The 57,641-nt window shown below is 45.6% G+C and carries 28 protein-coding genes and 2 pseudogenes; 21 read left to right on the forward strand and 9 right to left on the reverse strand.

Translation table 11 applies throughout. The annotated features are described in order from the left end of the window. From AACT52_RS31315 to AACT52_RS31340, 6 genes and pseudogenes are all read left to right on the forward strand, one after another. Positions 1-193, forward strand: a pseudogene (locus AACT52_RS31315) (3-deoxy-7-phosphoheptulonate synthase); the annotation flags it as partial. 758 nt (positions 194-951) lie between these two features. Beyond that, complete coding sequence (locus AACT52_RS31320) at positions 952-3,147, forward strand: anthranilate synthase (RefSeq protein ID WP_073634547.1); 2,196 nt, start codon at positions 952-954, stop codon at positions 3,145-3,147. Between the two features lie 290 nt (positions 3,148-3,437). Further along, on the forward strand, positions 3,438-4,289 hold the full coding sequence (trpC, locus tag AACT52_RS31325; RefSeq protein ID WP_073634548.1) for an indole-3-glycerol phosphate synthase TrpC: 852 nt from the start codon (positions 3,438-3,440) through the stop codon (positions 4,287-4,289). A gap of 71 nt (positions 4,290-4,360) precedes the next feature. Then, on the forward strand, positions 4,361-5,176 hold the full coding sequence (gene trpA, locus AACT52_RS31330) for a tryptophan synthase subunit alpha (protein WP_073634549.1): 816 nt from the start codon (positions 4,361-4,363) through the stop codon (positions 5,174-5,176). 315 nt (positions 5,177-5,491) lie between these two features. After that, a complete protein-coding gene (gene trpB, locus AACT52_RS31335) occupies positions 5,492-6,739 on the forward strand; it encodes a tryptophan synthase subunit beta (protein ID WP_073634550.1) in 1,248 nt (415 codons plus the stop codon). 268 nt (positions 6,740-7,007) lie between these two features. Next, positions 7,008-8,906: an iron uptake porin gene (locus AACT52_RS31340; protein ID WP_083630636.1), complete on the forward strand. Its 1,899-nt coding sequence runs from the start codon at positions 7,008-7,010 to the stop codon at positions 8,904-8,906. 458 nt (positions 8,907-9,364) lie between these two features. On the opposite strand, the gene AACT52_RS31345 is transcribed toward AACT52_RS31340, so the two are convergent. Both AACT52_RS31345 and AACT52_RS31350 read right to left on the reverse strand, forming a co-directional pair. Next, positions 9,365-10,531, reverse strand: coding sequence for an MFS transporter (locus AACT52_RS31345; RefSeq protein ID WP_073634551.1), 1,167 nt, complete (start codon positions 10,529-10,531; stop codon positions 9,365-9,367). Between the two features lie 20 nt (positions 10,532-10,551). After that, on the reverse strand, positions 10,552-11,499 hold the full coding sequence (locus AACT52_RS31350) for a tetratricopeptide repeat protein (protein WP_073634552.1): 948 nt from the start codon (positions 11,497-11,499) through the stop codon (positions 10,552-10,554). A gap of 326 nt (positions 11,500-11,825) precedes the next feature. On the opposite strand from AACT52_RS31350, the gene AACT52_RS31355 reads away from it, so the two are divergent. Beyond that, positions 11,826-12,362, forward strand: coding sequence for an HlyD family secretion protein (locus AACT52_RS31355; protein WP_083630640.1), 537 nt, complete (start codon positions 11,826-11,828; stop codon positions 12,360-12,362). Between the two features lie 14 nt (positions 12,363-12,376). On the opposite strand, the gene AACT52_RS31360 is transcribed toward AACT52_RS31355, so the two are convergent. The 3 genes from AACT52_RS31360 to AACT52_RS31370 form a co-directional block, all read right to left on the reverse strand. Continuing rightward, positions 12,377-12,577: a hypothetical protein gene (locus tag AACT52_RS31360; RefSeq protein WP_073634553.1), complete on the reverse strand. Its 201-nt coding sequence runs from the start codon at positions 12,575-12,577 to the stop codon at positions 12,377-12,379. 49 nt (positions 12,578-12,626) lie between these two features. Next, positions 12,627-13,577, reverse strand: coding sequence for a c-type heme family protein (locus AACT52_RS31365; protein WP_073634554.1), 951 nt, complete (start codon positions 13,575-13,577; stop codon positions 12,627-12,629). A gap of 462 nt (positions 13,578-14,039) precedes the next feature. Next, entirely contained in the window at positions 14,040-15,275 is a 1,236-nt protein-coding gene (locus AACT52_RS31370) for an MFS transporter (protein WP_073634555.1), read from the reverse strand. Positions 15,276-16,082: 807 nt separating this feature from the next. Between AACT52_RS31370 and AACT52_RS31375 the strand changes: the two genes are divergently transcribed. From AACT52_RS31375 to AACT52_RS31410, 8 genes are all read left to right on the forward strand, one after another. Continuing rightward, positions 16,083-17,690 (forward strand): FAD-dependent oxidoreductase, encoded by a 1,608-nt coding sequence (locus AACT52_RS31375; protein ID WP_073634556.1) that lies wholly within the window; start codon positions 16,083-16,085, stop codon positions 17,688-17,690. Then, positions 17,687-18,016, forward strand: a complete 330-nt coding sequence (locus AACT52_RS31380) for a 4Fe-4S dicluster domain-containing protein (protein WP_073634557.1) — start codon at positions 17,687-17,689, stop codon at positions 18,014-18,016. The genes AACT52_RS31375 and AACT52_RS31380 overlap by 4 nt, the downstream gene beginning before the upstream one ends. A gap of 64 nt (positions 18,017-18,080) precedes the next feature. After that, positions 18,081-19,298: a glutathione S-transferase family protein gene (locus AACT52_RS31385; RefSeq protein ID WP_073634558.1), complete on the forward strand. Its 1,218-nt coding sequence runs from the start codon at positions 18,081-18,083 to the stop codon at positions 19,296-19,298. Positions 19,299-19,569: 271 nt separating this feature from the next. Continuing rightward, positions 19,570-20,946 carry an LLM class flavin-dependent oxidoreductase gene (locus tag AACT52_RS31390; protein ID WP_073634559.1) on the forward strand — a complete coding sequence of 459 codons (1,377 nt, stop codon included), beginning with the start codon at positions 19,570-19,572 and terminating at the stop codon, positions 20,944-20,946. Positions 20,947-21,028: 82 nt separating this feature from the next. Beyond that, on the forward strand, positions 21,029-21,943 hold the full coding sequence (locus AACT52_RS31395) for a TauD/TfdA dioxygenase family protein (RefSeq protein WP_073634560.1): 915 nt from the start codon (positions 21,029-21,031) through the stop codon (positions 21,941-21,943). A gap of 27 nt (positions 21,944-21,970) precedes the next feature. Further along, positions 21,971-22,657 carry an adenylyl-sulfate kinase gene (locus AACT52_RS31400; RefSeq protein WP_073634561.1) on the forward strand — a complete coding sequence of 229 codons (687 nt, stop codon included), beginning with the start codon at positions 21,971-21,973 and terminating at the stop codon, positions 22,655-22,657. 333 nt (positions 22,658-22,990) lie between these two features. Continuing rightward, positions 22,991-23,650: an HAD family hydrolase gene (locus AACT52_RS31405; RefSeq protein WP_073634562.1), complete on the forward strand. Its 660-nt coding sequence runs from the start codon at positions 22,991-22,993 to the stop codon at positions 23,648-23,650. A gap of 103 nt (positions 23,651-23,753) precedes the next feature. Continuing rightward, entirely contained in the window at positions 23,754-24,110 is a 357-nt protein-coding gene (locus AACT52_RS31410; protein ID WP_073634563.1) for a DOPA 4,5-dioxygenase family protein, read from the forward strand. 15 nt (positions 24,111-24,125) lie between these two features. Here the strand turns inward: AACT52_RS31410 and AACT52_RS31415 are convergent. From AACT52_RS31415 to AACT52_RS31430, 4 genes and pseudogenes are all read right to left on the reverse strand, one after another. Further along, positions 24,126-24,482: pseudogene (locus AACT52_RS31415) on the reverse strand (zinc ribbon domain-containing protein); the annotation flags it as partial. Positions 24,483-24,738: 256 nt separating this feature from the next. Beyond that, positions 24,739-26,052 (reverse strand): MFS transporter, encoded by a 1,314-nt coding sequence (locus tag AACT52_RS31420; RefSeq protein WP_073634565.1) that lies wholly within the window; start codon positions 26,050-26,052, stop codon positions 24,739-24,741. Positions 26,053-26,067: 15 nt separating this feature from the next. Further along, complete coding sequence (locus AACT52_RS31425; RefSeq protein WP_073634566.1) at positions 26,068-27,210, reverse strand: PepSY-associated TM helix domain-containing protein; 1,143 nt, start codon at positions 27,208-27,210, stop codon at positions 26,068-26,070. 30 nt (positions 27,211-27,240) lie between these two features. Continuing rightward, positions 27,241-29,955 carry a TonB-dependent siderophore receptor gene (locus tag AACT52_RS31430; RefSeq protein ID WP_073634567.1) on the reverse strand — a complete coding sequence of 905 codons (2,715 nt, stop codon included), beginning with the start codon at positions 29,953-29,955 and terminating at the stop codon, positions 27,241-27,243. Positions 29,956-30,585: 630 nt separating this feature from the next. On the opposite strand from AACT52_RS31430, the gene AACT52_RS31435 reads away from it, so the two are divergent. The 6 genes from AACT52_RS31435 to AACT52_RS31460 all read left to right on the forward strand — a co-directional run bounded on the left by AACT52_RS31435 (position 30,586) and on the right by AACT52_RS31460 (position 57,538). Next, complete coding sequence (locus tag AACT52_RS31435; protein WP_073634568.1) at positions 30,586-34,110, forward strand: condensation domain-containing protein; 3,525 nt, start codon at positions 30,586-30,588, stop codon at positions 34,108-34,110. A 116-nt stretch (positions 34,111-34,226) separates the two neighbouring features. After that, a complete protein-coding gene (locus AACT52_RS31440) occupies positions 34,227-35,132 on the forward strand; it encodes a hypothetical protein (protein WP_073634569.1) in 906 nt (301 codons plus the stop codon). Between the two features lie 72 nt (positions 35,133-35,204). After that, positions 35,205-36,254 (forward strand): TauD/TfdA family dioxygenase, encoded by a 1,050-nt coding sequence (locus AACT52_RS31445; RefSeq protein ID WP_073634570.1) that lies wholly within the window; start codon positions 35,205-35,207, stop codon positions 36,252-36,254. 21 nt (positions 36,255-36,275) lie between these two features. Beyond that, the gene (locus AACT52_RS31450) at positions 36,276-45,092 is read left to right on the forward strand and encodes a non-ribosomal peptide synthetase (RefSeq protein ID WP_073634571.1); all 8,817 of its coding nucleotides are present in this window, start codon (positions 36,276-36,278) and stop codon (positions 45,090-45,092) included. A 15-nt stretch (positions 45,093-45,107) separates the two neighbouring features. Further along, entirely contained in the window at positions 45,108-52,907 is a 7,800-nt protein-coding gene (locus AACT52_RS31455; RefSeq protein ID WP_073634572.1) for a non-ribosomal peptide synthetase, read from the forward strand. A 14-nt stretch (positions 52,908-52,921) separates the two neighbouring features. Continuing rightward, positions 52,922-57,538, forward strand: a complete 4,617-nt coding sequence (locus AACT52_RS31460) for a non-ribosomal peptide synthetase (RefSeq protein WP_073634573.1) — start codon at positions 52,922-52,924, stop codon at positions 57,536-57,538. The last annotated feature ends 103 nt before the right edge of the window (positions 57,539-57,641 follow it).

The following is a 57,641-nucleotide window of genomic DNA, read 5'->3' on the forward strand; positions in this document are numbered from 1 at the left end:
GATGATTGAGGTTCACCCCAACCCCGCCAAAGCACTTTCAGATGGTCCTCAGTCTCTGACACCTGGCGATTTTGTGGAACTGATGCAAGAAATTGCTCCCCTTGCCCAATTCTTCGGGCGTGGAACCAAATCAGCTTTCACAAATGCCACTCCAAACTTGGCTGCCAAAATCTCCTCAACTGTGGGTGTTTAAATTGCTACTTCAGGCGTCGTTTCTTGAAGGTAGGTGATATCAGCTTGACATGCATTTGCTCATGGATTTGCCTACCCAAGATTCTTTAATCATCCTGAAATTATTTCGTCAAAGCAATTATGTGTGCGTATTATTTTTGCAGTTTGACAATAAATCAATCAACACAGACGGTCTATTCGCTGGGATTTTCCTATCCCAAATCCAAATTTGACACTGCTGTTACATTCTCATAAACCTTTGTACAAACTACTTGACAAGATTGCCGAAAGTCTAGCTTTTTTTTTGGAGATACCGGGAATGAAAATAGGCGCAATACATAATCTGATCCTAAATGCTCCAAAATCATTTATTTCTTATCACTGCATAAGTCGAATTTAATCGCATTTATTTAAAAACTGGTAGTTGTTGTCGCAGTCACTTACAAAAAAATGATGGTCAACGTCAGATTTTAACCCGTGTCCTGCAGGCAATGCCAGCAAGTAGCCAACCTATCCTGGTAATGATTTTATGACTTACGCATTGACGGAAGAGACACGATGTGAATAGCATCGAAACGGCTGAATCAGATTTTAAGTTACTGCTAAAAAGGACGATCTTGTCTAGGTCAAAGCTGAGAGCTGGATGGAAGCTAAACAAGGAAAGCTTTCACTCGCTTAACTGGTCTTCAGCAAATAAGGTAGGGCTAAACTCACATGCAGCAAACTTCTGTCAATGCGTAAGTTCTAGATTTTTTAAATTAGCTTTCAGAGGTAATACCGATGCAATTTGATACTCAATCTTACACAACTCAAGGTGGAATCTTTGTATCACGTTCTGTAACTAAGACTTCCATAGATTCAGCCATTGAGGAGGTTTTGGTACGTCTTGATTCCCAACGCGGCGGCTTACTGGCAAGTAGCTATGAATACCCAGGACGGTATAAAAGATGGGCGATCGGTTTTGTCAATCCACCTTTAGAACTTGTTACCCGCGATAACACTTTTACCATTACGGCGCATAACGAGCGAGGCAAGATACTGCTAGATTATCTGGCAGAGTGTTTGTTGGACCAACCATACCTTCAAGCCGTAAATAAAGAGAACAACCAAATCATCGGTTCCGTCAAACCAACAGAACGTTTATTTTCAGAAGAAGAACGCAGCAGACAACCATCTGTTTTCAGTGTGGTTCGCGAGATATTATCTGTCTTCTACAGTCCGGAAGACGAAAATCTGGGACTTTATGGCGCATTTGGCTATGACTTGGTTTTCCAGTTTGAGCAAATGCCAAAGCATCTGGAACGTGCAGCAGACCAAAGGGATTTGGTACTATATCTGCCTGATGAATTGTTAGTTGTTGACTACCACTTACAACAGGCATTTCGTTTGCAGTATGATTTCGTGACCAAGGTTGGTAGCACTAGAGATTTACCTCGCACAGGTGAAGTTATCGATTACCGAGGTCAGCGCCTCAGTGTCACTCAAGCCTCTGACCATGAAAGCGGTGAATATGAGGGACAAGTTACCAAAGCCCTCGATTACTTCCGTCGCGGCGATTTATTTGAAGTTGTTCCTAGTCAAAGCTTCTTTCAAGCCTGCGAAAAACCCCCAACTGAACTTTTCCGAATTCTCAAGGAGATAAATCCCAGTCCCTATGGATTTATCTTTAATTTAGGTGGAGAATATTTGATTGGTGCATCTCCAGAAATGTTTGTGCGTGTTGACGGTAGACGTGTTGAAACTTGCCCAATCAGTGGTACGATTCGCCGGGGACAAGATGCAATTACTGATGCGGCGCAAATTCAGAAGCTGCTGAACTCGCGCAAAGATGAATCTGAACTCACCATGTGTACCGACGTAGACCGCAACGATAAGTCGCGAATTTGTGAGCCAGGGTCTGTGCGAGTGATTGGTCGTCGCCAAATTGAAATGTACAGCCATCTTATCCATACAGTAGACCATGTGGAAGGTATACTGAAACCGGAAGCTGATGCTTTGGATGCATTCCTCACCCATCTGTGGGCAGTCACAGTCACAGGCGCACCAAAACGTTCTGCCATGCAGTTTCTCGAACAAAATGAGCGCAGCCCCAGACGTTGGTATGGTGGAGCTGTTGGAGGCTTAAGTTTTAAAGGCAACTTGAATACTGGTTTGATTTTACGAACTATCCGACTCAAGGACTCAGTTGCACAGGTGCGAGTCGGTGCAACGGTTCTTTATGACTCAGAACCAGAAGCCGAGGCACAAGAAACTCTTACTAAAGCTGGTGCCTTATTCCAAACACTTCGTACAGTAATTCATAAGAGTGCAGATTTGCCAATATTGTCAAACCTTGAGATTCAAGAAGCGAATCCAGGGGCGCTCAAGCGTGTCTTGCTCATTGACTATGAAGACTCATTTGTTCACACCTTAGCTAATTACATCCGTCAAACCGGTGCTACAGTGACAACACTACGGCATGGTTTTGCAGAATCAGTTTTTGATACAGAAAAACCCGACTTGGTTGTTTTGTCTCCCGGTCCTGGAAAACCAAGTGACTTTCGTGTAGCCGATACAATTGCAGCTTGCAAAAAACGGGAAATTCCTATATTTGGCGTGTGCTTGGGATTACAGTCAATAGTCGAGGCACACGGTGGAAAACTGGGAGTTCTGGATTATCCCCAGCATGGCAAGGTATCTCAGGTATCTGTTGTTGATCCAGATTCTGTTGTCTTTAAAGGCTTACCACAATCTTTTGAAGTTGGTAGATACCACTCGTTGTATGCGCTACCAGAAAGCCTACCTGCAGAACTCAAAGTGACAGCCATATCTGCGGATGGTGTGATTATGGGGATCGAGCATCAAACACTACCAATTGCTGGTGTTCAGTTCCATCCAGAATCTATCATGACTTTGGCAGATGGAGTCGGATTAATAATTGTGACAAACGTAGTACGTGCATTCACTACTAAACTTCCCTCTTCACTCGTTGCATAAGATCCCCCCCTGCCCCCCTTTGTAAGGGGGAGACCTAGCCATTGGTGTCAACTTAACCCAAAACCCTTCTAAAATCTCGTTTCCAGGTTCCACCTGGAAATGCCCTTGAAGCGGCTCTGCCGCTCATAAGGCAGGCAGAGCCTCCTAATAGGCATTCCCAGCCTCAGGCTGGGAACGAGGCAAGGCTGGGAACGAGCCAAAAGCGGACAGGCTGTCTAGTCCATGCCACAAAAAATGCTTGTTCATCCCGTAAATATGCAACGCCCAACTCATAACCGCTATAAAAAAATATGCTGAATTATCAATCTCAACCACAAACAACTGCACAGTCCGCCAAACCGCGCCATATTCTCGAAGAAATTGTTTGGCACAAACAGCAAGAAGTTGCCGCCATGAAAGAGCAACTGCCGTTTTCCGATTTAAAACTTCAAATTAGCCTTGCTCCTGCTGTGCGAAATTTCTTGAATGCTTTACGGCAAAATCCTATCAAGCCCAGCATTATTGCGGAGGTCAAGAAAGCCTCACCAAGTAAAGGAGTCATTCGTGCTGATTTTGAACCAGTAAAAATTGCCTCTGCATATGAACGAGGTGGTGCAAGTTGTATTTCTGTGTTAACTGACGAAAAATTTTTTCAAGGCAGTTTTGAAAATTTGCGACTTATTAGAAACAGTGTAGGCTTGCCGCTACTTTGCAAAGAGTTTGTCATAGACCCTTACCAAATTTACAAAGCACGAGTCAATGGTGCAGATGCAGTGCTACTGATTGCAGCTATCTTAAGCGACGAAACGCTGCAAGATTTTCTGCATATTATTCATGATTTAGGCATGACTGCCTTGGTGGAAGTGCATACTTTAACTGAACTTGACCGAGTGCTGGCATTATCAAATGTGCAACTCGTCGGCATTAACAACCGTAATTTGGAAAACTTTAGCCTTGACTTAGAAACGACGAAACACCTATTGGAAGAACGTAAAGAAAAGTTAAGAAGTTTAGACATTACGGTGGTGAGTGAGTCTGGTTTGTATACATCTTCTGATTTAGCTTTTGTCGCCCAAGCGGGAGCTGAAGCTGTGTTGATTGGAGAATCTTTAGTTAAGCAAGCTGATTTGGAGCAAGCTGTCAAGGAATTAAGGATTCATTGATCTTGAATATTGCATTTTTGATTCTGTCTTTCCCCTATTAACTTATTGTTGGCTTTCAGTAGAAAATTAAGATGACTACTATCTCGGGACACTTTGAATCTTTACGCGCAAAAAACGAATGTGCTTTAATTCCTTTTATTACAGCTGGCGACCCTGATTTGGAAACGACAGCTGAAGCCTTAGGAATTTTGGATGCTAGTGGTGCAGATTTCATTGAATTAGGAGTTCCCTATTCTGACCCATTGGCTGATGGACCTGTCATTCAAGCGGCTGCGACTCGCGCCCTCAAGGGGGGAACTCGCTTAGCTCATGTTTTAGAAATGGCGCAGTCAGCCACTCGTAAGTTGCGATCGCCTATCATCCTATTTACTTATTACAACCCAATTTTAAATCTGGGGGCTGAGCAGTTCGTCAAGCAAGTTGCAGCTTCTGGAATCAAGGGGTTGGTTGTACCCGATTTGCCTTTGGAAGAAGCAGATGATTTGTTACAGCGTGCTTCGGCTGAGGGAATTGAAGTCACATTGTTAGTGACTCCTAACAGTTCAAAAGAACGGATTGAGGCGATCGCCCGTCAATCTCGTGGTTTTATTTACCTGGTAAGTGTCACAGGTGTGACAGGTGTACGCTCCCAGTTGCAAACGCGGGTTAAAGATGTACTCCAAGAAATCCGCAGTGTAACTGACAAGCCAATTGCTGTTGGTTTTGGCATCTCCACTCCAGAACAAGCTCGTCAAGTTAAGGAGTGGGGTGCAGATGCAGTGATTGTGGGAAGCGCCTTTGTGCAACGCTTGGGAGAAAGTACACCATATCGCGGGCTGCGAGCTATTAGAGATTTTTGTAACGATTTGAAGGCATCTATTAGCCCCACTGTAAAAATTGAAAATTAACCATTTAGGGCTTACGCCATCTTTTTCTCTGTGTTGCCTAATGGGCTTGAATATAGCGCTTGGTGGTGTTGAATGAAATACATCAAGTTAGGAGAACCACAGATGGACACTCATGGGACACAGATAAATACAGCAGATTGCAAGTTCACGAGGTACAGCTTTTCAACTCAAAAGCGAGATATAGAGCAAATTTTACTTCTGACTTCTGACTTCTGACTCCTGAATTCTGCTGTAATGACTTCATTCAAACGAGAAGCGCTATAAATTCGCGTAAGCCCTGAAAATTCCAACCATATTACAAATTTAGGAAATTCCATGTTAGCAAACACTCAAAACACGAATCTTTCTACTCCACAGACTCATCAACAACCAGATATCCTCGGTCGGTTTGGTCAATTTGGGGGTAAGTATGTCCCTGAAACATTAATGCCGGCACTCAGTGAATTAGAAACCGCGTATCAGAAATACCGCAACGACCCGGATTTTCAAAACGAACTACAGGGACTCTTACGCGACTACGTTGGACGCGCTACCCCCCTCTACTTTGCGGAACGTCTCACCAAGCACTATGCCAAGCCAGATGGCACGGGACCGCAAATTTACTTAAAACGCGAAGATTTAAACCATACAGGCGCTCACAAAATTAATAACGCCTTAGCTCAGGTGTTACTCGCGAAACGTATGGGCAAACAGCGGATTATTGCGGAAACCGGAGCAGGTCAGCATGGTGTTGCAACTGCTACAGTCTGCGCCCGTTTTGGCTTAAAGTGCCTGATTTATATGGGCATCCATGACATGGAACGACAAGCCCTGAATGTGTTTCGGATGCGATTGATGGGGGCAGAAGTCAGTCCTGTAGAGGCGGGAACCGGAACCCTCAAGGACGCCACGAGTGAAGCAATTCGGGATTGGGTGACAAATGTAGAAACCACTCACTACATTTTAGGTTCTGTTGCTGGACCCCATCCTTACCCGATGATGGTGCGAGACTTTCAAGCGATCATTGGCAAGGAAACTCGCGCCCAGTCCCAGGAAAAATGGGGCGGACTACCGGATATTCTGCTTGCTTGTGTTGGCGGAGGTTCCAATGCTATTGGGCTTTTCCATGAATTTGTCAACGAACCATCTGTACGCTTGATTGGAATTGAGGCAGCAGGTGAAGGAATTGATACTGAAAAGCACGCGGCAACTTTGACACTTGGCAGACCCGGTGTTTTGCACGGGGCAATGAGTTATGTTCTGCAAGATGAGGATGGTCAGATTGTTGAAGCACACTCTATCAGTGCTGGGTTAGATTATCCTGGTGTTGGTCCGGAACATAGTTATTTAAAGGATCTTAAACGTGCTGAATATTACAGCGTGACCGACCAGCAGGCGTTGGAGGCATTTAAGCGTCTGTCGCAACTGGAAGGGATTATTCCGGCACTAGAAACATCCCACGCCATTGCTTTCCTAGAAACTCTTTGTCCGCAACTGACTGGTAGCCCCAGAATTGTTATCAACTGCTCTGGACGTGGTGACAAGGATGTGCATACAGTTGCGAAATTCTTGGATACTTTTTAAGGTCTGAAAAAATTTGTAGTAAGCACGCTTAGTGCTTCATATCAGTGAAGATAGTGCTTACTACGAATTTTGTGATGTTTCAAACATCATATAAGCTAATCAAATTTGTAAATTTAAGACATTTCCTGCTTTTTTCAGTTATTTTTATTAGATAATAAGCTTGTCGTTGAACGACTTTTTTCAACTTTAGACACTTTGAAACCAAAGTGTCTAAGATTATGATTTCTATTCACAGAAAAAATTAATTTGTGATATCAAAAATAACGAGATGCAGAAGAAAAAAGTGTCTGGAAATCCTACTGTAAAAGCCCAAGTTTACGAAAAATTTCTGACTAATACAATTGCTTCTGGAGTCAGCCTGCTCAGTTTATTACTTTTAGGGACATCTTCAACACGGGCGCAAATACCCTCCGCTTCAGGTGGTGCAGCAGATTTTGTCAGCCAAAATCAGGTAAAAAAAAGCATGCCTGAAATCAATCAGGTGACAAATGTCAATCAACTGAGTGATGTCCAACCTACAGAAAGACCTTTCGCTTCAGGTGGTGCAGGAAACTTCGTCACTCAAAACCAGGGAAAAAAAAGCACGCCTGGAATAAGTCAGGTGACAAATGTCAATCAACTGAGTGATGTGCAACCGACTGATTGGGCTTTTCAGGCATTGCAGTCACTGGTTGAACGCTATGGTTGTATTGCTGGGTATCCTAATGGTACCTATCGCGGAAACCGCGCGATGACGCGTTATGAGTTTGCGGCGGGATTGAATGCTTGCTTGAACCGTATCAATGAATTGATTGCACAAGCCACAACAGATTTGGTGAGCAAAGAAGACTTGGCAACTTTGCAGAGGCTTCAGCAAGAATTCACGCCTGAACTGGCAACTTTACGAGGTCGGGTAGATGTGCTAGAAGCACGTACAGCAGAACTGCAAGCCAATCAGTTCTCCACAACGACCAAACTCACTGGTCAGGCTATTATTTCCGTGAATGCTGGTGGGTTCAGTGGCGATCGCATTATTGTCCCCGGTAACGCCCCCACCCCCCCCGATAACCCCCTCGGTAACATCCCCGATAACCCCGGTAATCTAATTACCAGCCAACCCAATCCTACAATATTGTTTCGAGCAGCTATAGATTTAGACACCAGCTTCCGGGGAACTGACTTGCTGAAAATTCGCCTTGATGCTGGAAGTGCTATTGTTGATAGCAATGGTCAACCTAGTGGTGGGTTAGATAATGCCGCAGGTTTGCTAGAGCCTAATTTTGGGAGTGTTATAGACTACTCAGTCAAGCCACCTGTAGATCGTGATCTAGGTCTGAGCCGACTATATTACAGCTTTCAACTTGCTAAAGACTTTAAAGTCACTATTGGTCCGAATTTTGTCTCAGCCGATTTTATTGACTTCAACAGTTACGCTTATCTCAGCTTCTTGGACTTTAGCACTCTGGCTTTTGTGAATAACTTTATTCTCTTCCCACTTAACGGTCCAAGTGCAGGGGCAGCAATCGACTGGAAGCCAGGTCAGGGACCGATTTCCGTCCGGGCGTTGTATGTCGCAGCAGACGCAGCAAATCCAGGCAACCAAGGACCGGGAGTGCTTCAGAGTGTTTCATCATTCACAAGAGTCTTATATCCCGATGCTTTTGCCAGTGCTGGTGGTGCTCCCAATGCCAATCCCAATGGTGCAGGCGATCGCGGCTTATTTGGAGATACCTATCAAGCTATGGTGGAATTAGAATACGCGCCCTCCAGAGCTTTTGCTTTGCGTCTGCAATACAGCGGTGGCGAACTATTCAGCAACCGCTTTGATGTCTTTGGCGTGAATGCTGAACTTACCCTCGCACAAAAGTTTGGTATTTTTGGTCGCTACGGTTACGGTAGCTACGATAATACCGCCTTTGGCGACATCAAACCCAATTACTGGATGGCGGGGGTTGCAATGCGAGACTTGTTTACACGCGGTGCTTTAGCAGGAGTTGCCGTAGGTCAGCCATTTGTTGTCAATCAAATCGGCAATTCAACTCAGACCAATTTCGAGGCGTTTTATAACTTCCCGTTTAGTCGAAATATCCAAGTTACACCAACAATTCAAGTGATTCGCCATGCAGGAAATGAAGAAAGCAACGACACAATTGTGACGGGTACACTCCGTACAGTATTTTCCTTTTAAAAGCATCAAAAAAAAGCTGCTTTCTTAATCTTGCTTTGTAGTATAATTAACTTGACTACTTAGAAAATACTGATAAGCTGTAGCGCATCTAAATTGTACTTTTTGCAGCCTGAAATCCTTGCTGTGAGGTTTTCAGCTTGAAAAATTAAGCGCGTTTTAGCTTAGTAGTTGAGTTTTGTGAACTTCATTGTCGGTCTCCACTGGCACTCAAACTAATTTTCTTATCAACGCGCTTTCACGCCTTCAAAGACATTCTATTAATTCTGACCCTACTGCCGGGTAAATTAATACAGATGTTCTATTAGGCGGTCATATTTTCTATGACTAGTGCCAGTTGCGTAAGCCCTGCCAATAAAAGGCTGAAGCCTTTATCTGGTAGGTATTTCAATCCCTACTTTTCGGCTGGTGTCAGCTTCGCTATATTTGCGCCCAGTAAGACAACCTCATCGAATTGCTCGTTAGTTAATAAATTGGCTGGGCTTGCTGGTGCGCCGGAGCAAAAAGATGATGGTTCCAACAACAATTAAGCTGATGCCGATGAAATAAAAGCAGTCACTGAACGCCATGATGTTTGCTTGTTGGCGAACAGTCCCTGCCAGTGCTGCCGAGGCTTGAGTCTGAGCTGCACTTGGATCACCGAGTTTAGTCGTAAAGACTTGGCTGAGTTGCTCTAACCGCTCCTGCGTCTGCGTGTTGTAGGAAGAAACGGCTTCTACAATATGGTTGGAGTGAAACTGTTCGCGCTTAGTGAGCAAGGTTCCAAGAATAGCTGTTCCTAACGTTCCGGCAACGACTCGAATGCCGTTGAAGATCGCAAACACTGAATCGGCTTGATCTTTTTGAACCCCATTGGTTGCGATAAACGAGATCGCAACCACAATGACAGGTTGCCCGATCGCTCGTACTACCTGTGACCAAACAAACTGCTCTCCCCCGTTGTAGTAAGTCAATGCGGAATTCATGAAGCAACTAGTCACAAAGATTCCCAACCCGATCGCTAGTACTAGCCGGGCTTCAAGATGCTCTATCAGTTTAGCCACAAACGGATTGACTACCACGCCCCAAATCAACACTGAACCAATCTGGATTGTGTTGTAGCCTTGAATTTGCCCTAGATATTGCGGTAGTACATATGTATAAGCAAGGACAAGAAAAACACTGAGATTGAGCAGATTGATGAGTGCAAAGTTGGGTTGCCCTAGTAAGCGAATATTGATTAAGGGGCAACGAATCATTAGTTCCCATCCACAAAACAGTATAAAAAATAAGAGGGAAAACAGACTCAACTGCACAATCCACTCAGAGTCAAACCAGTTTTCGGTATTGCCCCGCTGGAGCACAGCAATCAGGCTTGTTTGCGCCATAAGTAGAAGAATTAGCCCTAGCCAATCGATTTGTTTAAGTATCGATAATCTCATCGGTTGCGAGTCAAGCCAGTGCCAGAGTCCAGCAATCAGGAGCAAACCCAACGGAATTTCAAAGTAGTAAAACGCCTGCCAGTTGTAGTTATCGACAAACCAACCTGCCGTCAGTTGGGCAATGGGAGTCTCCGGTCTGGGAGCGGCTGTTGTTGGCGTGGGTTGAGGGGCTTGTGGTGGTAACTGGTTGTCTGGATTGGTGTTCACCTGACGATTCCTCTCTAATCCTAGGTTTCGTGTCTTTGAACCGTAACTAATGCTCGGTGTTGCTGAAGCCAATTGTTATCTGGCTGTAATTCAAGGGCGTGATTAAAGTCAGCAAGTGCTTGATCATGCTGCCCCAGTTGCCTGTAAACCTCGCCACGATTAGCAAAACTACGAACACAGCGAGGATCAAGTGAAATCGCTCGATCTAAATCTACCAGTGCATCCTCATAGCACTCGATGCGGCGATAAATTTCACCTCGATTTGCTAAACACCAGGGACAGTTAGGATCAAGTTCTAAAGCTCGATTGAAATCTGCTAAGGCTTTGAGATCATGTCCAAGTTGCAGATAAGTTTTACCGCGATTGGCGATCGCCCATTTGTAATTCGGGTTGCGCTCAATCACCTGATTAAAATCCGCAAGTGCCTGTTCGTACCATTCCAGCAACCGATAGGTTTCACCCCGATTAGCCAGACACCAAAGACAGATTGGATCAATCGCTAACGCATAAGTAAAGTCTTGCAGGGCTTCGTCGTACCACCCCAGTTGCCGATAGACTTGCCCTCGATTGGCGATTGCCCACTTAAAATCAGGCGCGAGCTGAATTGCGCGGTTCAAATCAACCAGTGCTTCGTCGTACCGCCCCAGCACCCGGTAGGTTTCACCGCGATTTGCTAAACACCAGGGACAATTGGGGTCAAGCGCTAACGCATACGTAAAGTCTGTCAGTGCGGCTTCATACTCCCCCATGAGTCGATGGAGTTGAGCTTTTCCCGCGATTGCCCATTTGTTCCGGGGCTTAAGATGGATAGCGCGGCTGAAATCCGCAAGTGCATTAAGCAAGCGTCCGCTCTCTTTATGCGTCCATCCTCGCTGAGTGAGTGCCCAGGTAACGTCAAAGACAATCTCGATCACAAAGATGGCGACAATACCTGCAAAAATTCCGAGAAACGCGGTTCTAAGATCCATATTCAGTCTGTAACTGACAACACTAGCTTGTAGGAATCTGAGCGAACGACTTCAAACCAGGAAGCGTTAGAGCAATGGCTGGATTCTAAGACTTCAGGAACATTGAATGATAGTTTAGTTTTGACTGTTATCCACTATTTGACCTGGAAAGATTAGAAAGTTAAGGCAGAAGTTAGTGAAAAAATAATTAATGCTTTCATCCCATTTGGGGTCTGTTTTATCTTCTTTAAGTTGATTGTTAAAATGTTAATTTTGCCTGTCAATAGAAAGCACAAAATGGAATACTAAAAACAAATTTCCTTTCTCAATTGCGACAGGGATTACCAATGGAACCCTCAAATGCTCTCGGCGGCGCACCTGAGTTTGATGGTCACAAAGCAGAAATAGATGCTTCTGAGTTGCTGCCAAATCCGTCTTCTAACCCTGCCACATCCCAAGTATTTACGTCACCAACAACATCAACACTGGGGCGAGAGCCGACGACTGCCACTGCCACAATCAATGCAACCAAAGCGTTGCCCAGTAGTCCTCTGGGAACACCGTATCCCATTGCTCCTGCACCGAAGCGCCCCCGTAAGCGGATGCTACTGGCGGTGTTGGGGGTGGGAGCGATCGCACAGGTACAGGCACAGGTCAAAAATACCCAGCTTCAGTTGTCCTACACCCGTATCACCGCACCGACAGCAGGTAGAGTGGGCAACAAGACGGTGGAAGTTGGGCAACGACTACAACCGGGACAAACCCTGATGGCAGTGGTGCAAGACCAACCGTGGATTATTGCTAATTTCAAGGAAACTCAGCTCGGCAAAATGAAGCCGGGACAGGATGTAGAAATCAAAATTGATTTATCCACTTGTTGGTAGTTTTGTCTAGACTTTTAGAAGCGGTAACGCTGCTCATAATAATCCATGCCAGGATCGGTATAATCTTCTCCTGTTGTCCAAAGTTTGTAAAAAATCCGCGCAATAGAGATGAGCGGTAGCGGTAATGGCGCTATTGAGAGCCAAGTCGAGAACGTAAGCGACGATAAAACGCGCGATGGCGCAGAATTACTTTTTCCGGCGGTTTGTGCTGCCATGCGGAAGGCATCTTCCTGCGCGGTTCACTATTCTACAACTTTAGCACCGTTATAACTTATCGTGGGGTTCGCGATGGTCTATACGGTATTGTTCCAACCTTCTAATTGCCATCACCAAACTCAACTTCATACGTGTAAAGGCTTCCACCAAACTGCCAACTTCATCGTTGGATACTTTTTCAAAATCAGCCTCCATATCACCCGTACTTACAGCTTCTGCAACCCTAACGACGCGTTTGATTGGTCGAACAACATACCGCTTCAGCCAAAAGTTAGCCATGTAGATGGCGATCGCAAAAATTATTGTGACAATACCCATCACTAAAATAAAAGATTGACGAGTTTTCTGCAAAACTTCATTCGTTGGTACAGAAACAATCTGAGCGCCCAGAACTTCATTCAATTTCCACCCCATACCATTTTGATCTCCATAAATTTTAATCATTTCTTTGGGTGCAACTTCAGGCGTACTGTGACATCTCAAGCAACTAGCATCATTGAGAGCTAAGGGGCGAGCGACATAAAAGTATTTTTCTCCCTGAAAAGAACGAAATCCTGACGTTTGTTGCATATTTTTGTTCTGAGCGAAATTTTGTATAATCTCTTTTTCAAAGCTATCAGCCATGTCTTGAAGATTAGTGGGATTTAGCATTGCTTCTTTATACAAAAAGTCCTGATAGGAATTATTATCTTTACGTAAGGAATCAAAGACTTTACGGGACGAATAAGCAGGGACAACTTGCGGTAAAAACCCCTGATTCCCTAAACTTGCCTCCAAGTGTGGAGTGACTTCATTGTTTGTATAAGAACGAACAGAGTTTAGAGTTCGCAACAGCAATAAAGCATTGGAAGTGATTTCATTTTGAGCTTTATAATTCAGGATGTTAGCCAAAGCGATACCACTAAAGGTAATTCCTCCCAGAAATATTACGAGTAGTAGTATGGTCAGCTTTTGAGCTAATGCTAAATCGTTAAGATTTTGTGAAAATGTTCTTAACATATCTCTACAATGTCATGTATAAATAAACTATGTTAATTATCAATCACAAAAACAAAGATTGAGAAGAAGACATAAATCAGAATGATTCTAAGGATAAATGTGGGCAATTGAGTCAGGTACGCTTAGAATTCTTTTTTCTCAACGGAAGTTGCGGAGGGTAATAACCCGAATCATGGCTCAGGAGTACAGAATTATTCTTATTTTTTCTAGTTTCTGGACATGTCCTAAATTCTGAATTCTGACCTCTGAGTTCTGAGTTCTTTCTTGAGAAAACAAAAATCTAGGATACAAGCCTCAAAAATCTCGTCGAAAAGTCACGGGTTCCATCAAGACTAGGGAAACAAATTGAATAGCCTGTTTGAGGAAAAAATATATACAGTTTTTTCCAAGACAAAAGGTCGAGTAGTTATCTTTCTCTCGACCTAACGATTATAAAAATCTTTGATTGCGTGAAAATTAATTTTACAACTCTAGCTGTTTAACTGCTCTCGTTTTTTTGGAAGTTAGCAACGAACCAAATACTACAACTGTGATGATGGTAAGAACAGCACTAGCATAAAAGACTCCTTGGATTCCCCAAACACCGTAAGCAAGACCTGCAAGTAACGGACCTAGCGCCCTTCCCAGTGATTGAACTGTAACATTCAAGGCCATAAATCCAGCCCGGTAACCTTCTGGGGCAATTCCTGCTAACATTGCTTGCAGGGTTGGTAAAGCCAAGGCTGCAGATACACCAAATATAATACAGGGAATGATCAGCAACCAAGTGTTATGAATTGTAGGCATAAGTACTAGTGACAAACCACACAGAAGAAAACCTGATATGATTAAGTTTTTTTCTGAAAGCTTAGTTGCCAAAAATCCCAGTTGAGAAGCAGCAAAGGAAAAAGCTATTGACTGACAGCAAATAATAATACCAATTTCTGCTCCCGAAGCGCCTAGTTGAGTTCCTGCATAGATTGGGATATAGGTATAGAAACTACCTAACTCAATGACGAATAAAGAAAACACCGTAAACAGTAGCCCAAACACTTGAGGATTCTTAATATTGTCACAGGTAGTTTTGAGATAGGTGCCCAGATTCAAATTCTGAGTATTCTTTTGCTTGCTTGCTACCTTCAGCTTCTGGGAAATTAACAATGCTACTGGAAAGGCTAATACCGATAGTAAAAAAGGATATCGCCAACTCAACTCGCCTAAGAACCCACCAATTAGAGGATAAATTGTGGCAGCAACGCCAATGATTGCGGCGTTAAACCCCATTGCAGAAGTGAGCATTTTCCCACTATATAAATCGCTGATCAGAGTGAGTTCCAAAGACTCTAAACTAGCAGCACCTATACCTGTCAAAAACCGCCACTCCAATAAGCTGCGAAAATTATTAGCGAACGCGCATAATATTCCGCCAACTCCAAACAGTAGCAGAGAAGGAATGAGGATTTTCTTCGTACCAATACGGTCAGCTAACGCTCCAAAAACCAGAGTTCCAACTGTAGTTGGCATCAGAAAAATTGTCATTACTAGTCCAATTTTTTGGGGTGGAATATTGAATGAATTTGCAATATTTGGCATTATAGGATTAATGCTAAGTATCCCACTAATTGCTACTAAGGATATACCAACTATCAAAACAAGATTGGCATCAATTTTTAGGGAGTCTGCCTTTTTAGTGTTGATTTTCTTTACTAATGAAGTCATGATTTTTTCTCCTAGAAAAAAGAGGATGGTTTTTGTTGTTAATGACTGGACAATCAATGGGTTGTATTTGAGTGAGACATTGCTTGAAAAGAGCAAAATTTACAAATACTTAGACAAGCAAAAAAAATGTTCAATTAAGAAAAATTGATATATTTAAAATTTATGCTTTTACATAACTTTTTTTGTATGCATTAACACTTAGTTAATTTGCGCAACAGAAGTTAAGCATGAATCAGCTAACCTTGCTGTATTTTTAATAGGTGTAAGCACGCTCAGGTTATGCAATTTTGGGATAGAAATGGAAAAAATTGCCAGTATTCTGGTCACTTCAACCAAGAAGACTGAGTGCAGTGCCCTTGATGCACGAACTGTCTCAAAGTAAAGTGCGTAAATTCCATAACTATTAGTTCATTACCGACAGAAAACGATAATTATGCAGCACCAAGGCGGAACAAACGCATCTTTTTTTTGGAAAGGATGTGTGGGAGGTCACTGTGCCAATTCGGGAAAATTGTAGGAGTCAGCTTGCCAAAACGGGAGTGCGACTTAGAAATCGCACCCAATAAGGTTCCGATAAGATCCCCCCCCTGCCGCGACCCGCATCAAGTCTTATCCGAAGCGTATTGGCTCTGATTGAGCGACTAAGCGCCAAAATCGAGATATAGTGGCAATTTTTTCAATCAGGCGCTTGCTTTTTCCAGTTAACTATTTTTGTAATCAGGTTAATATACGGTATATTGATGTAATTAGCGTATTTTTAGTTGTTCATCGCTACCAGCCATTTAACAATTAGGAGAATCAACAACCGTGAGTGCTCATGATTCAGAGCCAGCATCTACCCTCGGTTCTCACCTAGATTTGGAAGCGGATGTCCTTGTCATAGGAGGTGGACCCGCAGGCACTTGGGCAGCTTGGAGTGCGGCAACTCAAGGGGCGAAGGTCATTCTGGCAGATAAAGGCTACTGCGGAACCAGCGGAGCTACAGCAGCTGCTGGTACAACGGTTTGGTATATCTCAAAAGAAGCGAACCGCGAGGCAGAGTTGTCCAAGCGAGAAACGTTGGGCGGGTTTTTGTGCGATCGCCACTGGATGAACCGTGTTTTGGATCAGGCAAGGATTAACCTAAATCGCTTAGTTGAGTGGGGCTATCCCTTTTCAGTGGATGATAATGGACATCCCTATCTGCGTTCACTGCATCAAGGTGCAGAGTATATGCGGTTGATGAGGAAACAGGTGAAAAAGGCAGGGGTGAAAATCCTCGACCACAGCCCGGCACTGGAACTGCTCGTGGATATAGACGGTGGTGTGGCGGGAGCGAAAGGGATCAGTCGGCAAACGGGCGATCGCTGGACAATTCGAGCCGGAGCCGTCATTCTCGCTACTGGGGGTTGTGCCTTCCTCAGCAAAACCTTGGGCTGCAATGTCCTCACAGGAGATGGCTATCTCATGGCAGCTGAAGCCGGTGCCGAACTATCGGGGATGGAGTTTTCCAATGCCTACGCCTTGACTCCCGCCTTTGCCTCTGTTACGAAAGGCGCGTATTACCGCTATGCCACCTTTACCTATGAAGATGGTACCGTGATTGAGGGCGATCGCCGAGTTATTGCCCGCACATTGCTCACCCAACCCGTTTACGCCTGCATCGACAAAGCCTCTGAAGAAGAAAGAAGTTGGATGCAGACGATTCAACATAACTTCTTCCTACCCTTCGAGCGAGTTGGGATCGACCCCTTCACGCAACGATTCCCCGTCACGCTACGTTTAGAGGGAACTGTGCGCGGCACGGGTGGATTGCGGATTGTTGATGAAACCTGCGCCACGTCTGTTCCCGGTCTTTATGCGGTTGGAGATGCCGCCACGCGGGAACTCATTTGCGGTGGCGGATCAGGGGGTGGCAGTCCAAATGCAGCATGGGCGAGTGCTTCTGGTTGCTGGGCAGGTGAGGCGGCTGCCTCTTATGCTCGTCAACTGGGGGATAGGGTGAATCAACGATCAGTGCAGAGAATTGGTGGCGCAGCTCTTCATCCTGATACCAGCCGCACCTTTGACCCCACAGAAGTGATTCGAGCAGTGCAGGCAGAAGTGATTCCTTACGATCGCAACCTGTTCCGCACAGAACAAAACTTGTCAGAATCTCTTGACAAACTGCACGAACTGTGGGTGGAAATTCGCAACACATCGGTTCTGTCAGACAAACAGGCAATCCAAGCAAGGGAAGCCGCAGCAATGGTTGCAACAGCACGGTGGATGTACGCCACTGCCCTGGAACGCAAAGAATCTCGCGGCATGCACAAACACGAAGACTATCCCCAACTGGATGCGAAACAACAACACCGTTTGCTCAGCGGTGGGCTGGATCGCGTTTGGGTTAAGCCTGAACAAGATATTTCAGTCAAGGAGTTAGTAAAACAATGATTGAACTGGTCAGTGAATCTCGTTGTATCAAGTGCAATATCTGTGTGACTGCTTGCCCAACCAACGTGTTTGACAAAGTGCCCAATGCTCCCCCTAAAATCGCCCGCCAAAGCGATTGCCAAACCTGTTACCTTTGCGAACTGTATTGTCCGGTCGATGCCTTGTTCGTTGCCCCCCAAGCAGACGAATCCGTTGCAGTCAATGAGGACATGTTAGTACAGTCGGGATTGCTTGGAACCTACCGCCAAAGGTTGGGATGGGGACGAGGACGCACCAGCGCTGCCCAAGCAGAACAGTCTGCGAAATTCTTTAAATATTCTCCGTAGCGATAGACTATCGGAACCTCACCAACCACTAACTTTGAAATTTTTTTGTATAGGAAGGTGAACAATGACAATTCAAGATACAGTATCCACTTGGGAACAACTCTTAGAGATTGCTCAAAAAAATACCCCTGCTCGACGCGTGCGTAGACCTGGGCAGTCCCCTTCTACCGCTCCTATCCCCAGCAGTCTCCATAAACTGCCGCCAGATACAGAACCGCCAGTGCTGCTCTACCGTGATACCAACTCTTGGTGTCCTTTCTGCGAACGGGTCTGGTTTGCTCTGGAAGAAAAGGAAATTCCATTTGCAACCGAGTTTATCGATTTGAGTAACAAGCCGAAATGGTATACCGACTTAGTTCCCACAACCCTTGTCCCAGCAGCAAAAATTGAGGGAAAGTTAGTCTATGAGTCCAAAGACATTCTCTTAGCATTGGAAGAACGATTTGGATCAACCTTGTTGCCTGAAGATCCAGAGGAAAACACCGTTGCCAGGCAGTGGCTTGAGGATGCGGAAACGAATGGTTTTAGAGATATCGCCTACAAATTCCTGAGACAAGCCTCTGAAGATCCTAATGAATTAGCAAATTTGCAAGCTGGTTTTGAAGCGAAATTAGACGAACTTGAGCAAACTTTAGGAAAATACCCAGGTCCCTACTTTTTGTCAACGTTTAGCTTGGTAGACATTACCTATAGCCCCCATCTTGACCGATTGGCGGCTAACTTACCCGTGTACCGGGGGTATCACATCAAGGGAAATCCACGGTTTCCTCGCATCAACGCTTGGTTTGAAGCACTCAAGCAGCGTCCCGCTTATCAGAGGGTCAAATCGGATGACATCACCAACAATTTACTGCTGCGTCGCAGATGGGGCGTGACACCAATCGGCAATCTGTTGCCTCTAGATACAGCAGCTAGCCAGGAAATCCAATTTCGGGCAGAAGCTGCTGAAAGACTGAGTGATAACCGAGAAGTCGCTATAGGGGACATCCTGAAAAACTCTGGGGTGCAAGCATTGGCGGTAAATGGCGACACAACAGCCGTTAAAGAAGCGGTTGATTTTCACCTCAGACTGCTGGCTGATTATCTGATCAATGGGAATGGTACACCCTTACCGTGGGGGCGCGTGGGCGGTAAGGACAATGCTGATCCAGTTGTCGCTGCTGTTGGAGCGATCGCACTCGCCTATGTAAGGAATCGCATCTGTGCGCCCCGTGATATGAGCGCAGGTGCCGCCACGGCATTCCGGGCAGCTGCTGATAAAGTGTTGGCATCGCTCTATTAACGAGCAGAAATCAGAACACAGAACTCAGAATATAGCGCAACTCAAGTAAATCTTGACTAGATCGATAAATATATCGGAGAATATTTGCAGATCATTTAGTTAGATTTACTAACAGTTCGTTTTACATCTAATGGAGTGTATCCAGCATGGATAGGTGTAAGCAACCAGTAAGCGCGAAAAGATTGACCCTGCTGAACGCGTGAGTGAGGCGGCTGTTCTAACCATTTCTTGTTGACACCCGACTCGTCTCAAACAGGAGAAACAAAAGAAAATGAGTACGAAAAAACAACTTAGACTAGGTGCATTCTTGCCAGGCTCTGGACATCACGTAGCGGCTTGGCGGCACCCGGACGCCCAGGCTGACGGAGGTCTGAACTTCCAGCATTATCAGCGGCTGGCGCAGACGGCGGAACGGGGCAAATTTGATATGCTCTTTCTTGCAGACGGCGTGGCTGTGCGGGAGCGGGGACAAGGGAAGGAGGCTTTGAGCCGAACGACAGTCGTCCACTTTGAACCCCTAACTTTGTTGTCAGCCTTGTCGGTGGTGACGGAGCACATTGGGTTGACGGCGACGGTATCGACCACTTACAACGAACCTTATCACCTCGCCCGCAAGTTTGCGTCGCTTGATCATCTCAGCGGTGGTCGTGCGGGATGGAATCTCGTAACCTCCGCTACGGAAGTTGAAGCGAAAAACTTCAGCCGAGAAAAGCACATGGAGCATACGCTGCGCTATGAGCGTGCCAAAGAGTTTGTGGATGTTGTCACAGCGCTTTGGGATAGTTGGGAAGACGATGCCTTCTTACGCGACAAAGGGTCCGGGGTTTACTTCGACCCAGACAAGTTGCACATTCCCAACCACAAGGGCGAGCACTTTTCCGTACGCGGACCGCTGAATGTGGCTCGTCCACCACAAGGGTATCCGGTGATTATCCAAGCCGGCTCTTCCGAGGACGGTAAGAATCTTGCGGCGCAAACGGCGGAGGTAATTTTCACCGCTCAGCAGACACTGGCAGAAGCCCAAGCCTTCTATGCGGACGTCAAGGGGAGGCTGGCGAAGTATGGACGCTCTCCCGACAGTCTCAAGATCATGCCAGGGGTGTTCCCGGTGATTGGCAAGACTGAGCAGGAAGCTAAAGACAAATTCGATCAGATTCAGGAGTTAATCGATCCGGTCGTCGGCTTGAGTTTGCTCGGGGGGATGATAGGAGGATTCGATTTGTCCGGCTACCCGTTGGATGGTCCGCTTCCAGACCTACCAGAGACCAATGGCGGCAAAAGCCGTCAGAAACTGCTGACTGATCTTGCGCGGAGAGAGAATTTAACGATCCGGCAACTGTATTTGTGGATTGCCGGCGCACGTGGGCATCGGCAGATATTGGGAACACCCCAACAGATTGCCGATCAGCTTGAAGACTGGTTCGTCAACGGTGGGGCTGATGGGTTCAACATCATGCCACCTTATTTGCCTGGTGGTTTAGATGATTTTGTGGATCTGGTGGTTCCTGAACTGCAACGTCGGGGACTGTTCCGCACCGAGTACGAAGGTCGAACCCTGCGGGAGAATCTCGGACTGCCGCGTCCGGCAAATCAGTTCAGCAGCGTTGCGGCATCTGCTCATCTGGCGACCGTCGGTGCTGGAGCATAATTTCACCTGTATGGGTTCACACTTATAAAGAAAAAAGCACGAGTACGCCCTCCAGAGATACAAACACAGGAGATACAAACACATGAGTTCTAAAAATTTTGAAATCCAACCAGTTGCAGGACGCATTGGTGCCGAAATCGTTGGTGTTGACTTGAGTGCTGACCTCAGCGACGACATCATCAGCGAGATCCGCAGCACCCTAGTCCAATACAAGGTGATCTTCTTCCGTCGCCAGCAGCTCGACGCCAACGGGCAGGTCGCTTTCGCTCGCCGCTTCGGTGAGGTCACTACAGCGCACCCCACAGTACCCTCGCTCCCGGAACACCCAGAAATCCTTGACCTAAATTACACCCGAACCGTCGCCCGCGCGAACAACTGGCACACCGATGTTACGTTCGTGGATCGCCCGCCCCTAGGCTCAATCTTACGGGCGATCGCCATCCCCCCGTCAGGAGGCGACACTATCTGGGCAAACTCCGTCACTGCATACCAAGACTTACCAGCGCATCTGCGGAATCTCGCAGACCAACTCTGGGCTGTGCACAGCAACGCTTATGACTATGCAGCTGCTATAGTCGATGTTCCTGAAGAGGTGCGGGCTTACCGGGCTGTCTTCACCTCCACCGTATACGAAACCATTCATCCAGTCGTACGGGTGCATCCGGAGTCTGGGGAGCGGGGTCTCTTCATTGGCGGTTTCGTTCGCCGAATCCGTGGTCTATCACAGACAGAATCGGACGACATTGTCAGACTGTTGCAGTCGTACGTGACACGTCCCGAGAACACAGTCCGCTGGCGTTGGCAAGTTGGTGACGTGGCGTTCTGGGACAACCGCGCTACTCAGCACTATGCGATCGCCGATTACGGTGACCAGCCCCGCCACGTTCAGCGAGTGACAATCGTTGGTGACATCCCAGTTGGCATCGACGGCAAACAGAGTGAGGTGGTCAAGGGAGACTCTTCTACGTACAACCGACGCGTGCCGGTTACTGCTTAATCTTGAGATGGCTAAGGAATATAGCACATGAGTGATACACGCAGCAGTGTTATTGAAACAATCGCCGATACTCTTATCGAGCGTGCCGTGGCTTTACCTTCTCGCGTTCTGCGGGTGGCAGTGACCGGCATTACCGCCAGTGGAAAATCTACTTTGGCTCAAGAGGTAGAGCAGACCTTAGCGAAACGCGGGCGAAGCTGTATTAACATTGCTGTGGATGATTTCCATAACCCGCGTTCCCTGCGCCATCGTCGAGGGCGTGAGTCCGCCGAAGGGTACTATTTCGATGCCTACAACTATCCCCTGCTCATAAAGCTTGTACTTGCTCCACTAGGATCTGGGGGTAACCTAGTTTACCAAGCACGCGGGTTCGACTTGGAAACAGATGCTTTGCTGGAAGACGAGCCTAAGAAGGCTAATCCTGGAGACATCTTCCTCTTTGCTGCCAGCTTTTTGCTGCGACCAGAACTGGTCTCCTACTTTGACTATCGTATCTATGTGGATACAGATTTTGAGGTAGCTGAGCAGCGTGGGGTAAACAGAGACGCCGCGCAGCTTGGATCCAGGGAGAACGCGCTCCATTTGTATCGTCAGCGCTATCATGCTGCACAACGGATTTACTTTGCACAATCGAACCCTGTGCAGCATGCTGATGCCTTAGTCAAGAATAACAACTTGGAAGAACCTATTCTGTTCTTTAGAGCATATCACTAGTACAAGGAGTCAGAAGTCAGGAGCCAGAATTCAGTAGATAGCAATGCTTCTCAGCTAGGGCGCAGAGTTTAAAAAGGGTGTGGGGCATGGGGTGTGGGGTGTGGGGTATCCCCATCAATGAACCCTTGGGGATTTAATAATGAATAAAATTTTTGTTTTCTCCATCAATAAATTGAGGGGCTTCAAACCAATTGGGTCCAGGGTCGGGTGTTCATTCATATTGTCTTCTCTTCACCCCTTACACCCTACCCCCTACACCCCTAGTTTTGGTCAACTAAGATAGTGTCGGGAGCAATCGATCCACATGCAAAGCACAGTTAGCTGTTCAACAATATGCTTTCCTACACTATCCTTTTTGATCTAGACGGGACGTTGACAGATCCTAAGCCTGGCATCACTGGCTGCATTCAGTATGCCCTATTTAAACTTGGTCACAAACCACCGGATGCTGATGACTTGCATTGGTGTATTGGTCCTCCACTCAAAGATAGTTTTTCGCTGCTACTGAAGACATCAGATGCCACGGTGCTTGAACAGGCACTTTCACTGTATCGTAGTCGCTTTTCCTCGATTGGATTATTTGAAAACTCCCTTTATCCCCAGATTCCAGAAACTTTACAAGCTATTCGCTTTGCTGGTTATAAAACCTTTGTTGCAACTTCAAAACCACATATTTATGCTAGACGCATTATTGAACATTTTGCGTTATCGTCGCTTTTCGATGGTGTTTACGGTAGTGAACTTAACGGAACCCGAAGCGTGAAAGCCGACTTAATTCACCACATTTTACTGACAGAAAATCTTTCACCGCCTACTGTGGTCATGGTAGGCGATCGCGCACACGATATTATTGGAGCTAAGCACCATCAGATTGCTTCGATTGGCGTGACGTATGGCTATGGAACTGAGCAGGAGTTAAAGGCTCACGGTGCTGACTTGATTGCCCATTCTCCAGATGATATTCCAAGATTGCTTGAGATCAAGTTGAGCTAAGGACTAAGTTTATTAGATAAGCTTTTAGACGATAAGAAAGTGACAATCATTTTTGAAATTGGTGTTAAATGAGAGTTGAGAGCGAAAAGTGAAACATACAGCGATGACACAAGAGACTAGCGAAATCACTGGTTTCCATGCTCATGTCTACTTCGATACCGCAACTCGTGATGCAGCTGCGCTTGTACGCGAAGAATTGGGCGCTAAGTTCGAGGTGCGGCTTGGGCGCTGGCATGATCAGCCCATCGGTCCACACCCAAAATCAATGTATCAAGTTGCTTTCTTACCGAATCAGTTTGACAAAGTCGTCCCCTGGTTAATGCTCAATCATCAGGGGTTGGATATCTTAATCCATCCTGAGACGGGCGATGATGTGAAAGACCACACAGACCATGCCTTATGGCTAGGAGAAAAGCTAGAGCTTAATATCGAGTTCCTTCGGCGCGTTAGAACAAGGTGAACTACCCCAACTTGGCTATGCCTGGCGGCACGCTGCGCGAACGCCTGAAGTTGGGGCTTCCAGCTTCACAGGCGAGTGCCTGAGATTGGACTTGCGTCCTCCCCTTGGTCTTACCTCCCCTCCACTGGCAGAGACGACTGTCCCATCCGTCTTTAGCATCCTGATGCCCTCCGCTCTAATGTTTGTTGCAGCGTTACCGTCCCTGTCGTGATCAATACCGCAGTGAGGGCAAGTCCATTGCCTGACATCTAGTGGCATTTCATCAACATGGTCGTAACAATTAGAGCACAGCTTTGAACTGGGGAACCATCTGTCAATCTCAACCAACTTTCCGCCTTTGCGTTCTAATTTGTAAGCAAGAAAGTTATTAAATACGAATGAAATGGCGATTGGGCTTTACCCCACCGCCCTTCGGGCGATCGCCATAATCAGCGTTTTGAAAAGTTGCCAAATTCTTTAACTCTACTCAAAAGAGTGCTACATAAGCCTTACCAATTGGATACTGACTGATGACTTTATCTGTCAGGTCACAGATTTGCTGTCTGTAAACTCGTATGCGAGTTCCGTGCAGGGGAGACATGAGGAGCTTGCGCCGATTTCTGTGGCGATCGCCATCAAGCAGGAGTATCTATTTTCTAGAAGTTCCGGGAGCATCGGCATCATGGTCGGGTACAATGATTTCCACGTCACGCAAGACACTTAAGGTATATCCACACAAGCCAACAACTAACAAGCATAGTGAAGAAATAACATACAGCAGTGCCATTCCCGCACCTTTTCCAGTGCCGAATATCTTACCCAATAAGGGTGCGAAATTAGCTATAGGCATCATAGCTGGTTCAAAGATATAATCTGCCAGTGGTCCTGCTATTAAATATGCTACTGCTGAAGTCACCGATAAAATGACAGAGCGCGTGGCAAAAACACGCCCTTGTACTTCAGGTTTTACTTTGCTTAACCAAATAGCGTCGTTAGAACTCCCAAGTATTGGAAAATTGAAAGAAGAGCAAAATTGAGCAGGAATCCAAATTAATGGTGTATGACCCAGACCAAATACCGTTTTGCTCAAACCCGCGCCTACCATACCTAACAGCAGCCCATTAATTCGGCGCTTGAAACCACCCCAACTGCTGATAAGCAACGCCCCAACGACCCCACCTATCCCCGCTGCTGAGGCTAAACTGCCTAAGACTCTAGCATCATTACCAGTGCGTGCCAGAATCATTGGCGAATAAACGGAATCACCGATGTCATGGGCGAACCAGAATAATGACGTTAACACGAGCATCGCAAGTAGACTCGGGCGTGCAACAATGTAGCTCAAGCCAAAGCCCAAATCCTGCCTCAGGTTTCTGTAATTTTGGATACCAGCTTCTGTTATGGTTGGTCGCGGGATACTGACTCGCAGCACTGTGGTAACCGCAATTGCAAAAGTCGTGATATCAATCATCAAAATACCAACCAGCCCGATGGAGGCGTAAAAGGCACCTGCCAATACTGGTGCGATGATACGAGAACCATAATTTGCCAGAAAGCCCATGCTACTAGCACGACTGTAGTGCTGCTTTGGCAGCATCATAGATATTGATGCCGAGAAAGCCAGTTGTTGAAATTGCTCAAAAGTTCCCTTGATAAATGCAACCACGTATAAATGCCATAGTTGCAAATGATGAGTCAAGCAAAGCAGTAAGACAATAATGGTCAACAGACCGCTTACTGTATCGCCAAGCATCATCAGTAATTTACGATCGCTGCGGTCTACAACGACTCCAGCTATGGGCGCAATCAAGACTTGTGGTATCTGTATAAAGAAACCAAACAAAGCTAATGATGTAGCTTGACCAGTGAGTTCCCACGCCCAAAGACTGAAAGCAAAGGCGGTCATGCTACTACCAATAATAGAAACAGTTTGACCAAGCCAGACGATAATGAAAGTTCTCATGTTAGAATAAGCGCCCTAGCTTGTTTCAGAATGCTCAACAATTCTCACTGTCTGCTGTCTACCACTTTTGTCTTGGCGGCGATAGCGATACATCCTCAAACCAGTGATAAACAGAGTTAGGGGTGAAAGCCCAACGAAAACGTAGAGTATGCGTGTGGGAAAGCCGCCGAAAGTACCATAGTGCAGCTGGTCAAAATAGTTAAAGATGCGATCGCCTACTGGTGCTTCCAAGGCATTATCTACCCGCAAGACTTGCCCGGTGTACTGGTCTAAATAAACAGCACTGTTGCCGTAGCTGTTAACTTCTTGCGGAAATTTCTTATATATGCTATAAATACCTTCTGGTTTACTTGGAAACACAAAAAAGGTTGTCACCGCACCAGGTAAAGCCGCATCAGCTTTTTGTAATATTTCAACCAAAGAAAGCGGTGATTGACCAGGCAAAGCCTGAGAAACAGGTTCGCTCTTGCTTGGGGTGCCGGTTACGGCATAGATAGCGGGTTTGGTGAAATCCTCGAAATTCCAACAAAAGCCTGTGAAGGCAATTAGAGATAGAAATATAACGGAAACGATACCTACAACTTTATGAATGTCAAAGTTAACCCGTTTGCGATGGGCGTTGAGTTTAATTCTAAAGCCACTGATTAGCCTTCTCCAACCGGGCCAGAGAATCAAACCCGTAATGCTGAGGACAAACAGCAACAAACCCGCAATGCCAACAATGATTTCTCCTGTTCTGCCTGCTAGTAAACTGTAGTGCAGATCAATGGCGATGAAACGCAGGGAAGTTGTCTGTTGGCGATCGCCCAAGATTCTACCATTATAGGGATTGACAAAAACCTCAATTGTTTTGCCGTCCGTTGGCGTCAACCGCACAATATAGGTACTTTTTTCTGGTTGCGTGACGATAGAATGGGGCTTGAAGTCCGGGCGAGTTGCATAAGCGGCTTGGACAAGATTGAGGGCAGACTCAACTGGTAGGCGCTGCCCTTGAGCAATGACGTGTCCAAATTGGTGACCCACCAGAAATTCATCGATTTCATCCTCAAACACTATAAGGCTGCCCGTCAAGCCAACCCAAACAAGAAGCAGTCCGACTGCTAAACCAATATAGCGGTGCAGCTTGAATGCCAGGTTACGGAGTTTTAGAGACGGCATATGCTTGTCAACGATAGGGCTGGTATAAGGTCAGAACTGCACCGAGATTGTACCCAGAATAGTAAGCGGCGCACCAGGATAAATTGAAAAGTTTTGAGAATCGTAGTACTTGATATCAAAGAGGTTCTTGAAGTTGAGCGCCGCCCGCCAATTGTTTTGTTGATAGAAAACCGTGGCATCAGTTCTGACATAGGAAGGAATCTTGATGCTGTTCGGAAGTGTGGCTTCGCGCTCACCTACGAAAAATATTCCCGCACCAAAGCCCAGTCCCTTTAGACTACCACTTTGAAGTTGGTAAGTTGTCCATAAGCTGGCAGTATGCGTGGGTGCGTTCTGCAACTGGTTACCTCTAGATGCAGGATTGTTGTCCTTGCTGACAAAAGCTTCGTTGAAACCGTAGGAAGCAATGATGTTCCAGCCCGGTGCAAGTTGCCCCGCAATATCTAATTCAATGCCACGACTTTTCACCTCTCCAGCTGCGACATAGAAATCACGGTTGTTGGGATCTGTGGTAGCTACGTTTGATTTTGTGATTTCATAGGCTGCTACAGTTGCTGAAAGTCTGTTATCCAAAAGCTCAGTTTTGATTCCCACTTCATACTGGGTACCGCGCTCAGGCTCTAACGGCTCCCTGTTAACTGTCAAAGCAGTAAAGTTGGGCTTGAAAGAGCGAGTGTAGCTAAAGTACAGCGAGACAGGTTCTATCGGTTGATAAACCAATCCAATGCGAGGTGAAAAGGCTTCATAGTAACGACTATCCTTTTCAGGCGGACTGTTGTTGGGAAAATCGGCAATAAATTCACTGTCGTAATCAACAATATCAAATCTTCCACCAGCCAGTAATTTAAGATTGGGCAGCAATGACACCAAATCTTGAAAATAAATCCCCACGTTATCGGTGGTTGTGTCGGTATAATCATCAGAGTCGAAGCTGCTTGGAATCAGAGCGTCATAAACTGGATTGAAAATATCAATATTAGGGAAATCGGAGGCGATGCGAAACCTGTAGTCGTATTTGTTTCTGTTCAACTCCACACCTAAGAGAAGTTGATGTGCTATTGAACCAGTATTGAATTTGCCGATGAAATCTGTTTGCAGAATGTAATCCTGCGTGTAATCGTCAACCCTTCTAAAGCTTCGTGTCAAGGTGCGATCGTCCAACAAAGAGTTTGGCTCTGCATTCCGACGGCGTGAATCAGTGGATTGAAGTGCAAATGCATTGCGCAATGACCAATTTTTGCTAAAACGATGTTCCAATATATAGCTAAGTCTAGCTGTGTTAATTTCTTGGCTGTCGCCTGGGTCTCCCAGAAAGCGACTTCTGGGAAGCCTGAAGAAGGGAGACTCAGGTAAAAAGCCTCTATCAAACGTCTTCTCAAAATCTAAGTATTCACCTTGCAGCGTTAAGTTGGTATTCTCGCCAAGTCTATAGCTTAGTACGGGTGCAACAAACAAAAGCTCATTATCTACAAAATCTCGAAAACTACCTGCATTTTCATAGGCAAGATTCAAGCGATATAGCGCCGACCTATCTGGATTTAATGGACCAGAAATATCCAATGTGGGACGATAGAAATCGTAGCTGCCAATTGTCAACTGACCTCCATAGGAAGGCTCACTCAATGGCTGCTTAGTAACGTAATTAACAATACCACCAGGTTCAAGCTGACCATAGAGTACTGAAGCAGGACCTTTGAGGATTTCGACTCGTTCTATATTTGCTGATTCAGTAAATGTGATGAAATTGTCTTGTCTGAAACCATCTTTGAGGGTAAAGTTTGGTGAAAATCCACGTATCCTGTAGTTGTCAACAGAGCCACCATAACCAATGGTTCGCGTTACTCCACTGACATTGCGCGCGGCTTCTCCAATCCGAACGATTTGCTGGTCTTGTAGTACCTTTTGGGGAACAACCTGAATTGACTGCGGAATATCGCGCAGAGGGGTGTCGGTTCTGGTCGCAGTTGTTGCATCAGGAACGCTATATCCGTCTTGCTCACCCGTCACCAGCAGTTCGATTGCTTCATCACTCTGGGCGGATGGTTTACCCGGCTGTGTCTGGGTGGCTGGCTGATCTGCTGCTTCTGGCTTTTGTTGCGTTTGGGGTTGTTGCGCCTGCGGCGTCGAGGATGCAACTGAGGTAACACCAAAAATCAAGCCTTCCTCCGGACTGTCAAACAACTCAACTTTTGGTACTCCCGCCTCACCAGTCACCGTCACCCGGATAGTATTGGCATCCTGATTTGTTACCGTTATTTCAGTAATACCCGCAATTGGCTTAGTGGAGCGGAATATGAATGCATCGCCCGAAGGTGAACGCAGTTGAGCGTTAGGTATGTCAACAATAAAGCTATTGCCCGAACTACGATTTGTGACTTGCAACTGTTGCCCTTTAGAAGTCTGTAAAATCACCTCCACACCCTGATTGGTGGGATTCGCTTTGACTGTTGTAACTTGCACAACTTCTGTGGCTGGTGGTGTTGTTGGTGCTGGCGACTGCACTAGCTTTTGGGCACTGGTGATGGGACGCTCTATCTCACTGAGTCGCCGAATCTCTTTGGTTGGTGCAAATGGTCCCTCTATTTTCCGGGGTAATCCTTGATGAAAACTCACTCCTTTATCAGTTAGGGCGTGTTCAGCCTTTTTGTCTAAAACTTGTACCTCGTGTGTTCTAGCAGGAGTTGTGATTAAGACAATGGCTGAGCCTGTAAGCAACAGGCTTGGAAGTAATTGCTTTCGTTTCATGTATTTTTCTCACACCCAATAGCGCCACTCAACTTGCAGTTGAGCCTGCCTGAATTTATTAGTATTTATTGGCATTAGTTTGGTCATAATAAACTATTTTGATGCTAATTTTACGTTACACACTATACGTAATTTATTGAATACCTTTATCAAGACCGCAGAAATTGCTTCCAGCATTGAGAATATACCCCTTTAAGTCAAGTGTTGATGGCGACAACTCTAAAATGAATGCGTACTAACAGGTAAAACCCGTCTCCTGAAAATTCTTTCGGGGGCGCTTAAGAGTAGTTGCATGAGGTACATAGTGCCATTACAGGAGGTGAAAACACAATACATCTTACAGCTTTATCGTTTAACATCTATCATTAGATAGATATTAATTATCAACTAGTGTCAGTTAATTCTGGTGGAAAATGCTGACAAAGATTTGTTAAGACAAAGGGTTGCTAAACACTAGTTTTTGCACTAAGATGCCAAAAAGTAGTTGAAAAGAATTTGCAATACCGTGGCGTCAAATTTGCGCTCCTGCCCTTTGTTCATCCAAAAGCTTTGAGTTAACAGGGTAGGGGTTGGTTGAATGTGTCACGCCGCATTCAACGGTTTTTGGTGTGCATCGCCTGAGGGGTAACAATGACGACTGAACCTTCCAACGGGTTAAAAGAAATTTCCGGTAACTATTTGACTGTTGTTGATGTTCTGCGCTCTAGAAGCTTTACACAGCCAGATAGTTATGCTTTTACGTTTCTGCAAGATGGCGAAACAGAAGAAGCAACGCTGACTTACCAAGAGTTGGATCGGCGCAGTCGAGCGATCGCGCAAGCGCTGACTTGTCAGTTCGCATCTCAACTCCAACCATTACGTTTAAGCCGTGAACGTGCTTTATTGCTCTATCCACCGGGGCTAGATTACTTGGCTGCTTTTTTCGGTTGTCTGTATGCCGGAGTTGTTGCAGTTCCTGCTTACCCACCACGCAATAAACGCAACACCCCCAGGATACAGGCGATTGTGTCAGATGCACAGGTAAGCGTCGCTCTTACGACAACAGCAATTCTGCCCACAGTACAATCCTTACTGACAGACAAAGCAGACCAGGCTTCTTTACATTGGCTGACTACCGACAACCTTGCACAGGGAATAGAACAGTCTTGGCAAGAACCCTTGATTAATACAGATACTTTAGCCTTTCTCCAATACACATCGGGTTCTACAGGCACACCTAAAGGGGTCATGCTAAGTCATGGCAACCTGCTGCACAATGCCGCCGTGACTTACCAATTCATGGAACATTCACCCAGCAGTAAGTTTGTCTCATGGCTACCCGCCTATCATGACATGGGACTCATCGGTGGTATACTACAACCCTTGTATGGCGGGTTTCCTTGCATCTTAATGCCGCCAGCGTCGTTTCTCCAACGTCCGTACCGCTGGTTACAGGCTATTTCTCACTATAAAGGCACCACCAGTGGCGGTCCCAACTTTGCCTATGAATTATGCGTTGAGAAAATTACCCCTGAACAAAAAGAAACCCTAGATTTAAGTAGTTGGAGTGTAGCCTTTAACGGTGCTGAACCTATCCGCAGCGATACCTTAGAAAGATTTGCAGCAGCTTTTGCATCCTGTGGTTTTCGCAAAGAAGCATTTTACCCCTGTTACGGCATGGCAGAGGCAACTTTGATGATTTCCGGCAGTCAAAAATCAACAGCACCCGTTATTAAAAAAGTTCAGAAAGCAGCATTGGAAAGTAACCAAGTTGTCGAAGCCGTTGAAGATGAGGATGTATACACGTTGATTAGTTGCGGTCAAGTTATACCTCAACAACAAATTCTCATTGCCAACCCCAAAACATTAACCCAATGCCAAGCTGATGAAGTGGGGGAAATTTGGGTATCTGGTCCGAGTGTCGGACAAGGCTATTGGAATCGCACTGACGAGACAAAGGAGACATTTTGTGCATACCTAAAAGACACGGGACAAGGTCCTTTCTTACGGACAGGTGACTTGGGATTTTTGGATAATGGCGAGATCTTCATTACTGGTCGAGCCAAAGATGTTATTATCATTCGGGGTCGTAACCTTTATCCTCAAGATATTGAACTAACGGCAGAACGCAGTCATCCATCATTACGTACAGGTAGTGTTGCAGCGTTTGAGGTAGAAGTTGACAATGAAGAAAGGCTAGTCGTAGTCCAAGAGTTGGAGTTTCGCGCCAAACCGAATGTTGAGGAAGTCACCGCAGCAATTCGTCAAACAGTAACCTCTGAACATGAGGTGCAAGTTTATGCAGTTGTCTTGATTAAACCAGGTACTATTCCCAAAACCTCCAGTGGTAAAATTCAACGCCGCGCTTGTAAAGCAGGGTTTCTTGCAGGCACTTTGGAAGTCATAAGCAAAAGTATTTTAGACACTTCAGGTTTTGCCGAAAAAGAAACAAGTTCCGCAGGGGAGCAAAGCATAGCACTTCCACAAAGTGAGACAGAACTGAAATCTTACCTTCAAGAATTGGTTGCTCAAGTCTTAAAAATAACCCCATTTCAAGTCCAACCAGAACAACCTCTAACAGGTTTGGGGATCGATTCCTTAACGGCTTCCGACCTCAAAAATCAGATTGAGGTAGATTTTGGGGTGGCTGTCTCTGTGACCGACCTTTTACAAGATGCTAGCGTTGCCGACTTAACAAAGCAAATACTGGCTCAATTCAAAGATGCAACACCTCACAAAGGAGAACTCAAACCAATTCCTCGCGATGGGCATTTACCTGTATGTCTTGCCCAAGAGCGAGTGTGGTTCCTTGACCAGTTAGAACCAGGCAACCCCTTTTATAACGTTGCGATCGCTGTACATTTGATTGGGAAACTGAACGCGACAACTTTAGAACATAGTCTTAACGAAATTGTGCGGCGTCACGAAGCCTTGCGGACAAGCTTTTCGGTCGTGGAAGGGCGACCAGTTCAGGTCATAGTTTCCAGCTTGAAGTTAACGTTGTCAGTTGTGGAATTACCGGGAGCAAGTCTAGAATCGGCTTTGTCTGTCACCACTGAGTTTGCCCAACAGCCTTTCGACTTATCACAAGCACCGCTTGTGCGAACAAAACTGCTGCGTTTGACACAACAGGAGCATATATTGCTCCTCACCATGCACCACATTATCTCAGATGGTTGGTCTATTGGCATTCTGCTTCAAGAGTTGGCAGAAATTTATCAAACTTTCTCTCATGGCTTGCCTTTGCCACTTCCTGAACTTCCTATTCAGTACGCAGATTTTGCATACTGGCAGAGACAATGGCTGCAAGGAGAAGTTCTTCAAACTCAACTTAATTACTGGAAGCAGCAGTTAAGCGGCAATTTACCTGTTCTGCAACTTCCCACTGACCGTCCACGACCAGCCGTACAAACTTTTACTGGTAAAAAGCAATTTTTCGCTTTCCCCAAGACTCTATGCGAGGCTGTCAACGACTTGAACCAACAAGAGGGTGTCACTCAGTTTATGACACTGATAGCAGTATTCAAAATCTTGCTATACTGTTACACAAACCAAGAAGATATTTTAGTAGGTTTTCCGGTTTCAGGTCGTAGTAAAGCAGAAACTCAAAAGTTGATAGGGTTTTTTATCAATACCATAGTTTTGCGTACAGACTTATCAGGTAATCCGAGTTTTCGCGAGTTATTAGGGCGGGTACGTGAAGTAGCGCTACGAGCATATGCTCATCAAGACTTACCGTTTGAGAAGTTAGTAGAAGAATTACAGCCGGAGCGAAATTTAAGCCATAACCCACTATTCCAGGTCATGTTTATCCTGCAAAATGCTCCGATCGCAGCGATAGAACTTCCAGAATTGACTTTGCAACCTTTGGAAGTTGACAGTGGAACATCTAAATTTGATTTGAAATTTAGTATTTGGGAGAGTTTAGAAGGTTTCAAAGGCTCATTGGAGTACAAAACTGACTTGTTTGATGCCACAACTATGACTCGCATGATAAGTCATTTTGAAAGACTTCTACATCATGTCGTTGAGCAGCCTAATATAAGGCTAAATGAACTAGCTAAAATACTTGCCTCAGATGACAGAGAAAAACAGTTGATACAAGCAGAAGAACTTGAATACACGTCATTACAAAAGCTAAAGGTGACTAAGCGGAAAACAATTCATAAAGCCTAAAAATCGTTGCTTTAACAAACTACACCACACGTAGAAAAAGGCGCTAACGTCAAGGGATTGACTCTGCTTTTAGAAAGTATTTGTGATGTAAAAAGACAAATCAAGGAGTATTTTTGATGAAATTAGTAGATTTCAAAAAATCCTGGAAACAACTCCAGTTGCAAGTAGCGGCATTCTTTGACCCTTATGATTTGAGTAAAGCAGCTGCTCTCTATACCAATGAAAAATGGCTTAGACTTCGGTTTGCTCATCGCTACCAAAGCCATTTTGCTCCGTTAAAGTGGAAAAAATTAAAGATTCTTGCAATTGGTGTAGGGGGTTATGAAGACCATACCTACGGAGGTGAGGCTTTAAAAACTTGGAAAACCTATTTTCCAAATAGTATGGTTTACGGTATTGACATTATAGATAAAAGGTACTTAGAACAAGACCGCATTAAAATATTTCATGGCGACCAAAATGATGAAAATTTCATCAAAAAAGTTTTAGCAGAAACGGGCGAACTGGATATTATAATTGAGGATGGCAGTTCTGCCAATGAACATCACATTAAAGCGTTCCACACTTTTTTCCCAGCACTGAAAGATGGCGGTATTTATGCAGCGGAAAATATTCACCACTCTTATTGGCCCAGCCTTGGGAAAAATTGGTCGAACTTTGCTAAAGATAGTGTTTTGCTACAAAATTGGGTCAACATTGGCGGAAGTCTTGATTTAAACGACCCAAAAACTGTCATGAATATGTTCAAAAGATTGGTTGATGGACTGAATTATCAGGAGTTTTTGCATCCTGGATACGTACCGTCTTATTTTGATAAAAATATTGTGTCCATACACTTTTACCATAATTTGGTTCTTATGTATAAAGGAACAAATAACGAACCTAGCAATTTTATTGAAAACAACACATTGCGACCCTTCGTATTGGAAACGCTAGGTGTCAAGTCATTGGAAGAACTAGGTTTAGAGTTTCCCACAATTGATAAGACAACCGATGAATATACCGCACTGAAAGTGAAATAGAACTTACCTACTCTCTTTTTTTTCTCTAAGTTCTCCGCGCCTGATGCGGTTCGTTACTTCCTGTGCGCTTCTATGAAAATTCCCGAGTCTCCAAAACTTAACCTCAACCAATTAAGGTCTGCTAAAAGACAAGCGGTTAATCTTGCAGGCGCAGAATTCATAAAAATAACACCTCTGCTGCTAGAAAATTCTTTACCTCTGCTCATTCAAACGACTGTAGAAGGTGTAAACTTAGTTGCATGGGCCGCAAGCAATCGAGAGTTGATTGCAACCCAATTGCTTAAGCATGGCGGCATTCTGTTTCGGAATTTTCATCTTAAAGGGTATCAAGAGTTTGAGCAATTCATCTCCACTGTCACTGGAGAGTTACTGGAATATCGCGATCGCTCCTCACCTCGGAGTGCAGTTGAAGGCAAAATTTATACATCAACTGACTATCCAGCTAACCAAAGTATTTTTCTCCATAGCGAGAATTCTTACGCCGCCTCTTGGCCCCTAAAAATCTTCTTTTACTGTGTGACGCCTGCACACCAAGGTGGAGAAACACCAATAGCCGACACGCGAAAATTGTTTCAACGAATTGACTCAAAGATTCGCGATCGCTTCATCCAAAAAAGAGTGATGTATGTCCGTAACTTTGGCGATGGCTTTGGTTTGCCTTGGCAGACGGTTTTTCAAACAACCAATTCAGCCGAAGTAGAAGCATTTTGCCGTAGTAATGGCATTGAGTTTGAGTGGAAAGAGGGCGATCGCTTAAGAACTCGCTCCTGTCGGCAGGCTGTTGCTACACACCCACAAACAGGTGAACAAATCTGGTTTAATCATGCTGCATTTTTTCATGTGTCAACTTTGGAAGCAAACATCCGTGAAGCATTGTTAGCAGAGTTCGCAGAAGAAAACCTGCCACACAATACTTATTACGGTGATGGTTCACCAATTGAAGCTGACATATTAGATGAAATTCGTGCAGCTTACCAACAAGAGATGGTTGTTTTCCCCTGGCAAGCTGGAGATATTTTAATGCTCGACAATATGCTCACAGCACACGGAAGAATGCCATTTGTAGGACCGCGAAAGGTCGTAGTAGGAATGGCAGAACAATTTATTAGTCAAGATATTTAGTCCTAAGTACGGAGAAAAATCATGCTAGAGGAGATGCAGGGCTTTCGACTCTCACCCCAGCAAAAACATCTGTGGCAATTGCAAGAAATTGATAACCTCCCCTATCGTTCTCAATGTGCTGTTTTGATAGAGGGAAATTTAGATATCAACACTTTAAAAGTAGCCATAGAAGAATTTGTCAGTCGGCATGAAATACTCCGTACTAATTTTCATTGCTTGCCTGGTATATCCATACCTTTTCAAGTTATTGGAAAGAGTGGTATTTTCTGGGGCGAAAACTACGATTGGAGTAGTTACAACCAGCAAGAACAAGAAGAATTGTTGCAAGCATTATTTCATCAGTTAAACCAACAACCGTTTGATTTGGAGCAAGGTTCCTCCTTGTCCTTATCTTTAGTGACTCTATCGCCAACCAGATATATTTTGCTTATTTGCCTACCTGCACTTTGTGCAGATGCTGCAACGCTAAAAATTTTGGTGCGAGAAATCAGCCAGTTTTATGCAGCCTGTGTACAGGATGAACAGCTAGATGATGAAGAAACACTACAATACGCAGACTTAGCTGAGTGGCAAAATGAATTGTTGGAAGGAGCAGATACAGAAGCAGGCAGAGATTATTGGCGAAAACAGGATATTTCGGCATTGACAAGATTAAAGCTTCCTTGGGAAAAACTGTCTGCTGAAGAAGTAAAATTTCAACCTCAAACGCAAAGTTTTACAATTGCACCAGCTTTAGTAGAAGAAATTGAAACCTTAAGCCAGCAATATGATATTTCTGTAGCTCAGTTCTTGTTGGCTTGTTGGCAGGTATTGGTATGGCGTATTACTAAACAACAAGACATAATTCTTGGATTGTATTTTGATGGACGTAGATATCAGGAACTAGAAGCGGCTTTGGGTCTGTTTGCAAAATATTTACCTATACGAATTAATTTAGAAGCAGAGCCTGAATTTCGAGAAATATTACATATAAATCACGAATATATAAATCATATTTCTAAGTTACAGGATTATTTTAACTGGGAACAAATAATAGAACTGCCTCCGAGTACCTCTTGCTTTTTTCCGATTTGTTTTGAGTTTGATGAACAGTTAGAAAAGCATATGGCTGCTGATGTGTCGTTTTCAATTCATCAGCAGTATGCTTGCACTGAACGGTTCAAAGTCAAGCTTTCCTGCCTTCGTCAAAATCGCACATTAACTACAGCGTTTCATTATGACTCCAACTTATTTCAAATAGAAGATATCAAGCGCTTAGCAGGACAATTTCAGACTTTGTTAGCAAGTGTTGTTGCCCATCCAGATGTAGCAATTAGTCAGTTAGAGATTCTCAGTTCCAGTGAAAGGCAACAACTCCTGTACCAGTTCAACAACACCGAGCGAGATTATTCTCAAGGCAAGTGCATTCACCAACTGTTCGAGGAACAGGTACAAAGGACGCCTAACAACATTGCTGTTATCTTTGAAGACCAACAATTAACCTACCAAGAACTTAACCAGCAGGCTAACAAAATCGCTCACTACTTGCAAAAGCAGGGGGTGGGATCAGAGGTCGTGGTGGGGCTGTGTGTAGAACGCTCTCTTGAAATGATTGTAGGACTTTTGGGCATCCTTAAAGCTGGTGGAGCATACGTACCCCTCGACACAGCATTGCCAGCAGAGGCTTTGGCATTACGTCTACAGGATGCTCAGGTGCCAGTGGTGTTGACACAACAGCAACTAGTCAATCTTTTGCCTAGTGATGTTGCACAGGTCATTTGTCTGGATGCAGATTGGGAAGCAATTGTAAAAGAAAGTGATGTTAATCCCGCCAGTAGGGTAACAAGTGAGAATCTTGTCTATGTGCTGTTTACTTCTGGTTCCACAGGTAAACCCAAGGGTGTTGCCATTGAACATCAGCAACTTGTTAATTATGTCCATGCCATTATTGAGAGGTTAAACTTACCTGAAAACGCCAACTTCGCATTGGTGTCTACCTTTGCTGCGGACTTGGGTAACACCGCTCTCTTCCCTTGCCTGTCTACGGGTGGATGTCTGCATATTATGTCCTATGAACGTGCTACTGACCCAGCAGCTTTTTTGGAATATCTAAGCAAACATCCAATCGACTGTCTCAAGATTGTTCCCTCTCACCTTGCCTCTCTTTTGACATCTTCTACACCCCAGTCTCTTATACCTAGAGAGCGACTCATCCTTGGTGGTGAAGTTGTTAATTGGCAACTGATTGAACAGACTCAGCAGTATGCGCCTGATTGCCAAATTTTTAATCACTACGGTCCGACAGAAGCGACTGTCGGTGTCCTGACATATCGAGTAGATTATAACGAGCTTTCTTGCCATCGATCCAAAAACCAAAATCTAAAATCTAAAACAGTCCCCCTCGGTCAACCAATTGCTAACACGCAGGTGTATGTGCTGGAAGAACAACTCCAGCCTGCACCCATCGGAGTCAAGGGCGAAATATACATTGGTGGTGCAACTCTAGCGCGATGCTATCTGAACCAGCCCGAACTCACGGCTGTTAAATTTATTCCCGATCCCTTCAGCAATGAACCAGGAGCGAGACTTTACAAAACTGGTGACTTAGGTCGTTATCTAGCAGATGGCACGATTGAATTTCTTGGTCGCAGCGACTACCAAGTTAAGATAAGGGGCTTCCGTGTTGAATTAGGGGAAATTGAAGCGGTACTCAGCCAACACCCAAGTGTGCGGGAGGTTGCAGTCATTGCGAGAGATTCTGGATCGAGTCAAAAGTATTTGGCAGCTTATATAGTACTGTCCCAGGAATCGCCTTGCCTAGTTAGTGAACTGCGTCATTATGTGCGGGCAAAGTTGCCAGAGTATATGATGCCTTCAACCTTTGTCATACTCAAAGCGCTGCCGCTAACTCCTAATGGTAAGGTAGACCGTCAGGCACTGCCAGAACCTGACCAAACCAACCCTGAGTTAGAAAAAACCTTTGCGACTCCTCGTACACCAATTGAAGAGGTACTAGCTGGGATTTGGGCTAGAGTGTTGGGTGTTGAGCAAGTGGGTATTTATGATAACTTCTTCGAGCTGGGTGGACACTCTCTGCTGCTTACCCAAGTTGTTTCCAAGGTGCGCGAAGCCTTTCAAGTGGAGTTGGCGCTGCGAAGCCTGTTTGAAACACCCACAGTGGCGGAGCTAGCTCAGAAGATTGAGACGGCAATGAGCGATGGGCAGAAATTAGCAACTCTACCTATCGAGCGAGTAAAGCGGGAAAGCGAGTTACCACTGTCTTTTGCCCAGCAACGGTTGTGGTTCCTCGACCAATTAGATCCGGGCAGCCCTTCTTACAACATTTCTAGAGCTATACTGCTTAAAGGTTCGTTGAATGTGCTAGCGCTAGAGCAAAGCTTTAACGAAATTGTGCGACGCCATGAAGCCTTACGAACGAGTTTTACAGGCGTAAATGGGCAACCTGTGCAAGTGATTGCTTCGGCGCTAAACATTACCCTGCCAGTAGTAGACTTGAGGCAGTTACCTCCAGAGGAACGAGAGGCAGAGGCTCAACGACTGGCTAAGTTGCAAGCGCAGCATTCTTTTGACTTGAGCCAAAGTCCATTACTACAAGTCACTCTCTTGTGGCTCAAAGAGAACGAGCATATATTGCTGTTCACCATACACCATATTATTGCGGATGGCTGGTCAGCTGGCGTGCTTGTTAGTGAAATAGCAACGTTATACGAATCATTTTGTGTTAAGTTGCGATCGCCACTCCCTGAACTGTCCATTCAATATGCGGACTTTGCCATTTGGCAGCGACAGTGGCTGCAAACAGAGGTACGCTCTTCCCAGATGGCTTACTGGAAACAGCAGTTAGGCGGCAACTTGCCTGTGTTGGAACTACCCAGCGAGCGCCCACGACCAGTTGCTCAAACCTTTACAGGGAAAACGCAGTCATGGCAAATTCCCAAGAATCTAACTGAAGCGCTAAAGTCTCTCTCGCAGCAAGAAGCAGTCACCCTGTTTATGACCTTGCTAGCAGCGTTCAAAACATTGCTGTATCGCTACACAGGTCAAACAGATATCTTGGTTGGTTCTCCCATCGCCAACCGCAACCGTAGTGAAATAGAAGGGCTAATTGGCTTTTTTGTCAACACCCTTGTATTGCGTACCGATTTATCAGGCAATTTGAGTTTTAGAGAGTTGCTGCGACGGATTCGGGAGGTAACGCTGGATGCTTATGCTCACCAAGATTTGCCCTTTGAACAGCTTGTAGAAGAGTTACAGCCAAACCGAAATCTAACCCACACGCCGCTGTTTCAAGTGATGTTCGTTTTGCAAAATGCCGCAATGGAATCGCTGAAGCTTTCAGGATTGAGTCTGAGTCCGTTGGAAGTGGAAACGGAAACAGCCCGGTTTGATTTAACTGTGTCCCTAACAGACACCGAACAAGGATTGATAGGGGTATTCGAGTACAACAGCGATTTATTTGATACTGCCACCATTACTAGAATGCAGGGGCATTATCAGACATTACTCGAAGCAATTGTAGCCAATCCCGAACAGCGTTTATCTAACTTACCAATCTTGACGCTCGCAGAACGACAGCAGTTGCTAGTGGATTGGAATGATACACAGGTTGATTACCGTTATGCCTGCATCCATCAGCTATTTGAGGCACAAGTAGAACGAACACCAGACGCCGTAGCAGTAGTCTTTGAAGAAGAACAACTGACTTACCAGGAGTTGAATGCTAGAGCAAATCAAGTAGCGCACTACTTACAAACATTGGGCGTGAGACCAGAAGTGCTGGTGGGCATTTACGTAGAGCGATCGCTCGAAATGGTAGTAGGACTCTTGGGTATTCTCAAAGCGGGTGGTGCTTATGTACCGCTAGACCCTAGCTATCCACACGAACGATTGGCTTTCATTCTAGGAGAGACCAAAGTATCAGTGCTGTTAACTCAAAAGAAGTTAGTGGCAGTATTACCTGAACATAAAGCTAAGGTAGTATGTTTGGATGCGGACTGGGAGGAGATTGTCAAACAAAGCGCTGACAATTTGATCAACAAAGCAACCACTGAAAACCTGGTATATGCAATCTATACCTCCGGCTCAACCGGACAACCAAAAGGAGTGCAAATTACCCACGGCGCTTTGGTTAACTTTTTAAGTACAATGCGCCTGACTCTGGGGCTAACTCAGGAAGATATTCTCTTATCAGTTACCACACTATCTTTTGATATTGCAGCATTGGAACTATACGTGCCGCTGATTGTCGGCGCTCGTTTAGTCGTAGTCAGCCGTGAAGTTGCCACTGACGGAACCCAGTTGTTAGAACAGCTAGCAGACTCCAAGTCAACGGTTATGCAAGCCACGCCAGCCACCTGGCGGCTGCTGCTAGCTGCTGGATGGGATGGCCATTCGCAATTAAAAATCCTTTGCGGCGGTGAAGCCCTCGACCGTTCCCTTGCCAATCAGTTGCTGGAACGAAGTACACAAGTTTGGAACTTATACGGTCCCACAGAAACCACCGTTTGGTCAGCAGTCCAAAAGGTGGAAAGCAACAAGGATCTCAACGGACGAGATAGCATTGTCTCTATCGGTCGCGCGATCGCCAACACACAAATATATCTCCTAGATAACCATTTGCAACCCGTACCCATTGGTGTACCAGGTGAGTTACATATCGGCGGTGTTGGCTTAGCCAGAGGTTATTTCAACCAACCAGAACTGACATCTGTTAAATTTATCCCGAACCCCTTCAATCAAGAGTCAACTTCCCGGCTTTACAAAACTGGCGATTTAGCCCGGTATTTGCCAGACGGAAACATCGAGTTCTTAGGACGGATTGACAATCAGGTAAAAGTCCGGGGCTTCCGTATCGAACTTGGGGAAATTGAGGCAGCATTAAACCAACATCCAGGGGTACAGACGAGTGTGGCTGTAGTCTGGGAGGATGAACCAGGTGACAAACATTTGGTAGCCTATCTAGTTCTACAACCAGAACAGACAGTTACGACGAACGAAATGCGCCGCTTCCTGGCGGAGAAATTGCCTCGTTATATGGTACCCTCCGCGTTTGTCATGCTGGAGATGCTACCTTTGACACCTAATGGTAAAGTAGACCGCCGCGCATTGAGAGCACCTGATATTGCCAAACGCAACATAGAAGCAGCTTTTGTTGCACCTCATGATCCAGTGGAAGAAGTGGTAGCGGGAATTTGGGTTCAAGTCCTTGGTGTGGAACAGGTTGGTATATATGACAATTTCTTTGACTTGGGTGGACATTCATTACTAGCGACTCAAGTTCTTTCTCGCATTCGTCACACCTTCCAGATAGATTTACCGCTACGCCGCTTGTTTGAGTCACCAACAGTTGCTGGATTAGCCAAAAGCATTCAGGAGGTCATAAAGGCACAGCTAGGACATGAAGCTCCTACTATCAAACGTGTCTCCAAAGACGGCAATCTACCTCTGTCCTTTGCTCAGGAACGATTGTGGTTCTTAGAGCAACTACAGCCTGGTAGTTCTACGTACAACACACCAGCCGCCATACGCCTTGTTGGTTCCCTAAATGTGGATGCACTAGAGCAAAGCTTGAGTGAGATTGTACGCCGCCATGAAGCTTTACGTACGACCTTTGGTGTGGTGGATGGGCAACCATTTCAAACTATAACCCCAACCCTAACTGTAAAACTTCCAATAGTTGATTTGCGGAAGTTGCCAGAAGCTGAACGGGAAACTGAGATTCAACGACTGAGTGCAGAAGAATTTCAACGCTCTTTTGACCTAGATCAAGGTCCATTACTGCGATGCACTCTTTTACACATCGGCGAGCAAGAGCATATCGCGCTATTTACAATCCACCATATTGTCTCAGATGGCTGGTCGATGGGTGTGTTCGTTCGGGAGTTGGCAGCACTGTATCGAGCTTTCTCTGCCGGAAAACCCTCTCCATTGCCTGAACTGCCCATCCAGTATGCAGACTTTGCCGTGTGGCAACGACAGTGGTTGCAGGGTGAAGTCCTCCAAGCCCAACTCGCATACTGGAAGAAGCAATTGGGGAACAACCTCCCGGTACTGCAATTACCTACAACTCGTCCTCGAACAGAAGTAAAAACCAGCCGAGGTGGTGCTCAATCCTTCGTCATTCCTTCCACCCTGTCCGCAGCGCTTCAAACCCTGAGCCGACAAGAAGGTGCCACTTTGTTTATGACCTTGTTGGCAGGTTTTCAGGTGCTGCTACAACGCTATGCAAATCAGGATGATATTGTTGTTGGCACTGATGTTGCCAATCGCAACCGGGCGGAAACAGAATCATTAATTGGTTTTTTTGTCAACCTGCTTGTCTTACGCACCGATTTAAGCGGTAACCCGAGTTTTCAGGAGTTGCTCCTCCGAGTGCGCGAGGTCACATTAGAAGCTTATGCCCATCAGGACTTGCCTTTTGAGAAATTAGTAGAAGCTTTGCGTCCTGAGCGAAGTTTGAGCAACACGTCGCCACTATTTCAGGTGTTGTTTGTTCTTCAAAATGCCTCAATGCCAGCCTTAGAATTGCCAGGACTGACATTAAGCCAATTGGAAGTTGAAAACAAAATCGCAAGGTTTGATTTAGCGCTATTTCTCACAGAAACAGAACAAGGAATCGTGGGCAAGTGGCAGTACAATGCTGATCTTTTTGACGACTCCACCATCAAGCGCATGACAGGTCACTTCGAGATGCTGCTTAACAGCATTGTGGCGCAACCCGATGCTCGGATCAACACTTTAGAAATGCTGACAGAAACGGAAAGACAACAACAAGCTATGCAAAAAAGCGATCGCCAAGCGTTCAAGCGGCAAAAGTTTATCAGCATTGCCCCCAAAGCTGTTAGCTTATCACAAACAGAATTGATTAAGACTGGCTATCTTCAAGCAGGCGCAACATTTCCTCTAGTCATTCACCCAAATGTTCACGAAATCGATTTTCTGGCTTGGGCTAAAAGTAACCGAGAATTTGTAGAGACACAATTATTCCAACATGGAGCCATTCTTTTTAGAGGTTTCAATGTAGGTTCTGTGTCTCAATTTGAAAGTTTTGCTCAAGCGATTTGTCCAGAATTGTTCGGTGAGTATGGCGACTTACCGCGTGCAGGATTAGGCGGTAAAGTTTATGGTTCTACCCCTTACCCATCCGACAAAGCTATTTTGTTCCATAATGAAAGCTCTCACTTACATCAGTTTCCTCTAAAAATTTGGTTTTTCTGTGTACAACCAGCTTTACAAGGTGGAGAAACGCCCATTGTAGATTGTCGGAAAGCTTACCAACTCCTTGAACCAAAGCTGCGAGAAAGATTAGCGCAAAAGCAATTAATGTATGTCCGCAACTACACAGATAGTCTGGATGTTAGTTGGCAAGAATTTTTCCACACGAATGAAAAATCTGTAGTAGAAAATTACTGTCGTCGAGCGAAAATTGATTTTGAATGGTACGATAATAATGGTTTAGTAACTCGCCAGATTCGTCCAGCCCTAGCAGCACATCCCAAAACTGGCGCTCAAGTCTTTTTCAATCAAATTCAGCTACACCATATAGCCTATTTAGAGCCAGACGTTCGTGATTCTTTGTTATCTTTATTTGGAGAGACAAAACTACCGCGCAATGTTTACTACGGAGATGGAACTCCTATAGAGAACTCGGTCATTGAACAAATCAATGAAGTTTATCAGCAGTCTAAAACGAGCTTCCCTTGGCAGCAAGGAGACATTTTGATGCTAGATAATATGTTGGCTGCACACGGACGCAATGCTTATGTAGGAGAACGTAAGATTGTAGTCGCAATGGGAGAAATGTTTCAAAATCAAGATATTGCAAGCAAAAGCGTATAAGGAGGAAGTCAGTCAATGATAACTGAAACTATTAGCGGTTTTCGTCTTTCTCCTCATCAGAAACGTCTTTGGTTATTGCAAAAAGAAAGTGGCGCTGCTTATGTAGCTCAAAGTGTCATTTGTATTGAAGGGAATTTTAAACCTGAGGTATTAAAAGCCGCTTTACAAAACATCGTCAATCGCCATCAGATTCTGCGAACAACATTTCATTGCCTACCAGGTATGAAAATTCCGGTCATGGTTGTAAAGGATAGCAGTGTCTTGTCTTGGCGAGAGATTTATTTGAGCAAGGATAACTCTCAAAAATTCACAATTACATCTATTTGTCAAGAAGAAAAATCCCACCCTTTTGATTTTGAGCAGGGACCTCTGCTGCGTTGCTCTCTACTACAATTGTCAGCCAACAAGCATATCTTGGTAGTGACTCTACCTGCGCTTTGTGCTGATGCTAGAACTCTAAAGAATTTATTTGCAGAAATCAGCGATTCATACTCTGCTTGTTTGCAGGGTGAAGATTTTAGCAAAGAAGTTGTACAATATGTGCAATTTTCTGAGTGGCAGAATGATTTACTGGAAGACTCAGAAGCAGAAGCTGGTAAAAACTATTGGAGTCAGCAAGATTTTTCTGCTCTAGATACGTTGACGTTACCTTTTGCAGATAATTTTTATCAAAAAACAGAATTTCAACCGCAAGTTTATAATTTTACGCTTTCTCCCCATCTCACTCAAGAAATTAAAACGAACCACAGAGGCGCAGAGACAAGAGGAGGAGAAGGCTTAAACTCTAATTTAGTTTCTTTATTCTTGCTTTCATGCTGGCAGATATTACTTTGGCGGTTCACAGGACAGGCAGAGATTATTGTTGGTAAAATCTGTCATGGCAGAGAATATGAAGAACTGAATGATGTCTTGGGGCTATTTGCAAAATCGCTACCAATTACCAGTCGCTTAAATACAGATTTACACTTTTCGGAAGTCTTACAACAGGTCACTCAAGCTGTGGAAGAAGCTAACGAGTGGCAAGAAGATTTTATTTTTGAAAAAAATGTAGAAAGTTTTCCCTTTATTTTTGATTTTGAACAATTGCCAGAAAAATGTTTGGCAAGTGATGTATTGTTTTCATTTGACACCCAATATATTTGTCTTGAGCCTTTTCAAATTAAACTATCTTGTATTGATAAAGAGGAGTTTTTAGAGTTAGGGTTTTATTATAATGCCAATTTATTTTCAGCCGATGCGATTCATCGCCTAGCAGAACAATTTCAAACTTTATTAACCAGCGCGATTGAAAATCCAGATGTGGCAATTAGTCAGTTACAAATACTGCCACCTAATCAGCTGGAGCAACTACTCATCGATTTCAATCAAACGCAGGTCGATTCTCCACGAAACAAGTGTATTCACCAACTCTTTGAAGAACAGGCAACTCTCACACCAGATAAAATTGCAGTTGTTTTTGAGGATAAACAACTCACATACAGCGAACTCAACCAGAGTGCTAATCAACTAGCCCACTACCTACAAAAGTTGCGAGTGCAGCCTGATGTCGTGGTGGGTATTTGCTTAGAACGTTCCTATTTAATGATAGTGGCAATGCTGGGCGTTCTCAAAGCTGGTGGAGCGTACTTACCACTCGATCCGGGGCTACCGAAAGAGGCGATCGCCTTCCGTCTACAGGATGCTCAAGTACCAATACTCTTGACACAACAAGGCATTGATTCAATCCAAAATTCCAGAGTAGTGTCTTTAGACACCGACTGGAAAGATATTGCTAGGGAAAGTACAGAAAATACCACCAGTAAAGCCACACCTGAGAATCTAGTCTATGTAATATATACCTCCGGTTCTACAGGCAAACCTAAGGGCGTTGCAATTGAGCATCAGCAACTTTGCAATTACCTGTACGGCATTTTAGAAAAGCTGGAACTGCCCAAAGATGCCAGTTTTGCCACCGTTTCCACTTTCGCAGCAGACTTGGGCAACACGGTCATTTTCCCTTGTCTTTGCACTGGGGGCTGTCTCCATGTCGTTTCTTGGGAAAGGGCGTCTGATGCAGCAGCACTAGCAGCATATTTCCGTCGCCATCCTATCGACTGCCTAAAAATAGTTCCTTCGCACATATCGGCGTTGTTGACTTCCAGTGACATTGAGTCTATTTTGCCCCGCCAGCTACTCATTCTCGGCGGCGAAGCAACTGATTGGCATTTGGTTGAGACGATTCAGCAATATGCACCACACTGCCGGATTATCAATCACTACGGTCCGACAGAAACCACTGTTGGGGTGCTAACTTATACTGTATCCCCCCAACCTCCTTTAATAAGCGGGGAGCTCAAAGCAGCAACAGTTCCCATAGGGCGACCAATTGCCAATACCCAGGTTTACGTGTTGGATAAGCAGTTACAGCCAGTTCCTATAGGAGTTCCAGGTGAACTGTACATTGGTGGAAAATCATTAGCGCGGAGTTATCTCAACCGCCCCGAACTAACTGCTGACCGATTCATTGCCAATCCCTTTGTGGATTTTAAATTGGATCGGCTGTACAAGACAGGCGATTTGGTACGCTATTTACCAGATGGAAATCTAGAGTTTCTCCATCGCCTCGATGACCAAGTGAAAATCCGGGGCTTCCGTATAGAGTTGGGAGAGATTTCAGCCGTACTCAGCCAACACCGGGCTGTGCAGGAGGTGGTCGTTGTTGCCAGAGAGGATGGTGGTGACAAGCGCCTAGTCGCTTATATCGTTCCCTCAGTACCCAACACGCAGCACTTAACACTGACTGGTGACCTACGTAGTTTGCTTAAAGAAAAGTTGCCGGAATACATGATACCGTCAGCTTTTGTGGTGCTGAAGGCTTTACCGCTGACATCAAATGGTAAAATAGACCGCCATGCACTTCCCGCACCAGATGAGGCAGCGCTGATCGAAAAAACTTTTGTAGCGCCCCGTACTCCGGTCGAAGAAGTCATAGCCGCGATGTGGGCGCAGCTTCTGGGCGTGCAACGGTTGAGTATTGACGGCAATTTCTTTGACTTAGGTGGACACTCCCTGCTTGCAACGCAGGTGATTTCCCGACTCCGTACTGCCTTTGGTGTAGAAATACCACTGCGACAGTTGTTTGCATCGCCAACAGTAGCCGGACTGGCGGCGCATATTGAAACAGCGATGAGGGCTGGTCAAGAACTAGAAACTACAGCGATTCCTCGCGCTGCTAAGGACAAAGATTTACCACTGTCTTTTGCTCAATGGCGGCTATGGTTTCTCAACCAACTGGAACCTGGATCGCCCTCGTACAACCTTCCCAGAGTCATTCGGCTCACAGGTTCACTCAATATTGCCGCATTGGAACAAAGCTTCAACGAAGTTATCAAACGGCACGAAGTTTTGCGAACCACCTTTGCCAGAGTCAACGGGCAACCAATGCAAGTCATCCACCCCAAGATGGATTTGAGATTGTCGATTTTAGATTGCACCACAATTCCCCAATCCCAAATCCAAAATTTCATTCTTGAGGAAGTGCAGCAAGGCTTTGACTTAGCCAAAGGACCATTGTTGCGAGCCAAACTCCTGCAAGTGGGTGAACAGGAGCATCTATTGCTGTTGACAATGCACCACATCGTCTCCGATGCTTGGTCAACGGGTGTGCTGGTTGAAGAGATGGCAGCACTTTATGCAGTATACTGTGAAGGCAAACCCTCTCCCCTGCCGGAACTGCCTATCCAGTATGCCGACTTTAGCGTTTGGCAACGAGAGTGGCTGCAAGGAGAGCAGTTGCGAGCTTTGTTAGATTACTGGAAACAGCAACTGCAAGGCGACCTGCCAGTTTTGGAACTGCCCGCAGACCGTCCCAGACCGAGTGTGCAAACCTTTGCAGGCAAGGAGCATTCCTTCGTACTGTCCAAGGAACTCACAGAGGCGCTCAAGACCCTCAGCCAACAGGAAGGTGTCACCTTGTTTATGACACTGTTGGCGGCGTTCAAAACCTTGCTCTATCGCTACACAGGACAGCAAGACATCCTAATTGGCTCTCCCATCGCCAACCGCAACCGAGGTGAAATTGAATCATTAATTGGCTTTTTTGTCAATACCTTGGTGCTGCGAACCGATTTGTCTGGCAATCCCAGTTTCCGAGAGTTGCTAGGAAGTGTTAGGGATTGTACCTTGGCAGCATACGCTCACCAAGACTTACCTTTTGAGAAGCTGGTGGAGGAATTGCAACCGGAACGCAACTTGAGCCACGCACCACTGTTCCAGGTGATGTTTGTTTTCCAGAATGCCCCAATGAAAACATTGGAGCTACCTGCTTTAAGCATACAGCCTTTGAAAGTCAACAGTGGAACGGCGAAGTTTGACTTGACCCTATCGATGCAAGATACAGAGCAGGGACTGATTGCCACCTTTGAGTACAACACCGATCTCTTCGATGAAGCAACGATTTCTCGCTATTCAGGGCATTTTCAAACTTTGCTCGCAGGTATCGTCGCAAATCCACAGCAGCGCCTTTCTGAGTTGCCTTTGCTGACAACAACTGAGCAGCAGCAGCTAGTAGAGTGGAATAATACTAAAACTGAATATGGCAATGAATTGTGTTTGCATCAGTTGTTTGAGGCGCAGGTAGAACGAACCCCAGATGCTGTAGCAGTGGTGTATGAGAATGAGCAACTGACATATCAGGAACTGAACGAGCGGGCAAATCAACTGGCACATTATTTACAAAAGCTGGGCGTGAGACCAGAGGTACTGGTGGGAATTTGTGTAGAGCGATCGCTAGAGATGGTCATCGCACTTTTGGGTATTTTCAAGGCGGGTGGCGCTTATGTACCGCTAGACCCAAGCTATCCCCAAGAGCGATTGGCTTTCATGTTAGAAAACTCTCAACCAAGCGTGTTGTTAACCCAGCAGCGCTTGCTTGAGAGTCTTCCTACACATACAGATCGCCTAGTTTGCCTAGACACCAACTGGAAACTTATTGCCCGCGAAAGCTCAGAAAACCCTGTTTGCAATACTACTGTCGATAACTTAGCTTACGTTATCTACACCTCTGGTTCTACGGGTAAACCAAAGGGAGCGATGAATACCCACCGGAGCATCTGCAATCGCTTACTCTGGATGCAAGACGCTTACCAATTAACAGCAGCAGATAAAGTTTTGCAGAAGACACCCTTGAGCTTCGATGTGTCAGTCTGGGAATTTTTCTTACCATTGTTAACAGGTGCGCGTTTAGTGGTGGCTCGACCAGAGGGGCATAGAGACACTAACTACCTAGTCAATTTGATTGCACAGCAGCAAATCACCACCGTGCATTTTGTACCTTCCATGCTGCAAGTGTTTCTTGAAGCAGAAGGTCTTGAATCTTGTAAGTGTATCACACGGGTGATTTGTAGTGGCGAGGCGCTGCCAGTTGAACTTCAAAAACGCTTTTTTAATCGTCTGGACGCTGAATTACACAATCTCTACGGTCCGACCGAAGCAGCGGTAGATGTAACCTTTTGGAAATGCGTACCTCAAAGCAATACCCATCGCCAGACAGTGCCCATTGGTCGTCCGATTGCCAATATCCAAATTTATCTGTTGGATTGGCATCTCAACTCTGTGCCTGTGGGAGTTACGGGCGAACTGTACATCGGCGGTGTAGGAGTCGCGAGGGGCTATTTGAATACTTTTGAACTGACAGCAGAAAAATTCATCCCCAATCCCTTTAGTAACGAGTCGGGAGCGCGTCTGTACAAAACTGGGGATTTAGCCCGTTATCTGCCAGACGGGAACCTAGAATTCTTGGGGCGGATTGATTACCAGGTGAAGATTCGGGGATTCCGCATTGAGTTGGGAGAGATTGAGGCGGTGTTGAATCAACACCCAGCGGTGCGGGAAACCGTAGTGGTGGCAAGAGAAGAACAACCTGGAAATAAGCGCTTAATCGCTTATATAGTTACAAATATTTCAACTAATTTAAATGAAAGCACTGTTTTTGCTATCAGCGATCAGCACTCAGCATTGATTAATGAACTGCGTAGCTTTGTCAAAGAAAAGTTACCAGAATACATGATGCCTTCTGCTTTCATGCTGCTTGAGGCAATGCCTTTAACACCTAACGGTAAGGTGGATCGTCGGGCACTGCCAGCACTGGATCGGCAAAGTCCAGAACGAGAAGCAGATTTCATCGCTCCTCAGACGACCGCCGAAAAACAGTTAGCCGCTATCTGGGTGCAAGTACTTGGTTTAAAACAGGTAGGTGTAAATGACAACTTCTTTGAATTGGGTGGGGATTCTATTCTCAGCCTTCAGGTAATATCTAGAGCCAACCAAGCAGGTCTGCATCTGACTCCTAAGCAGCTGTTTCAACATCAAACAATTGCCCAACTGGCAGCAGTAGCTGGCACAAGCAACCAGATTCAAGCTGAACAGGGACTGGTCACGGGGTCAGTCGCGTTGACACCAATTCAGTACTGGTTCTTTGCACAAGATTTGCCAGACGCACATCATTGGAATCAGTCGCTTCTGCTGGAAGTGCAACAGCCACTTAATCCCGTGCTACTAGAACAGGTCGTGCAGTCGTTACTACTACATCACGATGCACTCCGCCTGCGTTTTACAAAACAGGACATAGGCTGGACTTCAGCGATCGCCCCTCCTGACGAGTTGATACCACTAACACAGCTGCATTTGTCAGCCGTACCGCAAGAGGAGCAGGAGGCTGCTATTGTAGCAGCCGCTAATGAATTCCAAGCGAGCCTGAATTTGTCAAAAGGTCCATTACTACGGGTTGCTTACTTTGACCTTGGTGGAGATCGGCACAGCCGCTTGCTTTTGGCGACCCACCACTTAGTTATTGATGGTGTTTCTTGGCGGATCTTGGTTGAGGATATGCAGACAGCCTACCAACAACTTAGTCAGGGAAAGGCAGTCCAGTTGCCAGCCAAAACTACTTCGTTTAAACAGTGGTCGGAAAGACTGCAAGAGTATGCCCAGTCAAGAGCTTTGCACTCAGAGTTAGATTACTGGTTAAGAACACATCAACCAGCTAAGTGCATTCCTGTAGATTATCCAGGGGGAGAAAACACAGAGGCGACAGCCCACACCGTTTCGGTAGCCCTCTGTGTGGAAGAGACTCAAGCTTTGCTGCAAGATGTGCCAGCAGCGTATCGCACTCAGATAAACGATGTTTTGCTCACGGCGCTGGTGCAAGCATTTGCCCAGTGGACAGGACAATCTTCACTGCTCATTAACTTGGAGGGTCACGGGCGAGAAGAACTGTTTGAGGATATAGACCTATCCCGCACTGTGGGCTGGTTTACTTCTATGTTTCCCGTGCTACTTACTTTGGGAGAGGCTGCCAATCCCAGAGAAGCCCTTTTAGCTGTCAAAGAGCAACTGCGGGGCATCGCAAATCGAGGACTAGGTTATGGTGTGCTGAATTATATAAGTGGGGTGAAGGAAATTTCTGAGCTACCAAAACCTGAGGTGATGTTTAACTACTTGGGGCAGTTTGACCAAGTTATACCACAGCCATCCCTATTTGGATTGGCTCAATCCTCCAAGGGTGCGGAGCGCAGTTGGCGGGCCAGCCGGACTCATCTGTTGGCAGTCAACGGTGTCATCTCCCAAGGGCGACTACAAATGAATTGGACTTACAGCGAGAAGCTGCATAAGCGCACTACAATCGAGGCGCTGGCTGAGGGGTTTATAGAAGCGTTGCGATCGCTCATTGCTCACTGTCAGTCCTCCGATGCAGGCGGTTTTACGCCTTCAGATTTCCCGTTGGTGCAACTGAGTCAAGACGGACTTAATCAAGCATTGGGCAAGATTTCGTTTTAGGGGAGATAAACAACATGAGCTTAAAAAATATTGAGGATGCCTATCCTTTATCTCCCATGCAACAGGGAATGCTTTTCCATAGCCTTTGTGAGCCAACATCAGGGGTATATGTTCAACAAATCAGTTTTGAACTGCATGGGAAGTTGAACATTGCTGCATTTGCCCAAGCTTGGGAGCGAGTCGTAACTCGGCATCCAGTGCTACGCACCGCCTTTGTCTGGGAAAATCTGGAAAAACCGCTTCAGGTGGTAGGACGACAGGTAACACTCCCTTGGGAAAACCAAGACTGGCAGGGAGTACCAACAGATGAGCAACAACAACGACTGGAAGCTTTACTGCAAAAAGACCGCCAGCGAGGTTTTGAACTTACACGCGCACCGCTCATGCGCCTTTTGCTGATTCAGCTGCAGGAAATTAGTTATTACTTTATCTGGAGCCATCACCATCTGCTTTTTGACGGCTGGTCTTTGTCCATAATCTTCAAAGAAGTTATTGCCTACTACCAAGCGTTTTGTCAGGATGAGAACCTCGTTTTGGCACAACCGCGTCCTTACCGAGATTACATCGCTTGGCTACAGCAGCAGGACTTGTCTTGTGCGGAAGTTTTCTGGCGCAAACAGCTCAGTGATGTACAAACTCCCACGCTACTCTTAATGCGGCAGGTTTCTCAAAAGTTAACTGACCAAGAAGAAAGCTACGATAAGCAACAAATTCGCTTATCACACGCAACCACAGCCGCACTACAGTCCTTTGCACAGCAGCATCAGCTGACACTGAATACCTTGGTGCAGGGAGCTTGGGCTTTGCTGTTGAACTGCTACAGCAGTGAAGAAGATGTGATTTTTGGGGCTACAGTCTCCGGTCGTCCTCCTTCTTTGGTGAAAGCCGATTCGATGGTAGGGTTGTTTATCAACACGCTGCCAGTCAGAGTACAAGTGCCTGCCGAACAGTTCCTGCTGCCTTGGCTCCAGCAATTACAGGCTGAATGCGCTTCAGCGCGTCAGTACGAATATACTCCGCTCTTTGAAATCCAAAAATGGAGTGACATTCCGCCCGGTATGCCTTTGTTTGAGAGTATCGTGGTTTTTGAGAATTACCCTGTAGAGGTGCACCTTAGGGAACACAATCTCAACTTAGATATTCGCAATTGGCGTGGCTTTGAAAAGACGAATTATCCTCTGACCCTGAGTGCAGTACCGGGTTCAGAGTTATTGCTCAGGATATCCTACCAAAAGGGCGATCACTTTGACACTGCCACCATCGACCGGATGCTAGGGCATCTTAAGACATTGTTGGAAGGGATGGTCGCCAATCCCCAAAAACGTCTCAAGGAGTTGTCACTTTTAACAGAAGCTGAGCGACAACTGCTGGTAGACTGGAATGATACACAGGCTGACTATCCTCAAGACCAGTGCATTCACGAACTTTTTGAGGCTCAAGTAGAGCGATCGCCCGACGCCATTGCTGTCATCTTTGAAGACCAACAGTTAACCTACCGGGAGCTGAACACAAAAGCAAATCAATTAGCACACCACTTGCAAACACTGGGAGTGGCACCAGAGGTACTGGTGGGTATTTGTGTGGAGCGATCGCTAGAGATGGTCATCGCACTTTTGGGTATTCTCAAGGCGGGTGGTGCTTATGTACCGCTTGACCCAGCATACCCTCAAGAACGGTTGGCTTTCATGCTGCATGAGACCTCTGTGCCGGTGCTGCTTACCCAAGCACGGCTGTTAGAGAGTTTGCCTTATCATCAAGCCAAAGTCATTTGTCTAGACGCAGACTGGGACGCTATCTCCCAACAGCGTCAGGAAAACCCTACTGGCTGGGTAACAATTAACAATCTCGCCTATGTAATTTATACCTCTGGTTCTACAGGCAGACCCAAAGGGGCGATGAACACCCACATGGGCATTTGTAATCGCTTGCTCTGGATGCAGGATACCTATCAGTTCACGCCAGCCGACAGCGTTCTACAAAAGACCCCCTTCAGCTTCGATGTGTCAGTTTGGGAGTTTTTCTTGCCATTGTTAGATGGATCTCGTCTGGTTGTTGCCCAACCAGGTGGTCATCAGGATAGTGCCTATTTGGTGAAGCTGATTGCCCAAGAGCAAATTACCACGCTGCATTTCGTCCCCTCTATGCTCCAAGTTTTCTTACAAGAGCCAGGACTTGAGAAATGTAAATCCCTCAAACGAGTAATTTGCAGCGGCGAGGCGTTGCCCTTTGAACTCCAAAAACGGTTCTTTGCCAGTCTAGATGCCGAATTGCACAACCTCTATGGTCCGACTGAAGCTGCCATTGATGTCACCTTTTGGACTTGCAAGCGTCAAAGCGATTTACCAATTGTTCCTATCGGTCGCCCGATTGCAAATACGCAGATTTATCTACTGGACTCTCAAGGACAACCCGTTCCTATTGGCGTGCCAGGGGAACTACATATAGGCGGCAAAGGACTAGCACGGGGCTACCTCAACCGCCCCGAACTGAGTGCTGAAAAATTCATCTCCAACCCCTTTAGCGACGAACCAGGAGCGCGGCTTTACAAAACTGGCGACTTATGTCGCTATCTACCAGATGGCAACATTGAGTTTCTCGATCGCATTGATAATCAGGTGAAGATTCGCGGCTTCCGGATTGAACTCGGAGAAATTGAAGCAGCGCTAACACAACATTCAGCGGTGCGAGCGAGTGTGGTTGTGGTTCGCGAGGATGAACCAGGTTCTAAGCGTTTGGTAGCATATGTAGTTCCTCACCCAGAGCAAGCACTGACAATTACTGAACTGCGGCGCTTCCTTAAGGACAAACTGCCTGAGTATATGATGCCTTCTGCCTTTATGATACTAAAGGCACTGCCGCTAACGCCTAACGGCAAGGTTAATCGACAAGCGCTACCTGCACCTGAGTTGGCTAGACCTGACTTAGAAAAATCTTTTGCAGAACCTCGTACCCCCATCGAAGAGGTACTAGCTGCCATATGGATTGATATTTTGAGGCTGGAACAAGTAGGTATCCACGACAACTTCTTTGAGCTAGGCGGACATTCACTGCTAGCCACCCAGGTTATTTCCCGGCTGCGCAAAGTCTTTCAAGTGGAGTTACCGCTGCGCTGTTTGTTTGAGTCGCCTACAATAGCTGAGCTAGCCGAAACCATTGAAAAGACAATGAAAGCGGGGCAAGGACTGATGGCTCCGCCTATAGTACCCGTTCCACGGGAGAAAAACCTACCCCTCTCCTTCGCCCAACAACGGCTGTGGTTCCTCCACCAGTTGGCTCCACACGACACCTCCTACAATATTTCTACTACTGTCCGTCTCATTGGTTCGCTCAACGTGCCAGCATTGGAACAGAGTCTTAACGAAATCGTGCGGCGTCACGAAGTCTTGCGAACCACCTTTACTGTAGAGAATGGGCAACCTGTCCAAGTTATTGCTCGAACCCTAACCTTGGCAGTGCCTGTGGTAGACCTCAGTGAAATCCCTGTTAATAAGCAGCAAAAAATACGTACGATTGCCAAAGAAGAGGCTGAAAAACCCTTCACTATTGATAAAAGTCCCCTGTTGCGAGTGACTCTTTTGCGACTAGGTGAAGCAGATAACGTGGTGCTATTCACAATGCACCACATTATCTCCGACGGTTGGTCTATGGGCGTAATTATCCGAGAAATCCCAACCCTCTATGAAGCTTTCTGTCTTGGCAAGTCCTCACCACTTCCTGAACTACCTATCCAGTATGCAGATTTTGCAGTTTGGCAACGCCAGTGGTTGCAGGGGGAGGTGCTAGAAACCCAGCTTGCTTACTGGAAGCAGCTTGGTAACAATCTTCCTGTTCTGAAATTACCCACAGACCGTCCTCGACCAGCGGTTCAAACTCACCGGGGGGCAAGACAATCTCTCTCGCTAGACAAAACCCTATCTGAGGCGCTGAAAAAGCTCACCACTGAGGAAGGAGTTACGCTGTTTATGACACTGCTAGCAGCTTTTGTCATCTTGCTGCACTACTATAGCGAGCAAGACGACATTGTTGTGGGTACCGATGTTGCCAACCGCAACCAAGCAGAAACTGAAGGGTTAATTGGGTTTTTTGTCAACCAATTGGTATTACGCACATACCTAGGAGGAAACCCCAACTTTCGAGAGTTACTGGGACGGGTACGCGATTGTACCTTAGGAGCATACGCTCATCAAGACCTACCATTCGACAAGTTAGTAGAGGTTCTCAATCCAGAGCGACAGTTGAGCCACACGCCGTTATTTCAGGTAAAAATCATACTCCAAAATACTCCAATCCAACCCTTAGAACTTTCAGGTTTGACCTTAAGTCCTTTGGAAGTGGAAAACACAACAGTAACACATGACCTACTCTTGGAGCTTATGGATACAGAGCAAGGAATAACAGGATTGTTGAAATACAACACAGACTTATTCGAGCAAAGCAGCATAACTCGAATGCTAGAACATTTTCAAACAATTTTACGCAATATCACTTCAGAGCCGAACGTCAAGCTGAATGAGCTAAAAACAGTTCTCATGCAAGTAGATAAACAGCAGCAAATAGCCAAAGAACAAACCTATCAAAACACTCTGCAACAAAAGTTAACCAACATTAAGCGCAAGTCAAATAGTAAATAATCATATCAGTTCGTAGTGAGGACTTTAGTCCTCTTTCCCGACAAACCAAGGACTGAAGTCCTTACTACAAATAAGTTTTATTATGGGCAATTAAGCGAACATG

It is taken from the genome of Scytonema sp. HK-05 (assembly GCF_963872035.1).
Classification (GTDB): Bacteria; Cyanobacteriota; Cyanobacteriia; order Cyanobacteriales; family Nostocaceae; genus Kalymmatonema.

What these genes read in the sequence shown, in the direction of transcription:
- AACT52_RS31425 (WP_073634566.1), bottom strand. Translation starts at nt 27,210, where the DNA reads ATGCCGTCTCTAAAACTCCGTAACCTGGCATTCAAGCTGCACCGCTAT.
- AACT52_RS31355 (WP_083630640.1), top strand. Translation starts at nt 11,826, where the DNA reads ATGGAACCCTCAAATGCTCTCGGCGGCGCACCTGAGTTTGATGGTCAC.
- trpB (WP_073634550.1), top strand. Translation starts at nt 5,492, where the DNA reads ATGTTAGCAAACACTCAAAACACGAATCTTTCTACTCCACAGACTCAT.
- AACT52_RS31435 (WP_073634568.1), top strand. Translation starts at nt 30,586, where the DNA reads ATGACGACTGAACCTTCCAACGGGTTAAAAGAAATTTCCGGTAACTAT.
- AACT52_RS31405 (WP_073634562.1), top strand. Translation starts at nt 22,991, where the DNA reads ATGCTTTCCTACACTATCCTTTTTGATCTAGACGGGACGTTGACAGAT.
- AACT52_RS31370 (WP_073634555.1), bottom strand. Translation starts at nt 15,275, where the DNA reads ATGACTTCATTAGTAAAGAAAATCAACACTAAAAAGGCAGACTCCCTA.
- AACT52_RS31390 (WP_073634559.1), top strand. Translation starts at nt 19,570, where the DNA reads ATGAGTACGAAAAAACAACTTAGACTAGGTGCATTCTTGCCAGGCTCT.
- AACT52_RS31440 (WP_073634569.1), top strand. Translation starts at nt 34,227, where the DNA reads ATGAAATTAGTAGATTTCAAAAAATCCTGGAAACAACTCCAGTTGCAA.
- AACT52_RS31455 (WP_073634572.1), top strand. Translation starts at nt 45,108, where the DNA reads ATGATAACTGAAACTATTAGCGGTTTTCGTCTTTCTCCTCATCAGAAA.
- trpC (WP_073634548.1), top strand. Translation starts at nt 3,438, where the DNA reads ATGCTGAATTATCAATCTCAACCACAAACAACTGCACAGTCCGCCAAA.
- AACT52_RS31460 (WP_073634573.1), top strand. Translation starts at nt 52,922, where the DNA reads ATGAGCTTAAAAAATATTGAGGATGCCTATCCTTTATCTCCCATGCAA.
- AACT52_RS31445 (WP_073634570.1), top strand. Translation starts at nt 35,205, where the DNA reads ATGAAAATTCCCGAGTCTCCAAAACTTAACCTCAACCAATTAAGGTCT.
- trpA (WP_073634549.1), top strand. Translation starts at nt 4,361, where the DNA reads ATGACTACTATCTCGGGACACTTTGAATCTTTACGCGCAAAAAACGAA.
- AACT52_RS31430 (WP_073634567.1), bottom strand. Translation starts at nt 29,955, where the DNA reads ATGAAACGAAAGCAATTACTTCCAAGCCTGTTGCTTACAGGCTCAGCC.
- AACT52_RS31400 (WP_073634561.1), top strand. Translation starts at nt 21,971, where the DNA reads ATGAGTGATACACGCAGCAGTGTTATTGAAACAATCGCCGATACTCTT.
- AACT52_RS31410 (WP_073634563.1), top strand. Translation starts at nt 23,754, where the DNA reads ATGACACAAGAGACTAGCGAAATCACTGGTTTCCATGCTCATGTCTAC.
- AACT52_RS31320 (WP_073634547.1), top strand. Translation starts at nt 952, where the DNA reads ATGCAATTTGATACTCAATCTTACACAACTCAAGGTGGAATCTTTGTA.
- AACT52_RS31350 (WP_073634552.1), bottom strand. Translation starts at nt 11,499, where the DNA reads ATGGATCTTAGAACCGCGTTTCTCGGAATTTTTGCAGGTATTGTCGCC.
- AACT52_RS31395 (WP_073634560.1), top strand. Translation starts at nt 21,029, where the DNA reads ATGAGTTCTAAAAATTTTGAAATCCAACCAGTTGCAGGACGCATTGGT.
- AACT52_RS31385 (WP_073634558.1), top strand. Translation starts at nt 18,081, where the DNA reads ATGACAATTCAAGATACAGTATCCACTTGGGAACAACTCTTAGAGATT.
- AACT52_RS31450 (WP_073634571.1), top strand. Translation starts at nt 36,276, where the DNA reads ATGCTAGAGGAGATGCAGGGCTTTCGACTCTCACCCCAGCAAAAACAT.
- AACT52_RS31340 (WP_083630636.1), top strand. Translation starts at nt 7,008, where the DNA reads ATGCAGAAGAAAAAAGTGTCTGGAAATCCTACTGTAAAAGCCCAAGTT.
- AACT52_RS31360 (WP_073634553.1), bottom strand. Translation starts at nt 12,577, where the DNA reads ATGGCAGCACAAACCGCCGGAAAAAGTAATTCTGCGCCATCGCGCGTT.
- AACT52_RS31365 (WP_073634554.1), bottom strand. Translation starts at nt 13,577, where the DNA reads ATGTTAAGAACATTTTCACAAAATCTTAACGATTTAGCATTAGCTCAA.
- AACT52_RS31420 (WP_073634565.1), bottom strand. Translation starts at nt 26,052, where the DNA reads ATGAGAACTTTCATTATCGTCTGGCTTGGTCAAACTGTTTCTATTATT.
- AACT52_RS31380 (WP_073634557.1), top strand. Translation starts at nt 17,687, where the DNA reads ATGATTGAACTGGTCAGTGAATCTCGTTGTATCAAGTGCAATATCTGT.